Source organism: Anaeromyxobacter sp., from assembly GCA_016718565.1.
Taxonomy (GTDB): Bacteria; Myxococcota; Myxococcia; order Myxococcales; family Anaeromyxobacteraceae; genus JADKCZ01.
Map to the genome: position 1 here is coordinate 1 of JADKCZ010000014.1, position 53,672 is coordinate 53,672.

Annotated in this window: 38 protein-coding genes; 13 read left to right on the top strand and 25 right to left on the bottom strand. The window is 70.9% G+C overall.

Annotation, left to right across the window (positions count from 1 at the left end):
- The first annotated feature begins 1,074 nt into the window (after positions 1-1,074).
- Entirely contained in the window at positions 1,075-2,979 is a 1,905-nt protein-coding gene (locus tag IPO09_18610; protein MBK9519312.1) for a hypothetical protein, read from the top strand.
- A 161-nt stretch (positions 2,980-3,140) separates the two neighbouring features.
- On the opposite strand, the gene IPO09_18615 is transcribed toward IPO09_18610, so the two are convergent.
- The 5 genes from IPO09_18615 to IPO09_18635 all read right to left on the bottom strand — a co-directional run bounded on the left by IPO09_18615 (position 3,141) and on the right by IPO09_18635 (position 13,964).
- Positions 3,141-4,082, bottom strand: coding sequence for a hypothetical protein (locus IPO09_18615; GenBank protein MBK9519313.1), 942 nt, complete (start codon positions 4,080-4,082; stop codon positions 3,141-3,143).
- Between the two features lie 14 nt (positions 4,083-4,096).
- Entirely contained in the window at positions 4,097-5,515 is a 1,419-nt protein-coding gene (locus IPO09_18620; protein MBK9519314.1) for an MBOAT family protein, read from the bottom strand.
- A gap of 123 nt (positions 5,516-5,638) precedes the next feature.
- Positions 5,639-5,887 carry an acyl carrier protein gene (locus tag IPO09_18625; protein ID MBK9519315.1) on the bottom strand — a complete coding sequence of 83 codons (249 nt, stop codon included), beginning with the start codon at positions 5,885-5,887 and terminating at the stop codon, positions 5,639-5,641.
- A complete protein-coding gene (locus IPO09_18630) occupies positions 5,884-7,593 on the bottom strand; it encodes an AMP-binding protein (GenBank protein MBK9519316.1) in 1,710 nt (569 codons plus the stop codon). Before IPO09_18630 ends, IPO09_18625 begins: the two co-directional genes overlap by 4 nt.
- 230 nt (positions 7,594-7,823) lie before the next feature.
- Positions 7,824-13,964, bottom strand: coding sequence for a multicopper oxidase domain-containing protein (locus tag IPO09_18635; protein ID MBK9519317.1), 6,141 nt, complete (start codon positions 13,962-13,964; stop codon positions 7,824-7,826).
- 235 nt (positions 13,965-14,199) lie between these two features.
- Here IPO09_18635 and IPO09_18640 point away from each other — a divergent pair, with 235 nt between their 5' ends.
- Positions 14,200-14,787, top strand: a complete 588-nt coding sequence (locus IPO09_18640; protein MBK9519318.1) for a hypothetical protein — start codon at positions 14,200-14,202, stop codon at positions 14,785-14,787.
- A gap of 1 nt (position 14,788) precedes the next feature.
- Here the strand turns inward: IPO09_18640 and IPO09_18645 are convergent, their stop codons facing one another.
- From IPO09_18645 to IPO09_18675, 7 genes are all read right to left on the bottom strand, one after another.
- A complete protein-coding gene (locus IPO09_18645) occupies positions 14,789-16,678 on the bottom strand; it encodes a polysaccharide biosynthesis protein (GenBank protein ID MBK9519319.1) in 1,890 nt (629 codons plus the stop codon).
- Between the two features lie 120 nt (positions 16,679-16,798).
- Complete coding sequence (wecB, locus tag IPO09_18650) at positions 16,799-17,899, bottom strand: UDP-N-acetylglucosamine 2-epimerase (non-hydrolyzing) (GenBank protein ID MBK9519320.1); 1,101 nt, start codon at positions 17,897-17,899, stop codon at positions 16,799-16,801.
- Positions 17,896-19,686, bottom strand: coding sequence for a NeuD/PglB/VioB family sugar acetyltransferase (locus tag IPO09_18655; protein ID MBK9519321.1), 1,791 nt, complete (start codon positions 19,684-19,686; stop codon positions 17,896-17,898). Before IPO09_18655 ends, wecB begins: the two co-directional genes overlap by 4 nt.
- Positions 19,683-20,282: a sugar transferase gene (locus IPO09_18660; protein ID MBK9519322.1), complete on the bottom strand. Its 600-nt coding sequence runs from the start codon at positions 20,280-20,282 to the stop codon at positions 19,683-19,685. Before IPO09_18660 ends, IPO09_18655 begins: the two co-directional genes overlap by 4 nt.
- Before the next feature lie 35 nt (positions 20,283-20,317).
- Positions 20,318-21,550 (bottom strand): glycosyltransferase family 4 protein, encoded by a 1,233-nt coding sequence (locus IPO09_18665; GenBank protein ID MBK9519323.1) that lies wholly within the window; start codon positions 21,548-21,550, stop codon positions 20,318-20,320.
- Between the two features lie 16 nt (positions 21,551-21,566).
- Positions 21,567-23,651: an alginate lyase family protein gene (locus tag IPO09_18670; GenBank protein ID MBK9519324.1), complete on the bottom strand. Its 2,085-nt coding sequence runs from the start codon at positions 23,649-23,651 to the stop codon at positions 21,567-21,569.
- Positions 23,652-23,653: 2 nt separating this feature from the next.
- Positions 23,654-25,789 (bottom strand): bi-domain-containing oxidoreductase, encoded by a 2,136-nt coding sequence (locus tag IPO09_18675; protein ID MBK9519325.1) that lies wholly within the window; start codon positions 25,787-25,789, stop codon positions 23,654-23,656.
- 135 nt (positions 25,790-25,924) lie between these two features.
- On the opposite strand from IPO09_18675, the gene IPO09_18680 reads away from it, so the two are divergent.
- On the top strand, positions 25,925-27,487 hold the full coding sequence (locus tag IPO09_18680) for a Gfo/Idh/MocA family oxidoreductase (protein MBK9519326.1): 1,563 nt from the start codon (positions 25,925-25,927) through the stop codon (positions 27,485-27,487).
- Here IPO09_18680 and IPO09_18685 read toward each other — a convergent pair.
- From IPO09_18685 to IPO09_18715, 7 genes are all read right to left on the bottom strand, one after another.
- Entirely contained in the window at positions 27,484-28,713 is a 1,230-nt protein-coding gene (locus tag IPO09_18685; GenBank protein MBK9519327.1) for a glycosyltransferase, read from the bottom strand. The genes IPO09_18680 and IPO09_18685 overlap by 4 nt on opposite strands.
- Complete coding sequence (locus tag IPO09_18690; protein ID MBK9519328.1) at positions 28,676-29,905, bottom strand: glycosyltransferase family 4 protein; 1,230 nt, start codon at positions 29,903-29,905, stop codon at positions 28,676-28,678. Before IPO09_18690 ends, IPO09_18685 begins: the two co-directional genes overlap by 38 nt.
- Positions 29,902-30,459, bottom strand: coding sequence for a CatB-related O-acetyltransferase (locus tag IPO09_18695; GenBank protein ID MBK9519329.1), 558 nt, complete (start codon positions 30,457-30,459; stop codon positions 29,902-29,904). The genes IPO09_18690 and IPO09_18695 overlap by 4 nt, the downstream gene beginning before the upstream one ends.
- 221 nt (positions 30,460-30,680) lie before the next feature.
- Positions 30,681-31,829: a glycosyltransferase family 1 protein gene (locus IPO09_18700; GenBank protein ID MBK9519330.1), complete on the bottom strand. Its 1,149-nt coding sequence runs from the start codon at positions 31,827-31,829 to the stop codon at positions 30,681-30,683.
- Positions 31,826-32,761 carry a hypothetical protein gene (locus IPO09_18705; GenBank protein MBK9519331.1) on the bottom strand — a complete coding sequence of 312 codons (936 nt, stop codon included), beginning with the start codon at positions 32,759-32,761 and terminating at the stop codon, positions 31,826-31,828. Before IPO09_18705 ends, IPO09_18700 begins: the two co-directional genes overlap by 4 nt.
- Positions 32,762-32,768: 7 nt before the next feature.
- On the bottom strand, positions 32,769-34,133 hold the full coding sequence (locus tag IPO09_18710) for a hypothetical protein (protein ID MBK9519332.1): 1,365 nt from the start codon (positions 34,131-34,133) through the stop codon (positions 32,769-32,771).
- Positions 34,134-34,208: 75 nt separating this feature from the next.
- Positions 34,209-36,431 carry a polysaccharide biosynthesis tyrosine autokinase gene (locus IPO09_18715; protein MBK9519333.1) on the bottom strand — a complete coding sequence of 741 codons (2,223 nt, stop codon included), beginning with the start codon at positions 36,429-36,431 and terminating at the stop codon, positions 34,209-34,211.
- Positions 36,432-36,655: 224 nt separating this feature from the next.
- On the opposite strand from IPO09_18715, the gene IPO09_18720 reads away from it, so the two are divergent.
- Genes IPO09_18720 through IPO09_18740 form a run of 5 tightly spaced genes read left to right on the top strand, consistent with a single transcriptional unit; the run spans position 36,656 to position 42,906 of the window.
- Positions 36,656-37,366: a class I SAM-dependent methyltransferase gene (locus IPO09_18720; protein MBK9519334.1), complete on the top strand. Its 711-nt coding sequence runs from the start codon at positions 36,656-36,658 to the stop codon at positions 37,364-37,366.
- 25 nt (positions 37,367-37,391) lie between these two features.
- Entirely contained in the window at positions 37,392-38,165 is a 774-nt protein-coding gene (locus IPO09_18725; protein ID MBK9519335.1) for a DUF268 domain-containing protein, read from the top strand.
- 26 nt (positions 38,166-38,191) lie between these two features.
- A complete protein-coding gene (locus IPO09_18730) occupies positions 38,192-39,217 on the top strand; it encodes a glycosyltransferase (GenBank protein MBK9519336.1) in 1,026 nt (341 codons plus the stop codon).
- A gap of 44 nt (positions 39,218-39,261) precedes the next feature.
- A complete protein-coding gene (locus tag IPO09_18735; protein MBK9519337.1) occupies positions 39,262-40,779 on the top strand; it encodes an oligosaccharide flippase family protein in 1,518 nt (505 codons plus the stop codon).
- A gap of 48 nt (positions 40,780-40,827) precedes the next feature.
- A complete protein-coding gene (locus tag IPO09_18740) occupies positions 40,828-42,906 on the top strand; it encodes an acyltransferase (protein ID MBK9519338.1) in 2,079 nt (692 codons plus the stop codon).
- A 77-nt stretch (positions 42,907-42,983) separates the two neighbouring features.
- Here the strand turns inward: IPO09_18740 and IPO09_18745 are convergent, their stop codons facing one another.
- From IPO09_18745 to rfbF, 4 genes are read right to left on the bottom strand one after another with little or no spacing between them, the layout of a single operon-like run.
- A complete protein-coding gene (locus IPO09_18745; GenBank protein MBK9519339.1) occupies positions 42,984-43,952 on the bottom strand; it encodes an NAD(P)-dependent oxidoreductase in 969 nt (322 codons plus the stop codon).
- A 50-nt stretch (positions 43,953-44,002) separates the two neighbouring features.
- Positions 44,003-45,364: a lipopolysaccharide biosynthesis protein RfbH gene (gene rfbH, locus IPO09_18750; protein ID MBK9519340.1), complete on the bottom strand. Its 1,362-nt coding sequence runs from the start codon at positions 45,362-45,364 to the stop codon at positions 44,003-44,005.
- A gap of 6 nt (positions 45,365-45,370) precedes the next feature.
- Positions 45,371-46,468, bottom strand: a complete 1,098-nt coding sequence (gene rfbG / locus IPO09_18755; protein MBK9519341.1) for a CDP-glucose 4,6-dehydratase — start codon at positions 46,466-46,468, stop codon at positions 45,371-45,373.
- 23 nt (positions 46,469-46,491) lie between these two features.
- On the bottom strand, positions 46,492-47,274 hold the full coding sequence (gene rfbF / locus IPO09_18760; GenBank protein ID MBK9519342.1) for a glucose-1-phosphate cytidylyltransferase: 783 nt from the start codon (positions 47,272-47,274) through the stop codon (positions 46,492-46,494).
- A gap of 161 nt (positions 47,275-47,435) precedes the next feature.
- Here rfbF and IPO09_18765 point away from each other — a divergent pair, with 161 nt between their 5' ends.
- The 5 genes from IPO09_18765 (at position 47,436) to IPO09_18785 (ending at position 52,254) form a co-directional block, all read left to right on the top strand.
- On the top strand, positions 47,436-49,370 hold the full coding sequence (locus IPO09_18765) for an O-antigen ligase family protein (GenBank protein MBK9519343.1): 1,935 nt from the start codon (positions 47,436-47,438) through the stop codon (positions 49,368-49,370).
- Positions 49,322-49,756 (top strand): tetratricopeptide repeat protein, encoded by a 435-nt coding sequence (locus tag IPO09_18770; protein MBK9519344.1) that lies wholly within the window; start codon positions 49,322-49,324, stop codon positions 49,754-49,756. The genes IPO09_18765 and IPO09_18770 overlap by 49 nt, the downstream gene beginning before the upstream one ends.
- A gap of 82 nt (positions 49,757-49,838) precedes the next feature.
- A complete protein-coding gene (locus tag IPO09_18775) occupies positions 49,839-50,789 on the top strand; it encodes a GDP-L-fucose synthase (GenBank protein MBK9519345.1) in 951 nt (316 codons plus the stop codon).
- The gene (gmd, locus tag IPO09_18780) at positions 50,786-51,808 is read left to right on the top strand and encodes a GDP-mannose 4,6-dehydratase (protein ID MBK9519346.1); all 1,023 of its coding nucleotides are present in this window, start codon (positions 50,786-50,788) and stop codon (positions 51,806-51,808) included. Before IPO09_18775 ends, gmd begins: the two co-directional genes overlap by 4 nt.
- A 173-nt stretch (positions 51,809-51,981) precedes the next feature.
- Positions 51,982-52,254: a hypothetical protein gene (locus tag IPO09_18785; GenBank protein MBK9519347.1), complete on the top strand. Its 273-nt coding sequence runs from the start codon at positions 51,982-51,984 to the stop codon at positions 52,252-52,254.
- Between the two features lie 23 nt (positions 52,255-52,277).
- Here the strand turns inward: IPO09_18785 and IPO09_18790 are convergent, their stop codons facing one another.
- Complete coding sequence (locus IPO09_18790; GenBank protein ID MBK9519348.1) at positions 52,278-53,108, bottom strand: hypothetical protein; 831 nt, start codon at positions 53,106-53,108, stop codon at positions 52,278-52,280.
- Positions 53,109-53,112: 4 nt separating this feature from the next.
- The gene (locus tag IPO09_18795; protein MBK9519349.1) at positions 53,113-53,589 is read right to left on the bottom strand and encodes a hypothetical protein; all 477 of its coding nucleotides are present in this window, start codon (positions 53,587-53,589) and stop codon (positions 53,113-53,115) included.
- Between the last annotated feature and the right edge of the window lie 83 nt (positions 53,590-53,672).

Sequence of the window (53,672 nt, forward strand, 5' to 3'; positions counted from 1 at the left end):
GCTTGCTCTCCGCAGACTGACGTCCCTCGCGACCGTGCTGGTCGCCGTCTCGCTCGTGCCCGCGCCCGCCCAGGCCGCACTGGAGCGCGTCGGCCCCAACGACCCGGTCACCACCCTGCCTACCTGGTTCCAGGACAAGACCGGCATCACCTTCGAGCTCTGCATCCGCGTGCAGGGCGAGCCGGACGGCGGCTACTGCCTCCTGCTGCCCGGCGACACGGTGGCGCCTGAGATCTTCCCGGCGCCTTCTTCGACGAGCACTTCCACTCTGGGGCGCCGACGCGGGCGGCAACTACACCTACGTGCCGCCGGCCGGGGTAACTGTGCCGTTCACCACCGGCCGGGTGGTCTACGTGCAGGCCATGGAGGCCGCCTTCCTGACGGGCGTCCGGCCCGGCGGCGCCGACATGTTCGGCCGCGTCCGGTTCCGCCTGGACGACCTGCCGCTCACCGGCAACTACACCTTCTACTCGCCCTACGGCGTCGACGTGATCGCCGGCCTGGCCGGCGACCGCATCTTCGCCACCGAGGACATCGGCTGCGGCTATCCGAACTACGAGTGCGCCCTGCAGACGCGCATCGGGCCGTTCCTGCTGCCCTCGCTCACTCCCGGCGGCGCCGAGCTGCCGCCCGTGGACGGCCCGGTGCCCGGCAAGAAGTACATCGCCGACCCCGCCGTGACCCACAAGGTGACCGGCAGCCCCATCGTCGGGAACCACACGCTCTCCGACGGCCGCCAGGTGAACCCCAACGGCCTGTACATCGAGGCGCCGGACGGGCAGCTGATCTTCGAGACCACCGACTTCTCCATCATCGGCCGGTACTACGGCGAGGTCATCCCCAGCCGCCTGGCGGTGGACCGCGCCAGCTACACGCGCGACGCCAGCAGCATCGCGGTGGACACCTACGCCACCGGCGAGCCCACCATGTCGCCGCGCCTCTCCGCCGCGGCGCTCCAGCCGCCCACCCAGCCCGACCTGAGCTTCTACGCCGCGCCGTGCTCCGGGTGGCATCGGGCCGCAGGGCCAGCTCATCCCGCCGTACGGCGCGCCGGCGGGCGAGACCGCCATCCCCATGAGCCGCAGCGGCAACGTCTACTGGGGCGAGACCGGTGCGCCGGCCGTGCCCGCCGCCGTGTGCCTGGTCGATCTGAACGCCCGCACCGCCCTCGGCGACATCGTGCCGGTGTACGTGCCCGGCGTGCTGGGCGACCAGGTCTTCGTGGCCGAGGCGATCTTCGATCCGAGCAACGGCGGCAGCCTCTCGGTGGTGGCCGCCTCGAGCGACCAGGTGGTCCCGACGCCGGCCCTGGCGCTGGGTGCCTTCGGCGACCTGGCCTCCAACGTGGCCTTGGTGAACGGCCTGGCCTACGTCGCCCCGCTGGCCGCTCCGCCGGCCAAGGTCCGGGTGCTCTCGGCCGAGAGGGGCGTTGCCGAACTGCAGGTGGTGACGGGGAGCCGGGTGGCTACTGGGGTGACGCTCAGCGCCGACCGCTCCAGCCCCCAGGCCCCCGGCACCTCGGTGGTCTTCATGGCCCAGGGACAGGGTGCCAGCAGCTACCAGTACCGCTTCCTCCTCGATAGCGGTGGCGGCTTCCAGGTGGTGCGAGACTGGAGCACGTCGCCGGTCTGGGTCCTGGGCGGCCCGGCGGTGGTCGGCGACTACCTGGTGCAGGTCGAGGTGTGGGCTGGGTTGACGCCGAGCGGCCCGGACGTCGCCTCCGTCGCCATCCCCTTCCGGTTCACCATCCCGCCGGCGACGTCCGCAACCCTGGTGTCGAACCTAGCCAGCCCCCAGGATACCGGCACCGAGGTCACCTTCAACGCAGCTTGCGGCGGCACGACCTCCCCCTGCGACTACCAGTTCTGGAGCTTCGATGGGACCACCTGGACCATCGTCCAGCCCTGGGGCGGCGGCGCGTCGTGGCTCATGCCCGCCTCCACGCCGGCCGGAACCTACGCCATTGTCGCCGAGGTGCGGACCAGCCCCCTGGTGGTTCGTGACATCTACACCAACGTCATCACCAGCTTCGTCATCCGGACTCCGGCGCCTCCCCCGCCGGCCCCGGCCACCGGCGCCACCCTCGACGCCAGCCTGGCCAGCCCGCTAGTCGCCGGCACCGAGGTAACCTTCTCCGCGGCGTGCAGCGGCACGGCGGCGCCTTGTGACTACCAGTTCTGGGCGTTTGACGGCGCGGCATGGGCCATCGTCCAGCCCTGGGGCGGCGGCGCCTCGTGGCTCATGCCCTCCTCCACGCCGGCCGGCACCTACGCCATCGTCGCCGAGGTGCGAACCAGCTCCCTGGTGACTCGCGACGTCTACACCAACGCCATCACCGGCTTCACCCTCATGGTCCCCACGGTGCCGCCTCCGGCCCCGGCCACCGGGGCCACCCTCGATGCCAGTCTGGCCAGCCCGCAGCTCACCGGCACCGAGGTCACCTTCTCCGCGGCGTGCAGCGGCACGGCAGCGCCTTGCGACTACCAGTTCTGGAGCTTCGATGGCGCCGCCTGGGCCATCGTCCAGCCCTGGGGCGGCGGCGCCTCGTGGCTCATGCCCGCCTCCACGCCCGCAGGGACCTACGCCATCGTCGCCGAAGTGCGGACCAGCTCCCTGGTGACCCGCGACGTCTACACCAATGTCGTCGCTGGCTTCACCCTCACGGCCCCAGTGGTGCCGCCTCCGGCCCCGGCCACCGGCGCCTCCCTCGACGCCAGCCTGGCCAGCCCGCAGCTCACCGGCACCGAGGTCACCTTCACGGCGGCATGCAGCGGCACCGCAGCGCCTTGCGACTACCAGTTCTGGACGTTCGACGGCGCCACCTGGACCGTCGTCCAGCCGTGGGGCGGTGGCGCCTCCTGGCTCATGCCTGCCTCCACCCTTGCCGGCACCTACGCCATCGCCGCCGAGGTCCGGACCAGCCCGCTGGTCGTCAGGGACGTCTGGTCGCAGCTGGTCCTGGGCTACGTGATCCAGTAGTCGCAGCTCAGAACGCCGTCCCACCGGCCCCGGCAGCAAGCTCAAGGGGGGCACCACCGCGGCGGTGGTGCCCTTTCTTCTTGGTCAACGCGACTCCTGCGCGATTGGGCAGGACCCGACCGAGCTCCCCTGCGGCTCCACGGAACGAAGTCTCTCTGGAGTCATCGGGCCCGCAGCTCCGCGACCAGCTTCTCCGTCCTGAGAGCTCGGCAGCGGGCGTTCAGGTGGACCACGGTGTCGTAGAAGCAGTCGGCTGGATAGACGTGGTCCTCCGGCTTCGACCTGCTGATCAGCCCGATCCGGTTCACGGCTCGCCAGGCCAGCTCGAGCTCCGACCGGAAGTCGGGATAGGTCTCAGCCATCAAGCTGGGCCAGGACACCACCACCGTGGCACCAGCCGCCTCGGCCTCTTGCTTGAACCTGCTCAGCAGGGCGATGACCCGGGGGTCGATCTCGTCTCGCGCAGGCCCACCCCTGGGGGGCAGTGGCGCCACTCCTGGTGAAGCCTTTCCCAGGTGGGCCACCATGTCCCCGAGTGGGCTAATGGAACTAGCCATGTAGATCCGCTTCGGCACCCCGGGCACGAGCGGCCTGAGGCGGTTGTCGAGGTACCCGATGATCTTGACGTTCGAGCCGAGCACGCCGAGCAGTCTCGCCCGCCCCTTCCGCTGGATCCCATCGAGCAGGTAGCCGAGCCCATCGGGATCATGGGCCAGCACCTCGAGGGTTCCATCGGTGAGCTCGAGCGGGTCCTCGAAGAAGTAGTTCGGCTCGAGCGACAGGACGACCAGGTCTCCGTGGCCGAGACGCGGCGACACGGTGCCCAGGAGGTATCCCAGGCTCACTGCTGCGCCGGTGGCCATGTTCACCGTCGGCAGCCGGAGCTCCTCCTGGAGCCGCTGGCTGTCGAGGCCGAACAGGACGTTCGATCCACCCACCAGCACCAGCTTCGGGCTCCCCAGCGCTCGCAGACGTGCCAGCTTGCCGGAGGAGGCGGCGGCCAGCTCCCGGCCGTCGGTGAAGCCCAGGTAGAGCAGGCCTAGGTAGCTCCCGAGCACGGCCACCGCCAGCAGGCTGGTCCTCTTGATGGTTCGCGGGTCCAATGGGTCGTCCGCGCTCAGAAGCCGGCGTAGATGAAGGCACTGCTGCCGAAGCGGCCCAGCACCAGGGTGGCCAGCAGAAGCGCATAGTACTGTGCCCACCGGGCTGCCGCGCCTTCGGCGCGCGCGAACCCCTCCCACGCGCGAGGCGCCCCGCCATCCCCACGGCTCCACCGGATCGCCGCGCCAACCCCGACGGCAAGGAGGAGGCAGGCCGTGATCAGCGCCTCGCGCTGCCCCTGCGCCAGGGCCAGGCCAGCCAGGCCCCGCGAGTCGGTACCCAGACTCCTCACCACCTGGAGCGCATCGTCGAGCGAGCGGGCACGGAAGAAGATCCAGGTGAAGGTCACCAGGTGGAAGGTCACCAGGATGTCCCATGCGCGCAGGGTTCTGGAGCCCGAGAGCCCAAGCCGGCGCCTCACCCTGGCTGCCGCGGGCCCGAGGAGCAGCCCGGTGGCGACGAAGGTCCCGTGCAGCAGACCCCACACCAGGAAGTTCCACGTCATGCCGTGCCACGCTCCGGACACCAGGAAGGTGGCCAGGAGCGCGCTCGGGGTGCCGAGCCGTGGCCAGCCACGCCACGCCAGCTGGAGCGGCGTGAAGACGTAGTCCTGAAGCCAGCGAGACAGCGAGATGTGCCAGCGTCGCCAGAATTCCGCCACCGAGGTGGCCTGGAATGGCCGGTCGAAGTTCTCGGCGAGGCGGAGGCCGAGCACCCTGGACCCGCCCAGCGCCAGGTCGGTGTAGCCGGAGAAGTCGGCGTAGAGCTGGAAGGCGAAGAGGTAGGTGGCCGCTGCGTGCGCCAGGCCCCCAAAGGCGCCGACGTTCCCGTAGACCGCCTCCACGTAGCCGCCTAGCCGATCCGCCACCACCAGCTTCTTGAAGAGCCCCCAGGCCATGCGCACCAGCCCGGCGCTGACGTCGCTGGCGGCCGGCGGGCGGCCGCCCTCAAGCTGGCTCAGAAGCGGCCCCCAGCGCTCGATGGGCCCCTGCACCACCTTCGGGAAGAAGAGCAGGTAGAGCCCCAGCGAGCCGGGGCTGCGCCCCGGCTCGGCGGCGCCGATGTAGCAATCGACGAGGTAAGCGATTGCCTGGAGCACCACGTAGGAGGCGCCGAGCGCCCCCACGGCGGCGCCCGCTGCTGCCCCCCCGGCACCTCCCGAACCGGCCAGCAACCCCTGGAGGCCGTCCCAGAACCGCGCGCCGAGGAGCGCCAGCAGGTTCAGGGCGATGCCCACCCACAGGGCCGCCCGCCGCTGGGTCTCGCCGCGGTTGGCCTCGAGGCCCATCCCAGCCACGTGGGTGACGAGCACCATGACCGCCACCGCCACGATGGCCCGGGCGGGAGCCAGCCACAGGTAGGCCGCCACGCTGGCCGACAGCAGGACGGCGAGCCGTGACCTGGAGCCGAGCGCGCCCACCAGCAGCAGCGCCACCGGGGCGAAGGCCAGCGAGAGGAGCAAGGTCATGAAGGCATCGCCAGGGTCCAGGGCGGGCGCCCGGCTTCACCCGGGTCGGGGAGCCGGGGTCGGCCTCGGGCGATCACCAGGCGCCGAGCCTCACCGCTTGGCCGCCTTCTCGGCGAGCTTCCTGTCCAGCAGCGCCTGCAGCTCTCCCAGGTTCTTGAGGCGCATGATCTCGAGCCCGCGGAAGCGCACCTCGAAGCGGCTCTCGACCGCTGAGATGACGCGAACGTGGCTGAGCGAGTCCCAGCCGGGCACCTGAGACGCGACGGTCTCCGCCGTGATCTCGAAGGCGTCGAGCTCCAGTTCCTGCAGGATCACTTGCTTCAGGGGCTCCGAGATCACCTGGACTCCTCTCGCGGCGTCACTTCGCCTCGCTCGATGCGCTCCGCGTTGGTCTTGCGACTTGGCTTGCCAGAGGAGCTCTTGATGAGCCAGCGCGGGGGCACGAGGTGGACCCGGGCGATGGTGACGTCCATGGCACTACCGGCCACCTGGATCCTGGTCTTGAGCCGCTTCAGGTCGGCTCCCTCCGTGGCCTCCGACTCGGCCACCACGCAGACCTGCTCGGTCCCGGTGGCATCGTCGAAGGCTCCCCAGGCAACCACCCGGCCGGGAAGGACACCCTCGACGGACCCAACGGCATCCTCGATGTCCTCCGGGTAGAGGTTCTTTCCCGCCACGATGATGAGGTCCTTCTTCCGCCCCACCACGAAGACCTCGCCTTCCTGCACGAACCCGAGGTCACCGCTGCGGTACCAGCCGCCGCTCATGGCCCGCTGCGTCTCCTCCTCGTTGTTGCGGTAGCCGTCGAAGAGGTAAGCAGACCTGATCCAGAGTTCTCCGACCCTGCCCTCTGGGAGCGGCGACTGGTCTTCGTCGGTGACCTGCACGGTGCACCCTGGGATGGGGTGGCCCGAGGAGACGCACCGCCTCGCGACCGCAGGGTCGCCCGCCAGCACGACGCGCCCTCCGGCCAGGGCGCCACGTTCGGCGGAGAAGACCCGCGCCGGCGCGCCTGGCCTGGTCTGCGTCGCAGCGAAGGTGGTCTCGGCCATGGCATACGAGGCGCCCAGGACCGACACCCGCAGGCCGAGCGGCTGGAAACGCGCCAGGAAGCGGTCATGGCTCTCCGCCCGCACCGGCTCGCTGCAATTGACGAGCAGGCGGAGCGAACCGAGCCTGACGCCGTCCAGGTCGTCCTGGTGGACCCGGTCGGCCATCAGGTTGTAAGCGAAGTTGGGGAGCCAGGCGACCGTGGCGCCCTCGTCCGAGGCCGCCCGAAGGAAGATCTCGGGCATCGAGACCCACTCGAACGGGTCCAGCTGCACAACCGGGATCCCCAGGGCCAGCGGCAGGTGGAGGGCCGCGATCAGACCCATGTCGTGGTAGAGCGGCAGCCAGCTGAGGATGCGGTCCGACGGGCCCATGCCGAGGACGCGGCCGTACTCGCGGACGTGCTCCAGGACGGTATGGTGTGAGAGGGTGACGGCCTTCTGGAGCCCGGTGGTACCGGAGGAGTGCTGGAGCAGGGCGACCGCGGCAGGATCCGGCGTTGGCTGCTGCAGAAGGCTCGGCGCGCCCGGAGCGGCTACCACAGGCAGATCGAGTGGATAGAGCAACCCCCGGATGGTCGTGTCGGCCTCCAGTGCGACAGGTCCGACCGTGGGCTCGAGCGCCCGCTCGGTCAGGATCCAATCCAGCCCGGAGCGTCTGGCCATACCCCGGAGGCCGTGGAGGAACTTCTCGGGGTGGAGCCGCGCGTTCGGGTAGGCCAGCACGGCGGGCACGGCGCCCAGGGCCGAGACCGCCATGTAGAGCGCGTGGAAGCGGGGGTGGTGCCGCACGATGAGCGCGCAGACGTCCCCGCGCGCCACGCCGGCTCCAGAGAGCACCTGCGCCAGTGCCTCGGCCTCACGAACGAGGGCTTGCCAGGTCCACCGGACCGGGGCCGCGTCGGCCGACCAGTGGACCACCGCCTCTCGGTCCCCCCGCAGGTCAGCCCACTGGAGCCACTGATCCCAGAGGCATGAAGCGTTCCCCGTCGTCATCGGCTGTGGCCTTCGGTCGGCGTCGTTGCCATCACGTTCAGTTCGGCGCCCATCGCGCCGTTGGAGCGGCGGATTCTATGCCAGGCTTCGCTCGCGGCGCCACCCGCGCGTCCGGCCGCGCCAGAGGCCTGTCCATGAGAAAGGGGCGCCACCATCGCGGTGACGCCCCCCTCCTGCTCGGCCGCCGGACATCCCCGCAGGGAGGCCCACCGCCGCTGTCGCTGCCGGGCCTAGAAGATCACGTAGCCGGACACGACGTTCGACCAGACGTCACGGACAACCAGTGGGTTGGTCCGGGCCTCGGCCACGACGGCATAGGTTCCCGGCGTGAAGCCGACCGGCACCGTCCAGGTCGCCGCCACGCTCCATGGCTGCACCACGGTCCAGTTGGCGCCGTCGAAGACGGTGAACTGGAAGTCGCAGGCGTTTGCGGTCCCGCCACAGACGGCTCCGAACTGGGCCACCCCGGCCCCGCCCGCGCCCGCAGGCGTCGGGGTGATGGTGGCGCTGGTGGCCGGCGCAACGGCGCTCTGGATGACGTAGCCGAAGATGCCGTTCGAGTAGACGTCGCGGACGACCAGCGGGCTGGTCCTGGCCTCGGCAAAGACGGCGTAGGTCCCTGGCACGAAGTTCGCCGGCACCACCCAGCTGGCGCCGTTGCCCCAGGCCTGCACGACGCTCCAGGTGGTGCCGTTGAAGGCGATGAACTGGAAGTCGCAGGGCAGGGCCGTCCCGCCGCAGGTGGCGTCGAACCTCGCCGTGCCTGCCACGCCCGAGCCGGCCGGCGTGGCCGTCAGCGTGGCGCTGGTGGCCTTGGTGACCAGGGGGGCCCGGATGACGTAGCCCGAGATCACGTTCGACCAGACGTCACGCGCAACGAGCGGGCTGGTCCTGGCCTCGGCGACCACGGCGTAGGTGCCGACAGTGAAGTTCGCCGGAACAGTCCAGACCGCGCCATTGCCCCACGGCTGCACGACGATCCAGGCGGCGCCGTCGAAGACGGTGAACTGGAAGTCGCACGGGCTCGCGGTGCCGCCGCACACGGCGCTGAACTGGGCCGTGCCGAGCTCACCGATCCCCGCGGGAGTTGCGGTGATGGTGGCGCTCGTTGCCTTCCCGACCGGGCTCTGGATGACGTAGCCGGAGACCACGTTCGACCAGGCGTCGCGCACGACCAGTGCGCTGGTGCGGGTCTCGGCCACGACGGCGTAAGTTCCGGGCACGAAGCCGGCCGGCACCGTCCAGACCGGACCGCCGCCCCAGGCCTGGACGACGGTCCAGTTGACGCCGTCGAAGACGGTGAACTGGAAGTCACACGGGCTCGGCGTGCCACCGCAGGTGGCGCTGAACTGCGCCGTCCCGGCGAGGCCGACCGACGCGGGGGTCGCCGTGAGCGCCGCGCTGGTGGCCGGGACGATGGGCGGCGTGATGACGTAGCCCGAGATGACGTTCGACCAGACGTCGCGGATCACGGCCGGGCTGGTCCTGGCCTCGGCGACGACGGCGTAGGTGCCGACGACGAAGTTGGCCGGAACCGTCCAGGTCGCTCCGGTGCTCCACGGCTGCACGATGGTCCAGGTCGTGCCGTTGAAGACCGAGAACTGGAAGCTGCACGGGCTGGTGGTGCCGCCACACGAGGCGCTGAACTGGGCAGAGCCGGCTGGGCCGGTGCCGGGCAGGCTGGCCGTGATGGTGGCGTTCAGGGCCGGCGTGACGGGCGGGCTGATGACGTAACCCGAGATGACATTGGAGTAGACGTCCCGCGCAACCAACCCGCTGGTCCTGGCCTCCACCGAGATGGCGTAGGTGCCGGCCGGCTGCGTGAGCGGGACTGCCCAGGTGGACGCGGTGCTCCACGCCTGCACGATGGTCCAGACCGACCCGTTGAAGGTCGAGAACTGGAAGGCGCACGGGTCAACCGAGCCGGTGCAGGCTGCGGTGAAGGACACCGCGCCCGCCGTCCCGGGGCTCGGGCTGCTGGCCGCAACCGTGACCGCGGTCGCGGGTGCGGGCAGGAGCACCTGCATGGTCATGGTGGCCTCCCGGTCGAAGGCAACGGCGGCGTCCGTCCGCACCTGGACGCGCACCTGGTAGGTGCCGGCCGGGGTGTTCGTCGGGAGGTTGTAGACGCGCGTCGCGCTCCACGGCTGGACCTCGGCGAAGTTGACGCCGTCGGAGCTCCGCAGGAACCGGTACTGATAGGCAGTGACAGGCGTGCCCACCGAGCCGCCCCCGGTTGCGAGGAAGGCGAGCGGGACCGGGCCCAGTGCGTTGTAGAGCTTGTGCGGGCTGGTCCGGTTGGAGACGATGGTCAGGGTGGTCGCCGGGCGATACCGGACGACGTATGCCGCCGTGGCCGTTGCGTCGATCGCCGCGGTGCTGCTCCGGACGTCGACCCTCACCTGGTAGCTGGCAGGAAGCGCGGTCGCCGCCAACGTCCAGGTCGCCAGCGCACTCCAGTCCTGCACCGGCAGCGCACCGAAGCCAGCGCCGCTGTCGAGCCAGAACCGGAACTGGTAGGTCCCGACCCCAGCAGCGACGGCCGTGAAGGTGACCGGCGTACCGAAGAAGCCCGGGGACGGCAGGAGCGGGTCGGCGGTGAGCGTGACGCCGGTGGCGGGCGCCGGATCGATGATCTGGTAAGCCAGCGTCGCGCTGAGGAACTGCGTGTCGATCGAGCTGGTGCGGACATCGGCGCGGACGGTGAAGCTGCCGGACTGAGCCGTGACCGGGAGCGTGTAGGTCGTCAGGGCGCTGTACTCCTGCACCACCTGGAAGCCCGCGCCGCGGTCGATGAGGAACCGGAACTCGTAGGGGCCGGCGCCGGCCGCGCCGCCGCCCAGGGCCGCGGCGGTGAAGACGACCGGGCTGGCGGGGATGGCGCGGAAGTACGGGCTCGGGATGTCCGAGGTCAGCGTGATGCTGGTGGCCGGCGGGAAGACCTCGGGGGTGCCGAACTCGACCGAGTTGGAGACGGCCGCGCCGCCCTCGTTGTAGGCCACCACGCGGTAGTGCGCGTGCGCCGGCGCCACGTACGTGGTGTCGGTGAAGGTGGTGGTGTTGGCCGGGGCGAAGCCGACCAGCGTGTACGGCTGGGCGATCCCGACCGACTTCTCGACCCGGAACGCGATCTCGCTCGAGGGGTTGCCGAAGTTGGTCTGGCCCACGTAGTCCACCGGCGTGGCGTCGTTCCAGGTGAGCACCGGCAGGCCCTGGGCGTTGGCGGCGAGCGTCAGCGGCGACGGGGTGCCCGGGATGGTGGACACCACGTTCAGGATGATGGGCCGCATCATGTCGTTCTCTTCGTGGCTGAGGATGTGGCAGTGCCACACGTACTCGTTCCCGAAGTTGGTGACGACGTTGACGTCAGGCGGCACCTTGGCCTGCTGGGTGACCGGGTCGATGTTGGTGAAGCCGAAGGGCGAGTTGAGCGGGATGGCCGGGTTGAGCGGGCGCAGGGAGTTCGGCACGCTGAACGGCAGCTTGGGCGCCCAGGGCCGCATGGCCACGATGGTGTCCTCGAGCGGGCTGATGCGGACGGTGTCCTTCCAGCCGAGCTCGGTGGGGTGCGGGGCCCGGATCTGGCCGTCCCAGCCGACGCGGTTGATGACCTGCACGTCGAAGATGTGGAAGTGGATGGGGTGCATGTCCACGCCGTTGTGCGAGATCTTCCAGATCTGCGTGCCGTCGCCGAGCACCGGCGACAGGGGCGTGATGGCGTTGTTCAGGATCTCGGTGGCGGGATCCGTGTAGTCGTAGAGCGTCAGGTTGAGCAGGCCGACGATGGGGTTCGGGTTGGTCATGCCGAGGTTGCCGGCCATGCGCCCGTACTCCATGTCGAAGGAGGCGCCCATCTCGTCGTGCAGCCCCTTGGGCTCCATCGGGAAGGTCTGGTAGGTGCCGCCCACCGTGAAGACCGGCAGGGTGACGTCCTGGATGCGGGAGAAGCCCCAGTACGGCCAGACCTGCGGGAAGGTCACGCCGGTGTAGATGCCGTTGTAGGCGTCCTGGCCGACGATGATGCTGTCCTGCGCGGACTCGAAGACGCCGGCCTTGCCGGGCGCCGGGGCGAAGGCCGCCTCGAGCGCGGCCAGGTCGAAGGCGGGGGCCGCGGCCACGTTGGCCACGTTCACCTGCATGACGGTGCGGGTGTTGGGGCCGAAGCCGATCTGCGGGCCCTCGGGCAGGCCGGTCAGGCTGCCGGGCGGCACGCGGCCGTAGCCGCCGCTGGCGGAGAGGTCGGGCGCGCCGGTGAGGTAGTCGTGCCGCGGGTCGAAGGCGGGCACGGCGGCCGGGGCGTCGTTGTAGAGGATGAGCGTCTGGCCCGCGTAGGGCGAGAAGTCCACCACCACGTCGGCGCGCTCGGCGGGGCCCAGGAAGAGGCCGAAGTCCTTCACGTTGCCCACGTTGAAGGCGGTGGGGTCGGTGACGAAGGTGATGGGCTGCGGCGGGACCACGGTGGGGCGCGGGGTGAAGCCGCCCTCGGAGCCGAAGTGGATCCAGGACGGGCCCTGCGTGGCCGGGTCGGGCACGCCCTCGACGCGGCCGTCCACCGGCCAGTTCGGGTAGAGGGCGGCGTTGAAGGCGGTCAGCGCCGCCGGCACCATCTTCACCTCGGTGTTGGTGCGGCCGTCACGCGCGACCTGGGCCGGATCGGCCAGGTACCAGTTCAGGTTCTGGAACCGGTCGTTGGCCGCGTTGAGCATGCGGAAGCGGTAGGCCTTGGGCAGCAGGGTCACCGACGGGAAGGCCTGGCCGTTCACGATGGCGGTGTCGAAGAAGGTCTCGGCGCCCACCGACGGGATGGGCGTGCCGGGGATCACCGGCGGCTGGCCCGGGGTGGTGCAGAAGGCGAAGACGGCCGGGTTCGGGTCCGAGCAGTTGGGGTCGTGGTACGGGTTCGGCACCGTGTTGTAGAGGATGTTGGTGGTGGGCGGGAAGAACCAGGGGCCGTAGACCCAGCGGCCGAACGGGTTCACGCCGGTGGGGTCGTAGGGGTTCTGGGCCGGCACGTAGACGTGCGGCAGCCAGAGGTCGCCCACCACCACCGGGCGCACGCCGAACTGGTCGGGCGTGCCGGAGCCCCAGTTCCAGGTGGGGTCGCCGTTGGTGCGGACGTCGCTGGCGACGAAGGAGCGGTCCTGGATGACGAGCGGGATCTGGTCGGCCGGCAGCGCGCCCTGGGCCACCAGGGCCTGCTCGAACGGGTCGGTGATCAGGTAGCCGGCGGCCACGCCCATGATGACGTTGAGGCGGGTGATGCCCCAGGCGTGCTCATGGTAGAACATGAGCCGGGCCGACTGCTGGTTCGAGTAGTAGTAGGTGGTGGAGCCGGGGCCCGGGTTCGGCATGTCGGGCACGTTCTCGAGGCTGACGCCCTCGGTGTACGGCGTGTTGGCCCACTCGCCCGCCGGGATGATCCACTGGTGCGGGGTGCCGTCGCTGATCCACGGGGTGCGGCCGCCGTGCAGGTGGATGGCGCTGCGGTTCTGGGTGTACTTGGCGCAGTTCTGGCCGGGGGTGGCGTTGCCGGGCGGGATGCTGGCCACCGGGGTGGGGTCGCAGACGGCGCCGGGGGCGTAGGGGACGCCCAGGGGATCGAGCGCGCCGGCCGGCCAGAGCGGGCCCTTGCCGGAGCCCAGGATCGACTCGTCCACCGGGATGACCAGGTCGCCGCCGGCGCCGATGGGCAGGCGGTTGGTGAACTTGATGCGCACCGGGCGGTCGCGGGTGGCCACGATGACCGGGCCGAGCCAGCGGGCCTGGGCGTCCGGGGCGATGGTGTTCTGGCCCAGGGCGTCGGTGCCGTTGTTGGTCTGGTGGTAGCCGCGCAGCTTGGTGGTGGCCGGGAGGTCGGTGTGGAACCGGTGGGAGAACTCGATGAGCTCGATCTCGTAGTAGTCGGAGCCCGGGTAGGTGATGGAGTCCGGGTTGGCCACCGGGATGTAGTTGCCCAGCAGGTTGGCGCCGGCGGGGGTCAGGCCGGGCAGCGCGTCCACGAACTTGCGCAGCTCCGGGCTGAAGGCCCAGTTGCTGGTGGTGAAGTAGTCCGGCGTGGTGCCGGGGCCCGGGGGCGTCACGCCCACCGGGATCTGCGCCTGCTCCGGCGTCATGATCCCGGCCTTGACGGCCGCCTTGCGGGCCTGCTCCAGCCGCAGCTTGGTGGCCTTCAGCTCGGCGGCGGCCGCCTCGCGCTGCGCCTGGCTCGGCATGTTGGCGCGCATCTGGTGGACGGTGGCCGCCTTGGCGGCCAGGGCGTCGGCGGAAACCTGGTCCAGGCCGCTGGTAGACTGCGCGGCGGCGAGCTGGAACGGGATCAGGCCAAACACCAGCCCGAGCAACGCGGACAGCACCCTCTTCTGAGCGATCATCTCTGGTTCTCCCCTCACTGCTTGCACTGCCGTCCGCGGAGCCGCGGGCTTTTCCTCTGCGATTCCCTTCGGCGCCGCCCCACAGGGCGCCGATCGCAGGGCGACACGTTGACGCAATCTAGTACCCTCGGAAGAAGGCCACATAGTCCGCAGGTCTGGTGTCGTTTGAGTACGGTACATTGATATTTGGACTCAAAATTTCCTTACTCTGTGCCGTGATAAGGGGGGTGCGCTCATGCGCCGCATGCTCTTGCCGTCGATCATCGCCATCGCCCTGGTGTTCCTGGGCAGCCTGGCCCTGCTGGACTGGCTCGGCGGGTCCGAGGCCGGGGATCCCCAGACCCCCGTGGCCTCGCCGCAACCCGCACCCAGCGTAGATGTTGCACCACCCGCGCCCACCGCCACACCGGCCGAGGTGGCCGCGGAGATGAGGGCTCCGCCCTCCCTCCCCGCCCCGGCGCCACCGCCCGAGGCGCTGCCGCCCTCCGGCGCGCCGCCGGCCCCGGGCTACGTGCGCGACGAGACCTCCACGCTGCAGGGCGTGCTGAGCGGCCGCTGCGGCGCCATGGAGCTGCGGCTGGGCGACGACCTGCGCCGGCGCGGTGACGAACCGGAGGGGCGCGCGGTGCTGCTGGTGGAGGTGGAGCCGCAGCAAGGGCAGCTCAAGTTCTGGTCGAGCAAGCTCCAGAGCCCTGGGCAGACCAGGCCGTCCCTGGTGGCCTGCGTACAGTGGGCGCTCAACGGGTACGTGCTGCCGGTCTCCCGGCTCCAGCCCGGCGAGCGCTTCAAGGTGCAGGTGGTGATCGGGGTGCGGGCGCGGTGACTCAGCCGGGCAGGGCCGCGCCGGCCTGGCCTGGGCCGGCAGGCCTGGCCTGCTCCGCGGCCTCGCGGGCCAGGCTGGCCGCGCGGGCGCCGTCCTCCGGCGAGGCGTACTCCGGCACCAGCTCGGCCAGGCGGGCCCGCACCTCCTCGGCCGGGTGGCCCAGCACCTCGCGCAGCCGCTCCAGGCCGCGCTCCAGCTGGGCCTGCTCGCAGGGGCGGAACCGGCCCACGAAGATCTTGGGGTGGTGGGTCTTCTCGGCGGTCTCGGCGGCCACCGACAGCTCCTCGAAGAGCTTCTCGCCGGGGCGCACGCCGCTGAAGCGGATCTCGACGTCCACGCCCGGGGTGAGGCCCGAGAGCGTGATGAGGTCGCGCGCCAGGTCGGCGATGCGCACCGGCTCGCCCATGTCCAGGATGAAGATCTCGCCGCCGTGCCCCATGGTGCCGGCCTGCAGCACCAGCTGGCTGGCCTCCGGGATGGTCATGAAGTAGCGCTTCATCTCCGGGTGGGTCACCAGCACCGGGCCGCCGGCGGCGATCTGCTCCTTGAAGATGGGGATGACGCTGCCGGCCGAGCCGAGCACGTTGCCGAAGCGCACCGTGACGAACTTGGTGCGGGAGCGCTGCGAGAGCGACTGCACGTAGAGCTCGGCCACCCGCTTGGTGGCGCCCATCACCGAGGTGGGGTTGACCGCCTTGTCGGTGGAGATCATGACGAAGCGCTCGACCCCGAAGCGGTCGGCCAGGTCCGCCAGGCAGCGGGTGCCCAGCACGTTGTTCTTGACCGCCTCGCCCGGGTTCCACTCCATCATCGGCACGTGCTTGTGGGCCGCGGCGTGCAGCACCACCGAGGGCCGGTGGCGCTCGAAGACCTCCGCCATGCGGGCGGCGTCGCCCACGTCGGCCACCAGGGCCACCAGCGAGACCTCGGGGTGGCTGGCGGCCAGCTCGCGGTGGATCTGGAAGAGGTTGTTCTCCGTGCGCTCCACCAGGAGCAGCGCCGACGGGGCGAAGCGGCAGACCTGGCGGCACAGCTCGGAGCCGATGGAGCCCCCGGCGCCGGTGACCATCACCACGTGCCCCTTCATGACGGCCGCGATGGCCTCCATGTCGAGCTCCACCGGGTCGCGGCCCAGCAGGTCCTCGATGGCCACGTTGCGGAGCTGGTTCAAGGTGACCCGGCCGTCGATGAGCTGGTCGAGCCCGGGCATGGTCTTGAAGCGCGCCCCGGAGGCCTTGCACAGCTCCACGATGCGGCGCATCTGGGCGCCGGTGGCGGTGGGCGCCGCGATGATCACCTCGTCGGCGTCGTGGTCGCCCACCAGGGCCGGCAGCTGCGCCACCGTGCCCACCACCCGCACCCCGTGGATGTGGGCGTGCAGCTTGTGGTGGTCGTCGTCGGCGAAGCCCACCACGTGGAAGCGCGCGGCGTGGTTGCGGTGCAGCTCGCGCAGCAGCAGCTCGCCGGCGTCGCCGGCGCCCACGATGAGCAGGCGGGTGGGCTTGACGTCCTTCTCGGGCGCGGGGCGGCGGTCGGCGGTGAAGGTGCGGTAGGTGAAGCGGGCCCCGCCCACCAGGATGATGCAGAGGGCCCACTCGATGGTGATGACGGAGCGCGGGAAGGTGCGGAAGAGCAGGCCCAGCACCGCCAGGAACAGGAGCGTGGAGGCCGAGGTGGCCAGCACGATGGCCTTGAGATCCCGGGCGCCGGTGTACTTCCACATCCCGCGGAACAGGCCGCTGGCCTGGTAGATGCCGAGGCGCAGGACCAGCAGGATGGGGAACCAGCGCAGCATCTCCGCCGCGTACTGGTGCTCGGCGCTGAAGTCGAAGCGCAGGCCGAAGGCGAGCCAGTAGGACGCGCTCCACAGCGCCACGTGGACGGCGATGATGAGCGAGCGGCGGATGCCGACGCGGAGGGTGGCGGCCCGCTGGGTCACGAGAGAGGGGAGGCTAACAGATCCCACCGGCTGCTTCACCGGTGCGGGGGGTCGCACCCCGGCGGGACCGGCCTACCCCGCGCGCCGCCAGGTGCGCAGCAGCTCGGCGATGCGCAGGCTGGCCTGGCCGTCCCACAGCGCGGGGACGCGCCCGGCCTTGCCCCGCCCGGCCAGCGCCGCCTCCACCTCGGCCACGATGCGGCCCGGCGCCACGCCCACCAGGGTGTTGGTGCCCTCGGTGATGGTCACCGGCCGCTCGGTGTTCTCGCGCAGCGTGAAGCACGGGATGCCCAGCGCGGTGGTCTCCTCCTGCAGGCCGCCGGAGTCGGTGAGCACCAGCCTGGCCTGCGAGGTCAGGCCCAGGAACTCGAGGTAGCCGAGCGGGTCGCACAGCCGCAGGCCCGCCATGGCCTCCACCCGCCCGCCCAGGCCGGACTCGGCGAGCCGCTTGCGGGTGCGCGGGTGCACCGGGAAGACGATGGGCAGGCGCCGCTGGATGACCTCCAGCGCGTCGAGCAGGCCTGACAGCGTGGCCGGATCGTCCACGTTGGAGGGCCGGTGGAGCGTGAGCACCGCGTAGCCGCCGGTGTCCAGCCCCAGCCGGGCGGGGGCGCCGGTGGCCCGGGCCTTCGGCAGGTGCGCCAGCAGCGTGTCGATCATCACGTTGCCCACCCGGAAGATGCGCCCGGGCGGCGTGCCCTCCGCCAGCAGGTTCTGGTCGCCGTCGGCCGAGGGGGTGAGCAAGAGCTCGCAGAGCCGGTCGGTGACGATGCGGTTCACCTCCTCCGGCATGTCGAGGTCGAAGGAGCGGAGGCCGGCCTCCACGTGGGCGCAGGGGATGCGCAGCTTGGCGCAGTCGATGGCGCAGGCCATGGTGGAGTTGACGTCGCCCGCCACCACCACCAGGTCCGGCCGCTGCGCCAGGCAGATGCGCTCGAACCCCACCATCACCTTGGCGGTCTGCTCGGCGTGCGAGCCGGAGCCCACGCCCAGGTGCTCGTCGGGCACCGGCATGCCGAGCTCGGTGAAGAAGACGTCGGACATGGCCACGTCGTAGTGCTGGCCGGTGTGGACCAGGCGCTGGGTGGCGAAGCCGGCCTGGGCCACGGCCTTCATCACCGGGGCGATCTTCATGTAGTTCGGGCGCGCCCCGACGACGTGGATGATCTTCATGGCGTCCCGGCCCGGCGGCCGGCGCAGGCGCGGACGGCGGCCACCACCGCGGCCTGGTCCTCGGCGGGCAGGCTGGAGGAGGAGGGCAGGCAGAGCCCGCGCCGGTAGAGGTCGGCGGCCACCTCCCCGCCCAGGCACTCGCTGGCGGCGTAGAGCGGCTGCAGGTGCATGGGCTTCCAGACCGGGCGGGCCTCGATGTTCAGCCGGCCCAGCGCCTGGATGACGGCGTCGCGCGTGGCGCCGAAGCGCGCCTCGTCCACCAGGAAGCAGGAGAGCCAGTTGGTGTGCAGGCCGTAGGCCGCCTGCGGCATGAGGGTGAGGCCGGGCAGGTCGGCGAAGGCGTCGCGGTAGCGGAAGGCCACGGCCCGCCGCTGCGCCACCCGCTCGTCGAGCACCTCGAGCTGCCCGCGGCCGATGCCGGCCAGCACGTTGGAGAGCCGGTAGTTGTAGCCCATTTCGGTGTGATGGTACTCGACCGCCGGATCGCGCGCCTGCTGGGACCAGAAGCGCGCCTTCTCCACCCACTCCCGCCGCGCCGACGAGAGCATCCCGCCGCCGGTGGTGGTGATGATCTTGTTGCCGTTGAAGGAGAAGATGCCGAGGTCGCCCAGGGTGCCGGCCGGCTTCCCCTTGTAGAGCGTGCCCAGCGCCTCGGCGGCGTCCTCCAGCACCGGCACCCCGTGGCGGCGGCAGCTGGCCAGGATGGGGTCGAGGTCGGCGCACTGGCCGTACAGGTGCACCACCACCACCGCCTTCGGCAGCCGGCCGGCGCGAGCCTTGCGCTCCAGCAGCCGGTCGAGCAGCGCGGGGTCCAGCATCCAGGTGGCGGGGTCGCTGTCCACGAAGACCGGCTCGGCGCCCAGGTAGCGCACCGGGTTGACGCTGGCCACGAAGGTGAGCGTGGGGCAGACCACCTCGTCGCCCGGCCCCACGCCGAGCAGGCGCAGGCCGAGGTGCAGGGCGGCGGTGCCGCTGCCCAGCGCCACCGAGGGGAGGCCGAGCCGGGCCTCGAAGGCCTTCTCGAAGGCGTCGAGGTTGGGGCCCACCGTGGAGAGCCAGTTGGAGGCGAAGGCCTCGTGGACGTAGCCCTCCTCGGCGCCGCCCATGTGCGGCACGGAGAGGTAGATGCGCTTCACCGCTCGCTCCCTTCCCGGGCGCGCCGGCCTGGCCGGCACGCCCACCACCGTGAGCCCCTCGGCCACGTCCCGCACCACCGCCGCGCCCGCGCCCACCCGGACGCCGGCGCCGATGACCAGGCCGGGCAGCACCACCGCGCCGAGGCCGAGGTGGGTGCGCGCGCCCAGGGTGACGGCGCCGCCCAGGGCGGCGTTGGGCGAGAGGTGGACGTAGTCGGCGAGCAGGCAGTCGTGCTCCACCACCGCGCCGGTGTTGACGATGTTGCCGCGCCCCAGGCGCGCGTCCGGGTTGACGGTGGCGTTGGCCATCACCACGGTGCCCTCGCCGAGCGTGGCGGTGGGCGCCACCACCGCCGAGGCGTGGACCAGGGTGACCACCGTGAAGCCGGCCGCCAGGAGCCGCGCGTGGGCCCGCTCCCGCGCGCCGTTCTCGCCGACCCCCAGCGCCAGCGCGGCCTGGAGCAGGGTCGGCCGCTCGCGGCGCAGCCGGTCGAGCGACAGCACCGGCAGCCCCCACAGCGAGGTGCCGTCGAGCGCCGGGGCGTCGTCGAGGAAGCCGGCCAGCGCCCAGCCGGCGGAGCGGGCCACGTCGGCCACCACCTTCCCGTGCCCGCCGGCGCCCAGGACGAGGAGCGGTCCTGCCTGGCTCACTGGTGGTCCTCGGAACCCTTGAACTCCGGCATGGTGACGTGGCCTTCCTTCGAGATGCCCGACCGGGTGACGACCTTGAGCGCCGTCAGCGCCAGGATCTTCAGGTCCAGCGCCAGGCTCCAGTGGTCCACGTACCACACGTCCAGCGCGAACTTCTCCTCCCAGGAGATGGCGTTGCGCCCGTTCACCTGGGCCCACCCGGTGATGCCGGGCAGCACCTCGTGGCGCCGCGCCTGCTCGGGCGAGTAGCGCGGCAGGTACTGCATGAGGAGCGGGCGCGGCCCCACCAGCGAGAGGTCGCCGCGCAGCACGTTCCAGAGCTGCGGCAGCTCGTCCAGGCTGGCGGCGCGCAGGAAGCGGCCCAGGGCGGTGAGCCGCTCGGCGTCGGGCAGCGGCCGCCCGTCGCGCCCCAGGGCGTGGCGCATGGTGCGGAACTTCACCACGCGGAAGGGCCGGGCGTGGCGGCCCGGCCGCTCCTGGCGGAACAGCACCGGCGCACCCATGTCGAGGCGGATGGCCAGGGCCACCAGGGCGAGCAGCGGCGAGAGCAGCACGAGCCCGGCCGCGGCAGCCGCGCCATCCACCAGGCGCTTCACCCCGGCCCGCCAGCCCCGCTGCCGCCCCGGCCCGCTCACGGCCCCACCAGCTCGGCCAGGTGGCCCAGGTACCTGGAGGCCAGCGCCTCGCGCCCGGCGTTGGCCACCACCCAGGCCCGGCCGCTGCGCCCCATGGCGGCGCGCCCTGCCGGGTCGTCGGCCAGCGCGACGATGGCCTCGGCCAGCGCGGCGCCGTCCTCCGGCCTGGCGAACAGCCCGGCGCGGGCCTCCTCGCACACCAGCTGCCGCGCCACGCCGTCGATGGCCAGCAGCGTGGGGCGCTCGCAGGCCATGTAGTCGAAGACCTTGTTGGGGTAGACGGTGCGGAAGGTGGGGTTGTCCTGCAGGACCGCGGCGCCGGCGTCGCAGGCCCGCACCAGGGCCGGCATGCGCTCCTTGGGCTGGGCGCCGTGGAACACCAGGTTGGTGAGCCCCAGGGCGCGGGCCCGCTCCTCGTGCTGGCGCCGCTCCTGGCCGTCGCCCACCGAGGCGATGAGGATGTCCGGGCGGTGGCGCAGCCGCTCGGCGGCGTCCACCAGCTGGCCGATGGCGTTGGCCCGGCCGTGGGCGCCCGCGTACATGACCACGAAGCGGCTTCCCCAGCCGAGCTCGGCGCGCAGCGCCTGGTCCGGCGGGCCGGGCGAGAAGAGGTCCAGGTCGGCGCCGTTGGGCACGAAGACGATCTTGCCGGCAGGCGCCAGGCCCCGGCGCACCAGGTCGTCGCGGAAGGCCGGGGTGAGCACGTTGATCCGGTCGGCGGTGCGGCAGGCCCAGCGCTCCAGGGCGTAGAGGAGCCGGGTGAGCGCCGCGCCCTCCCGCAGCACGCCGGTGGTGACGGCGCTCTCGGGCCAGAGGTCGCGGATCTCGAAGACCAGCCGGGCGCCGTGGCGGCGCGCCGCCAGCCAGCCCGGCAGGGCCGCCACCAGCGGGGGCGAGGTGGCGATGACCACATCCGGGCGCTCCACCCGCAGCGCCGCGGTGGCGGCGGAGAGGGTGAAGGCGAAGAAGGCCCACATGCGGCCGAGGTAGCTCCTGCCGTAGCTGGCGGGCACGTGGCAGCGCCACACCGTGACCGGCCCGTCCTGCTCCCGGGTGGTCCAGCGGCCGGCGTAGCGCGCCGGCGCCTGGCCGGTGGTGTAGTTGACCGTGCCGGCGATGACGGTGACCTGGTGGCCGGCCTCGCTCCAGAGCCGCGCCAGCTCGTTGAAGCGCGAGCCGCCCGGCTCGCCGGGCTGCAGGTAGAACTGGTGGACGACGAGGATCCTCACGACTGTTTCGCCCAGGTCAGGGTGTGCCGACCACGAGGCCTTCCGGCCCTGTCGCCTCGAGTTGGAAGCTCAAAGAGAGGTCGGAGGTCCGAACTGTCCAGGCCTGGCCCTCAGCCGATGTGATCGCGGGCCCCGATGACAGCACGGAGACCAGGGTGATGGGTAGCAGGCCGCGCGCCTCGACCACAAGCGACGGGACGGCCACCTTCTCCGCGTAGTGTCGTGACAGCCAGCCTCGCGGCGGCTGGGCCTGACCGGCCGCGACAGTGGCCTCGGCCACGGCGGCCCGATCATCGAGGACCTGGACATGGAAGGGCCCGGCCGGCGTCCCGAGCACCATGCCACCTGGGATCGCGTGCCACGGGTGCTCACCACCCAGCCACTGGAGCCTGGCCAGGTGAACGCCATCACCCTCGATGCGGTCCACCACCACCCACAGCCCCTCTCCGGCCATCAACACCGATCGCCGGTGGACGCAGCGACCGGGGTGCCGGCGGTAGCCGTGATGCTCGCCGCTGCACCAGGCGGCCAGGCCGTCCCCGCCGAACCGCAGCAACTCCGCCTCGGTCCAGTACAGGCACTTGAACTGGCGGTAGTGGAGCATCTGATCGCGGCCGTCGACCACCACGGTGTTGTGCGCCGCGGTGCGGACGAAGTGGTCGTGCCACTCGCGCGGGCCGTTGTAGAGGTAGCTCCCAGGGTCAACCAGCACGTTCTGGCCCCTCCACCAGACGTCCAGCGAGAGCATGTCCACCTGGGCGAACCGGTCACGCACCGTGCCGCAGCGAAAGGCCGCGAAGGTGCGCTCGTCCGCGGCACGGAGCACGTGGAAGCCGGTGTGCCCGAAGGAGACGGAGCGGCGCGGTCGGGGGCGCAGCGGCGCTTGGAGAGCCGCTGCGCCGAGCCACCAGGCGGCCTCCTCGTCCCAGGGCCCGGGGGGATAGAGCCGCTCGGCCCGCGTCAGCACCGAGAGGGACTGCAAGAGCGGCCGGAAGTCGCCGTACTCGCAGGTGCTCAGGACGCAGGGCAGCGCCCCGTCGTTGAACCCGAAGTTGGGGAGGCGGCCGTCCTCCGGGTTCTGCTGCTGGTGGAGGAAGTCCAGCCCTCGCTCCATGCCAGCAAGCCATTCGCCCGGAACCGCTGCGCCCTGCGCGCGCCGCAGCGCGGCGGCGAAGAGGTACCCCTGGAGCGCGACGCGCTCGTAGTTGTGGGAGAGCTGGATGTAGCCACCGTCAGGGTAGAACTGCCGACCGGCCTGCTCCGTCAGAAGCTCGAGGGCCAGCGCGGACCACCGCGCGGCCTGCGGAAGTCCGGGCAGCGCGGTGCCGGCCAGGAGCAGGCCGACGGCCTCCGAGATGAGGTGGTTGTTGTAGACCGCCTTCTTCGAGTAGCCGAGGTGGCGCTCGATGGCGGTGGCGCCCTCGAAGAGGGCGCGGGCCAAGATCGCCTCGAGCCCGGACGGTGCGGCCTTTGCCAGCGCAGAGGCCGCGAAGGTCCAGGCCATGAGGCGAAAGGCGGTCTCCTGCCCGGACGCCCAGTGCGGCCCCTTGCCATACGGGTTGGCAGCCAGGAACCCGTCTACCTGCGCGGCCAGCGCTCGGCCGAGTCCCGTGGCCTGGTCCGGGAAGAACGCGGCGGCCCGCGCCAGGTGGTAGGCCTGCGGGAAGCGCGCGGCCTCCCAGACCAGCTTGACGTCGCCCGGGCTGGGCCGGGCCCGCAGCACCTTCGACCAGTGGACGTCCGCCGGCCAGCGCTCCCCGCTGACGGGATCCCGGTGCCAGTCGATGGGGTGCCGGTAGTCGAGCAGGTGACGGCCAAACCCGAGGATCCTTCCGCCCGCGCCCTTGCGCGCCGCATCGAGCAAGCCCTCCAGCGCCGGCGCGCCAATGGTCCCACGCAGCCCGCCCAACTCCGCCGGGTGGCCGAAGGGTAGCCCGGGCGCCAGCGAGAGCCGGGCTGGCGGCCTCGGTGGCCCGTCGAGCACCGCCAGCAGCCCGGACCGTAGCTCGAACTCCCAGGCGGCCCGGAACGCCAGCCCGCCCGGCCCGAGCTCCAGCATCTCCTGCGCGCGATCGCGGACGCCCCCGAGTATCGACGACACGCTCAAGGCACCTGGAAGGCGACGCCCTCGCGAAGGCTGCGCACCGCCAGAAGGCTGGCGCTGGTGACCGCCCTGAGCTCCTCCCACGGAATCGGCCAGGGGCCGCCCGTCCTGCAAGCTTCCAGGAAGGCCTCGAGCTCGCTCCGATGCCCCTTGTCCCGGCCCGCCGACTCCCTGGTGCGGGCGCCATCCCGCCAAAGCTCGATGGTCTCCCACCCGTCGAGCACCGCCACCCGACCGCCCCCGAAGACCTCCAGCCGCTCGGACGGGAAGGCCTTGTCGCCGCCCGCCTGGTAGAAGACCACCGAGAGGCTGCCGTTGGCGTGCCTCACCGAGATGGCCACCCGGTCGTCGGCGGCCTCGATGCCTTGCACGAGCGCCACCGACTCGGCCTGGACCCGGACCGGCAGGCTGCCGGCCAACGCGACGCAGGTGTCCAGGGCGTGGCAAGCCTCTCCCACCAGCCTCCCGCCGCCAACCTCCTCGTCCTGGGTCCAGTGCTCCTTCGGGATCGGCCCGGGCGCGAACCGATAGGAGATGCTGAGTGGCACGGCCCCGCCCATGTGGCGCTTCACCCGCGCCAGCCCTGGCGCGAAGCGCCGGTTGAAGCCGACGGTGAGGAGCGGGCAGGCCGCGCCAAGCCCCTCGACGCAGGCCTCGATCCGCTGGAGCTCCTCCTCGTTGATGCACAGCGGCTTCTCGACGAACACGTGCTTGCCGGCCTGCAGCGCCGCCACCACCAGGTCGGCGTGCAGGTCGTGGCGCGTCGCGATCAGCACGGCCTGGGTGGAGGCGTCGGCCAGGATCTCGGCGACGTCGGTGGTGGCGAAGGCGAAACCCCTGGTGCGGGCCGCCTGCTCGCCGGACATGCCCTTCGCCGTGCAGAGCCCCCGCCAGACAAACCCCTGGACCCGGTCGAGCACGGGCATGAGCACCAGTCGCGCGTAGTTGCCGGCGCCGACGAGGCTCACTCCGACGGGACCTGCCGCCGCCGGCGCCCGGGCGAAGTCCACCCTCCGCCGCAGCGGCCGCTCCTCCTTCGGGTATTGGAGGATGATCCCGAGGGCCGACTTGTCCCGCGAGGTCACCAGATCGTAGGCGGTCCCGGCCTCCTCGATGGGGAACCGGTGGGTGGTGAGCCGCTCGACCGGCAGCTTGCCTTGCTCCACCAGGTCCAGCACCGCTTCCATGTTCCGCCGCGCCGTCCAGCGGGCGTGACCGATGGGGTAGTCGATCCCCTTATCCTCGTAGGAGGGGTCGTTGCGCCCAGGGCCGAGCGAGGAGGAGACCGTGAACTCGAGCTCCTTGGCGAAGAAGGGCGGTCGCGGGAGCTGGAGCCCGACCACTCCCACCAGGACGATGCGGCCCTTGGTGCGGCACGCCGCGGCCGAGAACTCGATGGGCTCGTTGCTCTCGGTGGCGGCCGTGATGACCGCGGCGTCCACGCCGTGCCCCCCGGTGAAGGCTTTGATGGCGTCGAGCGGGGAGCCCTGCGCCACCACGTCCGCCCCGAAGCTGCGCGCCAGCTCCAGCTTGGCGGGATCGATGTCCGTCCCGATCACCCGGCACCCCTGCGCCTTCAGCAGGGCCACGCAGATCTGTCCGATGAGCCCCAGGCCGATCACCAGGACGCGCTCCCCCAGCGTGACCTTGGCGAGCCGCACGCCCTCGAGCCCGATGGCCGCCACCGAGGTGTAAGCCGCCTGCTCGTCGGTGACGCCGTCGGGGATCCTGGCGCAGAGGTTCCGGCCAACCGACACGACGCCCGCGTGGGGACCAGCGCAGGCCACCCGGTCCCCTGGCTTGAAGTCCTGCACGCCGCGCCCACACTCCAGCACAACCCCCGCGGCCGAGTACCCCAGCGGCATCGGCTCGCTCAGCTTGGCGAGCACCTGCTGTGCCGTGGCCACCAGCCCTTCGTTCTTGAGCTTCTGGAGGACCCGCTTCACGTGGTCCGGGCGCTGGCGCGCCTTGCCGAGGAGGCTCTTGCGCGCCAGCTCGACCACGTAGCGCTCGGTGCCGGCCGAGAGCAGCGACGCGGCGATGGCGACCACCAGCTGGCCCGGGCCCGCGATGGGGGCCGGGATCTCACGCACCTCGGTCCTGCCAGACCGGACGTCCTGAACCACCTGCTTCATCACTCGCCCCCAGGGAACCCGCCGACGGCGGCCGGGCCCGGTCGATGGTTCTCGGTCTCCCGGCTCACCAACATGGTGCCCTCCGGCTTTTAGCTTGGATGGCGCGGCACCAGCAAGCTAACGTGCTGCTTCGACATGAGAATTCTGGGTGACGACTGGCAGGACGGCTTCCTGGACGAGGCGATGAGGCCGGGGCACTGCCGGGTGCAGGTCTCGACCTGGCACACGGTGGCGCCGCTCACCGACCTGTACTTCGTTCGCCCGCGGAGCTTCCGGCTGCTCTTCAACTATTGGCGCGAGGTTGGAGCCAGGAACGTGGTGCGCAAGGTGGTCTCGCGCACCAAGGAGCGCCTGCGGAACCAGAAGTTCGTGGCTGTCGGGACGGGTCAGGTACTCGAGGCCGCGGGGCTCGGCACCCCGCCGGCCGGGAGCTGGGTCGCGTTCGTCGCGCCTGCCCACCCCGCCGGCATGGAGCGGGTGGTGCTGCACGCCGACCTGGTGCGGCTCGTCGAGCGCCCGCCCGCGGCCGCACCCACCGCCCCGGCGTGCGGGACCACGACGTTCCCGGGCGCCGTCGAGCTGGCCCAGGTGGTCGGCGGCTGGACCTCGGACGCCGGAACTCCCGCGCCCAGGCAGGCGATCGAGGCCTTGTTGGCCGGCGCGCCCACGGGCCCCACAGCGCTCGACGAAGCCCGCCCATCTGCGCCCCCTCCGTCGGTCCTTCGGGAGCGGACCAAGGCCGGGGCGGTGCCGTCGGGCCGGCCTACCGCGGTCATCTTCGGACTCGGCAACTACGCCAAGACGGCCATCCTCCCGAACCTGCGGGGCCACCTGGACGTGCGGTGCATCCACGAGGTGGACCCCTGCCAGATTGGTGCTACCGCCGACGGGACGGGCGTAGCGCTCGATACCTCGCCGCTGCCCCGAACCGACGAGCGGTACGATGCATGGTTCATCGCCGGCTTCCACCACCACCATGCGGGGCTCGCCGTCCATGCGCTGCGGCAAGGGGCGGCCGCCGTGGTGGAGAAGCCGCTGGTGACGACCCGCGCCCAGCTGGACCTCCTGGCCGCCGCGCTCGCCGACGGAGCCGGCCGACTCTTCGGCTGCTTCCAGCGACGGTACCTTCCGTTCAACGCCTGGGCGCGCCAGGACCTGCAGTCTCGACCCCAGGACCCCATCTCCTACCACTGCATCGTCTACGAGGTGCCCTTGCCCGCGCGTCACTGGTACCGCTGGCCGAACAGCCGATCCAGGGTCATCTCGAACGGCTGCCACTGGCTCGACCACTTCCTCTTCCTCAATGACTTCGCCGCGCCGGTGCAGCGCTCCGTGCAGGCCTCCCGGGACGGCACCGCCAGCGTGACCGTGGAGCTGGAGAACGGGGCCGTCTTCACCATGGCGCTGACGGATCAGGGCAGCAGCCGCATCGGGGTCCAGGACCACGTGGAGCTGCGCCTGGGCGTGCGGACCGTGACGATGCGCAACGCCAGCCACTACGCCGCAGAAGGCCCCACCCGGTTCCTGCGGAGGGCCCGCATCAACAAGCTGGACGTCTACGGAGCCATGTACCGGCAGATCGCGAAGGCCATCGCGCAGGGTGCGCCCGGTGACCCGGTGGCGTCGGTGCTGGTCTCCTCCCAGCTGGCCATCGACCTCGACGAGGCCTACCAGGCCGCCATGGGGGGGGCCGGCTAGTCCTCCGGCCGGCCGCTCGCCTGCAGCGCGCGCTGGAACAGCGCCACGCTCTGCTCGACGGCCGAGTCCGTCTCGGACATGGCCAGGGCGAAGCGCCGGCCGGCTTCCGCCATCGCCTCGTGCTCCGCCGGCCCCATGACGACGCAAGCCGCCAGCGCGCGCTGCCAGGCATCTTCGTCGTCGAGCGGCAGGTCCCAGCCAGTGCCCGCCGACTCCAGGTCGCGCCACGGCGTCTTGTCGCTGATCACCGGCGGGCAGCCGGCCACCAGTGCCTCGAAGATGGAGTGCCCGAAGTTCTCGCCGAGCGTGGGGAGCAGCAGGAAGTCGTTCTGCTGCATGGTGGACAGGACCTGGCTGTGCTCCACCGGCCCCAGGTAGCGGAGCGTCAGTTCCGGGCCCCGGGCGGCCGCGCGCTGGCACGCGTCCCAGTAAGGGAGATCGTCAATCGGACCGTAGACGTCGAGCGAGGTCGGCTGGCCCAGCTTCGCCAGCATCCGGACTCCGAACTCCAGGTTCTTCACCCTGGCGATGCGGGCCAGGTAGACGAAGCGGGCCTGCCCGGCGACCTTGGCAGGGCGCCCCTCCATCGCCATGGCGCTGGCTTCGGGCAGGGCGTCGATGGCCACGGCGATGTTCCTCGAGACCCGCACCTCCGCGTCCGCGGGCAGGGCCCGCTCGATGTCGGCTCGCTCGAACTCGGTCGACGCCTGCCACAGGGTGTCGCGGAACCACCCCGCCCTGATGGCCAGCCTCAGGAAGAGCTTCTTCTTGAGACGCTTCAGCCCGAGTGCGCTGGACGCCATCTCGCCCCTGGGCGCGATGATGAACGGGAGCCGTCTCACCAGCCCGAGCTTGCGCAGCAACAGGAACCGGATGGTCAGTCGAGAGAAGAGGCTGTTGGTGTAGACGACGTGCGGGTCGACCTCCCGCACCAGCCTGGCCAGGTTCCACCAGGACAGGGCGCCTGGTGAGGCGTAGTAGACCCGGGCCCGGCCCACCTGGACCCATTGGTTCCGCGGGACATCCGGGTAGGGCTCGTGGACCCCCTGATCCCGGTCGCGCGTGAAGAGCAGGAACTGGTACCGCGGCGGCATCTTCGAGACCAGGTTGCTGACCGTGCGCGTCGGGCCCCCGTGGCGGAAGCCCGGGAGATAGTGGTCGACCAGGGTGAAGATCCGAATGGGCGGGTCAGTCATGGACCTCCCGGCGTTCGTCGGCGCCAGCACCTTGGCGAGCTCCAGAGGCCGCCCGCGCAGCGACGAAGACTCGTTCCAGCTTCTCCGCCGCACCGGCCGGAGAGTACTCCGCCGCGACCCAGGCCCGTGCCTTCACTGCCGCCGTTCTCAGGCCTTCGAGGCGTTCCCTTGCTCCGGTCAAGGCCTCGGCGAGGCTCCCCGCATCGTCCCGGTCGTACTCGAGCAAGGAACCCTTGTCGGGCAGCGGGAACTCACCCAGCCTGGAGGTGACCACCGGCAGGCCGGCCCCGATGTACTCGACCATCTTGAAGGGGAAGATCTGGCCGCGCCGGCCCTGTGGCATGCGGTGGGGGTTCACGGCCACGTCGGCCCGCCCGAGCAGGTTCACCAGCGCCTCGCGCCCTACCTCCCCATGGACCCGCACCGGGACCCGGCAGCGCGTCGCTTGGGCACGCAGGGCGACCAGGTCGCGCCCCGCGCCCACCACGTCGACCTCCACCGGAAACCCGAGGCCGTCTGCGGCCTCCAGCAGCAGGTCGGGACCCTTCTCGCGGTTGATGCCGCCCGTGTAGATGAGCCGCAAGGGGTCCTGCGACGCCGGGCCGGCCTTGATGGGCAGGGCGAGGGAGTCGTCGCCGATCAGGCCCGGGATGACGACCCCGTTGCCGACGTCGAGCTGCCGGAGGAGCTCCGGAGAGACGGCCACCACGCCGGTGACGGCGCCTCGGGCCGCGGCGATGGCACGCCGGCCCCGGCGAACGTGCCAGGCCTGCAGCTGGGCCCCGACGGGCGCCAGCGCGTCGTCCTCGTACTCGACCACCAGCGGGGTCCCGGTTCGGGCGCAGTAGGCCAGGACTGGACGCAGGAAGTACCACTCGAGGTTGTAGAGGAAGAGCACGTCGAACCGTGCCACCCTTGCCAAGAAGCGTCCCAGCACCTGTGACGCCACCAGCAGGTTGGCCCGCCGTAAGTCCAGGCCCGGCAGGTAGCAGACCCTGGCACCGCCGCACTCCGGCTCGGGCACGTCGAACCCCGGATACCACCGCAAGCTGTCCTCCGAGACCGTGGCGGGCGACACCACCTGGACCTCGTGGCCGCGAGCCACCAGGCCCCTGACGAAGAGCTCGATCTTCTTGCTCGGCCCGAGGGTGCGGTTGCGCCGGTGCCCGCGCTGCGCCACCACCGCGCTGCCCTGGTAGTTCGTGACGTACAGCACCTTCATGGCGGGTCGCCCCGCGCGGGGTCCGGCTGGCTCGGGCCGGTTTCCTCCGCTGCGCCAGCTACCGCAGCGCGCAGCGCCGCGACCTCGTGGAAGGCAGGGCCCAGTGCGCGGAGGCGGCTATCGGGCCAGTCCCACCAGCGGAGGTCCAGGAGGAAGCGCACGTCCTCCTCAGGGAAGCGCAGGCGCAGCCGCTTGGCCGGCACGCCGACCACGATCTCGTAGGGCTCGACGTCACGGGTGACCACGGCGCCTGCCCCGACGATGGCGCCGTGGCCGATCTTGACCCCGGCCGAGATGAACGCGTTGGCCCCGATCCAGACGTCCGCGCCGATCTCCACCGGGACGTGTTCTTCGAAGGGGTTCACCGCGTAGCCGCGCTCGGCCGGCCAGGAGGGCGAGAAGAAGGCAGGGTGGGAGGTGGCGAAGCCCCTGGCGGGATGCCGACCGATGCCCGAGATCACTCCTGGCCCTATGGCGCAGAACGGGCCAAAGGTGGTGTTGGCTGCCCAGAGACGGAAGGCGCAGTAGGTCTGCCGCCCCATGGACGTCGCCATGAGGGTGCTGTCCGGCCCGACGGAGACACCCGGCCCGAACTGGCACCGGCCGTCCACGCTGGTCCGGGCCCCGAAGGTCACCTGCGGGTAGAGCAGGCGCTTCCGACCCTGCATCACGAGCCACCGCGCGACGGCGCGTGCCACCTCGAGCGCGGTGCGGGGCCCGAGGCCGGCGACCAGCAGGCGCAGCGCGGAAGCGGCGCTGGCGGTGCGGGGCCCGCTCACGGTCCCCTCAACTGCGCGGTCAGATCGACGATGCGCTTGACCCAGGTGTGATCACGCAGGGAGCGGGCGCGCGCAGCAGCGCGGATGCGCTCCTGCTCGCCGGGCCTGTGGAGCACCCAGGCCAGCACCTCTGCGCACTCCTCGACCGACGCGTAGCACAGGATCTCGGAGCCGATGGCGTAGTGATCCGCCAGTTCGGGGTTGAAGCTGGTCAGGTAGACTGCCCCGCACATGGGCACCTCGAAGTCCCGTCCCTTCAAGTGCTTGATCCTGTCGGTATGTCCGACGCCGCCCATGCCCAGGACGACCTTGGCGCGCCCGTAGAGATCCACCATCGACTCGAACGGCACGGGCCCGCCTGGCCAGCCTGGTCCGTGGGCACTGACCTGAAATCCCATCTGCCCGAGCCGCCTGACCAGATCAAGGCGCGCACCATAGCCACGCCCGAGCCACAGGACGTCGAGGTCCCGCTCCGCGACGGTGGGCGCGAAGAAATCGGGTGAGGCCGCCTCTGGTGCGTACCAGGGGCGCGCGCCCTCGGCCGCGAGCCAGTCCACCCCCGCTCGCCAGGTGGTCCAGTAGAGGTCTGCGCCCCGGGCCGCCTCCATCTGCCAGCCCACCAGGCCTCCTTGCGGCGGGCCGGGGAGCTGCTGCTTGTCATCCAGTCCGAGGACGACCGTCCAGATCCCACGGGCTCCAAGCTCGCGCAGCAGGTCCGGGTCCAGGTATGCGCCGCTGGCGTACAGGAACGCCACGTCGACCGGGGAGGTGCGGGATGAGGACTCGACGAAGGCGAGGAACTGCCGGCCCAGTTCTCCCCGCAGGGCCTGGCTCGGGCTCCCCGCCGCACGGGCCTGTGGCGCGTAGTCGAAGTGGCTGGCCTGCCCAAGCGACGCAAACGCTGGCCAGAGGCCATGCTGCTCCCAGTCGTTGGCCCCGAAGATGGCGAAGTGCGGCCTCGCAGGCACGGGTCGACGCGCGACGCGCCGTTTCCCGAGCGCCGAACCCAGCGCCGCGGGCTCGCGAGCGGGCGCCGCCCGCACGGCGCCGAGCCGCTGCCGGAAGGCCGCGAGCTGCTGCTGCTCGCGCGCCCGGCTCCACCACGCATAGGCGGCCGTTGTCCGAAGGTGGATCGCCAGGCTCATGGCGTGACGCGCAGGAGCGGTGAGCCCTGGTCCGGGACGGTGAAGGCCCGCTGCCCGACGAACCGCTTCGGCTGCCACAGGCAGTCGAGCACGTAGCCGACGTCGATGCTGGTGGCCGCCAGCGGTCGCACCTGCTCGAGGACGTTGAGCGCGCCCACTCCGGCGCCCACCAGCACCAGGTCCACGTCTCGCAGGCCGCCCAGGTCGACGCGGTCCAGCATCGACTTGCTGCGGGAGATCTTGCGGAACTGCATCGACTCGGCTCCGAGCGCCAGCAGTGTCCGCTCGATCCCAGGCGCCTTGGTGCCGTCCTCGTCCGAGGTGACCACCAGGATGCGGCGCCCACGGTAAAATCGGTCTGCCCCAGGACCGAGCAGGAGCGCGTAGACGAAGTAGAAGGGGAAGTAGTTCTGCTCGTCGAGGTGGATGCGGTTGGCGTCCATCCAGTCGCACATCGGTCGGATGTACTGACGCGGAAAGTGCAGGTGGGAGACGTAGTTCACCGCCAGGATGCCCTCCGCCGAAAGCTGCTGGACGCGGCGACCGTATCCCTCCCGGGCGACCTTCCACTCCTCTGGGGTGTAGTTCTCGAAGCCGTAGCCCACGGTGCCCGACCGGAACTGGTCGACGTTGTGCTTGAGGAGGGCCTTGGCCCAGGAGCGCATCGTCATCCGCGGATAGCGGAGCAGGAAGTCCGCGGTGTAGGGGCGCCAGCCGCAGACGAAGACGAACTCGCCGTCCGACATGCGGTAGATGGGGAGGAAGCCCGACCGCATGGAGAGCCTGGCCTCGAAGTCGCCCAGCCACTCCGCCGCGCGGCGGGGCCTGATGGTGGCCTGCCGAACCTCGCCGACGGGAACGCTACCGCTGAACTCGGGGAGCGCCAGGTCCACCCAGCTGGTCAGGCGACCTCTGGTTGATTGGGGGGTCATAACGTCCTCACGTGCCCGTTGTCCCGAGGCCTGTGACCGGTGCCACGTCGCCCGAGCGGCCCGGCAAGGCGCGCAACCGAGCGGCCAAAGGCCGGACCGCCACCGCGGCCATCGCCGTGAAGATGAGGCTGAAGACGTTTTGTGGATTGAAGACCACCAAGCTCTGAGTACTGGCGAACATTGCGTTGAGGGCCAGGATGGCAACGACGTGCGGAAAGAGCCCTTGCCCCAGCCACCGCACGCTCAACCAGTGCCCGAGGGCCACCAGGAAGCCGAGAGCGATGGGCATCCCGGCTCGGCCGAAATCCAGGATCAGGTAGGCCATCGCCGTCGGAGGGACGCACCAGGTCCACCCGAACTCAGGTTCCTCGGGCATGTCCTCCGTCCGCCAGCGTTCGAATTGGGCTGCAGTCGCTCCAAAGGGCAGCCCCGATGCCATCGCCTTCCTCGAGAAGTAGTCCAGAGTAGCTTCACCCTTGGCGGGACCGATCTGCTCAGCCGCTCGACCGATCGTCCCGAGCGCGGTGAGGGAGCCGCCAATGTAGTTCACGGCCATGAGCCGCTGCTCCATGTCCCAGTTGGCGACGGTGAGGGACTCCGCCTGGTCACGGTTGAGGTCCCTATTTCGAACAGTCCCGATCACCGTGAAGAACCACAGCCCGATCGCCACCATCACCACCACGGGCAGGTATGACCGCAGGCCGCCGCCACGCCTGGTCGAGCACTGCCTGCTGAGGAAGTGCGAGAGCCCATAGATGAGCTGGGGTGCCAGGGTCCAGCCCCGCCCACCAAGCGCAAGCCCGGGAAGGACCAGTGAGAGCCAGATCGAAGCCAGGCGCTTGGGCCTAACCCCGTATTCCGCGTCGGCAGTGCCCGCGAGCATGGCCAGAAAGCCAGCGACAAGTTGTAGGTAGCTGCTGAGTCGGAAGAGCCAGCCAGGGTCCTTCTCGCTGAGAACGGCCACCCGCAACTCCAGGATTCGGAAGAAGTCGAAATCTACGCTCCCCCAGCGGTCGAAGAAGTGGACCGCTCCCAGAGTCGCCATGGCGACCACCACGAGCTTCGTAGAGCGGCTAACGATGAGTTCGCAGAGCGCGGAAAAGGCAACCCAGCGGCGGGTTTTCTGCGCCGAGGCCCGCGTATCTCCGGCCACGAAGATGCCTATCAGGCTGCCCGCCATGGCGCCCAGGAAGCCCTCCTGCGCGTACTCGAGCGCAATGTCCGGTGGCGACTGCATGTTGCCGTAGGTCACCGACACCCATGCCGCCGCAAGCAGCATCGTCCAAGAAGCCCAGAACACCGGTGCCCCGCTGACAAGGCTTCCGTTCATCCGACGGCCAAGCACGGCGGTCAATCCGAGGAACGCAAGCACTTGGATAAGGAGAACAATCATAGGCGAGCTGGCTCGGCAGCGGGGTGGCCATACCGAACATCTGATAGACGGCTCCTACGCCTTGCTGGTTTCGGGCTTGGCACCCCGCCCCTTGTCTTCGCCGTAGTAGTACCCGTACCTGTAGTAGTAGGAGTACTGCCCGTACCGCTGGTCCTCGAGGTCCAGGTCGTTCAGCACGGCGCCGAACAACGGCGCCTTGACGTCCCGGAGTTGCCGAACGGCCTGGCGCGCCACCTCGCGCGAGGTCTTGCTGGCCTTCAGGACCAGCAGGGTCCCGTCGACGTGGGTGCCGATGACCACCGCGTCTGCCACCACGCCCACCGGCGGCGAGTCGATGATGACCCGGTCGAACGCACCGGCCATCTCGGTCACCAGCTTCTGGAAGGCCGCCGTATGGAGCAACTCGGCTGGGTTGGGTGGCACGGGCCCGCACGGGAGGACGAAGAGGTTCTCGATTCCGGTGGGCTTGGCCAACTCGAGGAGGCGGCCCTCGCCCAGGATCAGCGAGGACAGGCCGGCCTGGTTGCCGACGCCGAAGATCCGGTGGATGCGGGGGCGCCGCATGTCGGCGTCCACCAGCAGGACACGGTTCCCACTGCCGGCCATGGTGATGGCCAGCGAGGTGGCGGTGGTCGTCTTGCCTTCCTGCGGCCCGGAGGAGGTCACCAGGATGGTTCGGAGCGGCTTCTCCGGTGACATGAAGAGCAGGTTGGTCCGCACCGCCCGGAGGCACTCGGCCGCGGCCGACTTCGGCTGGGTGTGCACGAACAGATCCTGCGGCGTGCCGTCCCTGGAGCGGGCGATGGTCGGCACGATTCCGAGGAAGGTCAGCCCGAGGTTCTCCTCGATCTGCGCCTGGCTGGTGATGGTGCGGTCGGCGTAGTCCGCCACGAAGGCCAGGGCCAGCCCGCCGAGGAGGCCAAGGAAGACCGCGAGCACGACGTTCTGCGTGACGTTTGGCCGGATGGGTCGGTTGGTGGCCCGCGCCCGGTCCAGGACGCGCACGTTGGACACCTGCAGCATCCCCGAGACCCCAGTGTCCTTGAGGCGCTTCAGCACCAGCTCGTAGAGCCGGGCGTTGTTGTCGTAGGTACGCTTCAGTTCCAGGTAGTCGCGCTCGTACTGGTTGAGGCCGAAGGCATCCGTCTTGGTCTCGTTGAGGAGCACCTGGAGGTTGCGCTCGGTCTTGACGACCTCTTGGTACTCCCGCCTGGCCGAGTCGAGGCTCAGCTTGATCTCATCCTTGAGCCCCTGCCGGGCCAGCTGCACCTTCTTGTCGCAGGCCTGGGTCTTGGGGTGCTCCTCCAGGTACTTGACCCGGAGATCGGCGCACTCCGACGTGGCCTCGAGGAAGCGGATCTTGAGCTGCTGGATGGCCGGGCTCGACGCCACCGGCTGCAGCGCCTCGATCTCGCCTTCCCCCTTCTCCACCGCTGCCCCAGCCGCTTCGATGGCGTCGTTTCGAGCCTGGAGCTCGGCCTTCCGAACACGCGCCTTTGTGAGGGCGTCATTGAAGGCGGTGAGGCGCTGCGAGACCATCGACTGCCGGTCCTCCCAGCTGGTGGCCACGATGTCGTGGCTCTTCTTGAACTCGAAGAGCGCCATGCCGCTCTGGTCGAGCTTCTTCTCCAGGTCGGCCAGCTGCTGCTCGAGCCACTCGGAGGCGTTTTGGGTGGTCACCGTCCTCACGGACAGGCTCTCGGCGATGTAGGAGTCGGCCACGGTGTTGGCCGCCAGGGCCGCGAACTGGGGGTCGGCGGCCTCGTAGCGGATTCGCACCACCCGGGAGTCCTTGACCGGCTCGACCTTCAGGTTTCGCAGCAGGATGGTGACCGGATCCTTGCGCAGTCGGGCCTGCTCCTGGGCAGCCGGGTCCTTTATCTCGTCGACTGCCAGGAACGCCAGGTTGGTCGCGAGCTGGAGTTTGTCGACAACTCGCTGGCCCACGGCCCGGCTGGTGAGGACCCTGTACTGGGTCTCGTAGTATTCGCGGCTGTACCAGTAGCCGCCGGTGCCGGCCTCCATGACGTCCTGCACCGACTCCTTGTCGAGCACCTTCGGGGCAGAGAGGTCGATGATGATGGTGCAGGTCGCGTCGAAGATCTTGGTTTGGCGTAGCGTGACGATGGCGGTGACGAGGACCGTGGCGACGAAGAACGGGAGCACCAGCCAGCGGCGGCGAACGATGGTTCGCCAGTATGCGTGCAGGTCGAAGGCATCCCGGCGCTCGCCGACTTGCGTCGAGGGCTCGGGCTGGTAGTTCCTGGTGTCGGTCATCTCGGTGCTCCACGTCGGCCGGCCGCGCTGCGCCTGCGCCAGAAGGGCCGGAATTCTAGGGGATTATCGGGGCGGAAGTCGAGCCGGCCTCCCGGCTATCGCCAAGGGACCTCAGGCGGCCGCCCAGGTCACGCGCGCTTGCTGCGGGTCCGGCGCTGTGACAGATTTCCGCCTTCCGCCGACGTACGAGAATGGGGGCCAGCCGACGCGAGCCGGCTGCTGACATGGCAACGCGAAAGAGCCTCAGACAGCGGCTGCGCGAGCGGCTCAACAACCAGTACGAGCGGGACCGCTTCGTTCATGCCCAGCTGGCGCAGCTTCCGGCTGGGACGCTGCTCCTCGACGCAGGTTGCGGCAGCCAGCGATACCGTCCGGCCTGCGCGCACCTGACCTACCGGACCCAGGACTTCGGCGCCTACTCGCGCGACGAGAAGGCCAACCTCGGCTCCCGGAAGGACGACAGCTGGCGCTACGAGTATGGGAAGCTCGACTACGTCGGCAACATCTGGCAGGTGGCGGAGAACGATGCCACCTTCGACGTCATCCTGTGCACCGAGGTGTTCGAGCACATCCCGCACCCGGTGGAGACCCTGAAGGAGTTCGGGCGGCTCCTCAAGCCGGGTGGGACCCTGATCCTGACGGCTCCCAGCAACTGCCTGCGACACCAGGATCCCTACTTCTTCTTCAGCGGCTTCAGCGACCGCTGGTACCAGAAGTTCCTCCCGGAGAACGGCTTCGAGATCCAGCTGCTCGAGCCGGTGGGCGACTACTACAGCTGGATGGGTGTCGAGCTGGCGCGCACCGCCGTCACACACTCGCTCCTCACCAAGCTCCTCCTGGCCCCCGCCTTCCTCTTCTACATGCTCAAGAGGAAGACCCAGCTCTCGGTCGACACGCTCTGCATGGGGTATCACGTCGTCGCCAGGCGCTCGTAGGCTGGGCCCGGGAGGAAGGCCGTTCGTGACGACCGCGCTGCGCCGCCTCCACGCCACCTTTGGAACCTTCGGGCTCGACGGGCTTCGCTTGGTCCGCGCCGTGGCGGGGCTCCCCTGGTTCATGAGAGACGCGATGCGGTATCGCCGGAGTGCCGCCGCCGGCCGGCTGCCGCTGCGTTGGGGCGGCCTCCGGCCGATGCTGGCCGACCGGTTCGAGAGCGCCGGCGTCGCCTCCGGGCAGTACTTCCACCAGGACCTCTGGGCGGCCCGGCAGGTATTCTCCGCCCGGCCGGCCCGGCACGTCGACGTCGGGTCACGGGTCGACGGCTTCGTGGCCCACCTGCTCACCTTCATGCCGGTCGAGGTGGTGGACGTCCGGCCCCTCGCCAGCGGCACCACGGGCCTCACCTTCGTGCAGGAGGACGCCACCGAGCTGCGGCGCTACGCCGATGCCTCCCTGGAGTCCGTCTCGAGCCTGCATGCGGTGGAGCACTTCGGCCTGGGTCGGTACGGAGACCCGGTGGACCCCTCGGCCTGCTTCCGCGCCATGGCGAGCCTGGCGCGCGTGCTGCGCCCCGGAGGGCGTCTGTATTTCTCCGTACCGGTGGGAGCCGAACGGCTCGAGTTCAACGCCCACCGCATCTTCGACCCCGCCACGGTGCTCGCCGAGTTCAGTTCGCTCCGGCTGATTGGCTTCAGCGCGGTGGACGACGCGGGGACCCTGGACGTCGCTGCTTCGCCGGACCGGTACCGATCGGCGCGCTACGCGTGCGGGCTCTTTGAGTTCACCAAGGACTAGCCTCCCGGCGGCCGGCCGTCCCTTCCATGACCAGCGACCCTTTCCAGCTGACGGTCTGCATTCCGACCTACAACCGGGCCGCCAAGCTGGCACGCTTGCTGGGGCTGCTCCGCGACCAGATCCTGGCGGGCGGCCTGGAGCGGCGGGTCATGATCCTGGTCAGCGACAACGCCTCCTCCGATGGCACCGGCGAGGCCCTGGCCTCCTTTGACGCAAGGGGAATCCGACTGGAGGCCATCCGGCAGCCGCGCAACCTCGGGTTCGACGGGAACATCTGGGAGCTCTACCGCCGCGCGACGACCCCCTACCTCTGGTACTTCTCCGACGATGACCTGCCGTACCAGGGCTGCGTGGCCACCGTGCTGTCCCGAATCCAAGCGTCGGGCCCGGCGCTCCTCCTGTTCTCCTTCGTCCAGCCACCGGGCACGACGCAGCGCCCGCTGGCCTCGCCCGACGCCGTCACCACCGTGACCGACCCGCGGCAGCAGGCCGAGATCGCCACCGCCTATCCAAAGCTCTCGATCTACGCCATGCGGCGGGTGGCCCCGACGCCGTCTCTCACCGAGCGCCTCGAGGGACTGGATGGTTCAGCGTACACCTTCGTCACCCTGGCGCTCGAGGCCCTCGCCGCGGGCGGCCACCTCGAGGTCCTGTCCGCGGCCCTGGCCGGCTGCGACGAGGAGTTCGAGCACATCCGCTTCCCGGCGCTCACCTGGAGCCAGTACACCCGCGTCTTCCAGCACCCCTTCATCGCCCGGTGGGCCCCGCACCTGGTGGAGTCCTCCCGACGACAGTCCTACCTGAGCCTGGTCTCGTTCCTCTGGGCCTGGCGACGCGGGACCCTGCAGGTGCAGGAGGATCTCCAGGCCGACTACTGGAAGGCCTTGCGTTCGCTGCCGCTCCGCTGGCGCTGGCTCCTCTCGGCGCGCCGCTCACTGGTCCAGGCCGTCCTCCTCAAGGTCGCGCCGAGGCTGGGCCCACGAGCCGCCGGGTACCTGGGCAGGTCGACCCGCCGCTCCAACCCCATCGCCACGCACCGAAGCGATCAGTGAGCTTCTCCCTCACCCCGGTCCCCGCGCCTGGAGCCTCGCCACCGGTGAGCCGGCGGCAGGCCACCCGACTCAACCTGTTCTTCCAGTACGCCTCCATCGGGCTCACGGTCTTACAGGGCTTCGTCCTAGTCCCGTTCTACCTGCGGTACATCGACGGGGCGACCTACGGCGCCTGGCTCGCTTCCGGCAACATCGTCGCCTGGCTGGCAGTGGTGGACCCTGGCTTTGGGGCGGTGCTGCAGCAGCGCGTGGCGCGCTTCCTCGGTGAGGGCTCGTCGCGGCAGCTCGGCGACGCGGTGGGAACCGGTGTCACCCTCAGCCTGGCCATCGCCGGGCTGGTCGCCGCCGCCGGGCTGGCCTTGGCCCCCTGGGTACCGGAGCTGACCGGGTCTGCCGGTGGTTCGGGCCCCGAGCTCACCAGGGCCTTTGCGCTGTCCTGCGCCGCGGAGGCCGTGCTGCTGGTGGACCTCGCGGTCGCCGCCGTGCTGGTGGGCCTCATGAAGCGCATGGTCTGGACCGGCGTCAGCTACCTCGCCGGCACGCTCCTCGGCGTGGTGGCGACCGTGGTCCTGCTGGTGGGTGGCTTTGGCCTCTCCAGCATCCCGCTTGGACTGCTGCTGCGCTCGGTGCTCCTGCTCCTCTCCCATGGCGCGCTGCTCGCCCACGTCCTGCGCAGGGACCTGCGGGTCGCCCCTCGGTTCACCAGCGCGGAGTTCCGCAGCGTCATGAGCCTCTCCGCCTTCACCTGGGCCGCCCGCCTGGCCACCAGCCTGATGGGGAACGTCGACGCTCTGCTGGTGTCGCGGTACTTCGGCCCGGCGCAGGTGACGGCCTACGTCCTGACCAAGCGGGCCAGCGAGGTGCTGGCCATGGTCGTGACCAGGGTCGGCGCTGCTTTCGCCCCGGCGATGGCCCACGCCTGGGGCGCAGGGGGCGGCGAGTCCCTCCGCCTCATCGCGCTGCGGCTCCTTCGGCTCGCCACCTGGGCGAGCCTCTTCGGGCTGGCCGGATACGCCGCGCTGAACCGGGAGTTCATGGGTCTCTGGGTCGGCCCCCAGCTATACGGGGGGCTGGTCCTGACCGTGCTGCTCGGCCTGGCCGCTGCCGTGCTCTCGGTGGAGTCGATCGCATCGTCCATCCTGTTCTCCGTCGGAGGGGCGCGGGCCTCCTCAGCCGCCACGGCGACGTCCGCGGTCGGGCGCTTCGTGGCTGCATTGGGACTCCTCGCCGCAGGGGGCGGGGCCTGGTCAGTCCCCCTGGCGGCGGCAGCCGTGTCCCTGAGCGTGACCCTTGGGATGATCCTGCCGATACTGAGCCGTACACTGGGCTCCCAGGCGCGGGGCTTCGCGCTTGACCTTCTGAAGTCAGGCGCACAGGCGCTGCCGATGGTGGCGCTCGGTCTCGTATGGGCGAGGTGGTTTGCGCCACTCGCCGGCGGGAGTTGGCTCGGCTTCGCCTTCGGCGCCGCCGCGCTGAGCACCGCCCTCGTCAGCCTGCTGGCAGCCTCATGCGGTTCCTTCAGGTCCGAGGTGCGGCGGGCCGCCACCTGGCTTCAACCATGAGAGCGCATTCGCACAACCAACGCGCAACGGGGCCCACCAGGCAGGCGCTTGCTGTGCAGCGTCGATTGCGAGGCATCCACTCTGCGGGACACAATGATTGCCTATCGACCAGACATTGACGGCCTTCGAGCAATAGCCGTCCTTTCCGTTCTTGTCTTCCACGCCTTTCCTGCCATAGGGCCAGGGGGGTTCGTTGGCGTCGACGTCTTCTTTGTCATTTCTGGCTACCTGATTACCGGCATCATTCTTAAGGGTCTGGGTGCTGGCACCTTCCGCATTCGAGATTTCTACGAACGCCGAGTTCGGCGAATTTTCCCGGCCCTGGCAGTCCTGCTAGCATTCGTCCTGGTTGTTGGCTGGTTCACGTCGATGCCGGCTGACTTCGCTGCGCTTGGGAAGCACACCGCAGCAGGCGCCCTGTTCGCCTCCAACGTCGCGGCCTTGCTCGAGGCTGGGTATTTCGACGCCGGCGCCGAGGCGAAGCCTCTCCTCCATCTTTGGTCGCTGGGCATCGAGGAGCAGTTCTATCTGCTCTGGCCGATCTTCCTCATGGTGCTGGTTCGCAAGACAAATCGGCCGGTGTTGGCCGTGGTCGGCGCTGCGCTCCTGTCTTTCCTTGGAAGTTGCTGGCTCTCATGGGCCAGCCCGGATGTCGCCTATTACCTCCCGTTTACCCGCTTCTGGGAACTGCTGGTCGGGAGCTTGCTCTCGATGTACCGCCTTTCTGCTCACGCTGGCGTTTCACCCATTCCCTTGGTGGGGAACATTCGGCGCGGGCTAAGTGAGGCCTTGGCCGTCAGCGGTTTGGTAGCCATCGCGGTCGCATCCGTTGCTCTGGACGGCTCGGTCCCTTTTCCTGGATTCGCCGCACTTCTACCAGTTCTGGGTGCGGCCGCCGTCATTGCCACCGGCCCGGACGGATGGGTCCATCGGAAACTTCTCAGCCAGCGCTTCCTGGTCCTCGTTGGGCTGATCAGTTATCCCCTCTATCTATGGCACTGGCCGCTACTTGTCTTTGCCAGGGGCCTGGATCCTCGACTGGCGCAGCACTTCAATGACAGGCTCCTTCGCCTGTCTGTCTTGGCGCTGTCGGTTGGTGCCGCCTGGGCCACCTATCGGCTGGTAGAGGAGCGGGCCAGGAGGGCGCGTGGCACAATGGCCGTCTTTGCCTTGTGCGCTGCAGTAGGGGTGCTCGGTACACTGGGAGCACTGGTTTCGGCTAGCGGTGGGGTTCCGGGTCGTTACAATTCGACCCAGCTGGCCATTGACTCGACGGCCGAGAGCTTCGCGCTCGGACACAAGGCTCTGTATCGGGAGGGCCGCTGCTTCCTGACGGGCTCTCAGCGGGCAAAGGACTTCGCTCAGGAGTGCTTTGGTGCCGATGGTTTGGGCGCGCTTGGCCAGTCCCACCTCGTCTTGTGGGGCGACTCCCACGCGGCGCACTTGCTGCCGGGGATGAGGGACTTGGCGTACTCCAGTGGACTCGTGCTCGCCCAGTTCACCACTGCGAACTGCCCACCCATTCTCGGATACGATTCAACGATTCGCCCGCAGTGCGCCGCGACCAACAATCAGGTTCTAACCCTCATTGCGGCCGCACGACCCAGCGTTGTCGTTCTGGCTGCCGCCTGGCCCTCCTACCCCCTGGAAGGCCTCGGCGAATCCGTTGCTCGCCTCAAGGAGGCTGGCGTCGCGCTCGTCGTGCTCGTCGGCCCGGTTGCCATGTTCGCGGACTCGCAGCCAAGGCTGCTCTTCAGAGCTGCCGGGAATGGCCATGTGCCTGCCCAGCTGTTCACGCCGCTGCTGGTGGATTTGCGGAGAATCGACCGGGAGCTACGAGCCCAAGCTCGGGAGGCAGGTGCCGAGTATGCATCGCCACTCGATGTCTCCTGTACCGCCGACACCTGCCTCGTCGCGTTGGACGGCCGGGCCGAAAACCTGATGGCATGGGACTCCAGCCACCTCACGCAGGTGGGCGCAAAGTACATAGTCGATAGATGTATCGCCGGTTGGGTCGAGGGGTGGAAGTCCGGGGCAAGGCGACCGGTCACCCCTCAAACAACTGGGTCCCCGATTGACGTCGATACGGTGCCCCAAACGCCCTCCGAGGGGCAACCAGCTCCATAGCAGCTGCGCCTGCCAGGCACCGCGCCAGCAGGGCCGGATTGCCTAAGCCCTTGTCTTTGGCCGCCGTGCGCCCGTCGTCACTGCCTGTCAGGCATGCCACCCAGCGCAAGGACCGTGCGGCGCAGGCCTTCGCCGAGCGGAGTCGTAGCGGACCACCCCAGTTGCCGCAGCGCTGTAGTCGAGTCTCCGATCAGCCGCTTCACTTCGTTGGGTCGGGCGGGCACGGCGCCGAACGCAATCCGTGAGCGTTGCACGCCCATGAAGTCCGTGGTCGCGTGGACCACCTGGCGAAGCTGAGTCGCCTTGCCGCCGCACAGGTTGAGGACCGCCGAACTGTTGGCGCGCAATGCCAGAGGCCAGCTCACCGATGCGGCCATGCAGAATGCCTCGGCGACATCGTCGACGAATACGAGATCGCGTTCCTGCATCCCGTGGGTCACCCTAATCGGCTCGCCTTTCATCGCCATCCGGATGACCGCCGGCACCAGGCGAGTGGCGGGCTCACCAGGCCCGTAGACGTGGAACGGCCGGAGGACGAACGCTTCGAGCCCCAGGTCCCTGGCGAGCGCCCCGAGGAGCAGGGTGGCGGCCGCTTTGGAGGCGCCGTAGGTCGTCACGGGGGCCAGCGCGTCCTCCTCCACCAGCCCTCTCTCACCGATCCGGTCGCCGGTGGCGCCGTATTCGAAGCAGCTCCCCGCCAGCACCACCCGGGTGCACCCGGCTGCCTTGGCCGCGCCGAGCATCGCCTCGACAGGCCGGACGTTGGTGTCCAGGAGGGTAGTCGCCGTCTCGGCCCGGCTGACGCCGGCCGAGGCGAGGTGCACGAGCGCGCCAGCACCACCTACCAGCCTCGACCAAACGGAAGGGTCGGTCACGTCTCCGACAACGACTTCCACCTTGGCAGCCAACTCGACAGGGATCGCGGTGCCCGGCCTGAAGAGCGCACGAACCCTCAGCCCCTTCCCCAGCAGGCGAGCGGCGACTGCTCTGCCGATGAAGCCGCTAACGCCCGTGAGCGCGACTGTCTGCTCCTGGGCTGAGCTCATCGTGTTCCCCTCTCCGCGGCCCCGGGCATCGACTCGAACTGGCGGACGGCTCAGCGCCCGCAGGCGCCCCGGAACGTCGCCACCACGTGCTCCCGCATCGGCGCGGTGAGCCCGGGGTACACCCCCACCCAGAGGGTGCGGTTCATGATGGTGTCGGTGTTCGTGAGCTCGCCCACCACCCGGAACGGCGCCGGGCGCCCGGCCGCGGCGGCGGACCGCACCAGCTCGGTCATGGCCGGCTGCCGCACCAGGTTGCCGGCGAAGAGCATGCGGGTCTGGATCTTCTGCTCCTCCAGCCGCCGCACCAGCTCGTCGCGGGTGACGGCGGCGCCCTCGCGCACCGTGACCATGAAGCCGAACCAGCTGGGCTCGGAGCCGGGTGTGGGCTCCGGCAGCACCAGCACGTCGCCGAGGTCGGCCAGCTGCGCGCGGTACCAGGCCCAGTTGGCGCGCCGCGCCGCCACGAAGCCGTCCAGCCGATCGAGCTGGGCCACGCCCACCGAGGCCTGCAGGTCGGTGACCTTCAGGTTGTAGCCGAGGTGGCTGTAGACGTACTTGTGGTCGTAGCCCTTGGGCAGGTCGCCCAGCTGCCACTCGAAGCGCCGCTTGCAGGTGTTGTCCACGCCGGAGGGGCACCAGCAGTCGCGCCCCCAGTCGCGGATGGAGGTCATGGCCTTCTCCAGCGTGTCGTCGCTGGCCAGCACCGCGCCGCCCTCACCCATGGTCATGTGGTGGGGCGGGTAGAAGCTCAGGGTGGCCAGGTCGCCGAAGGTGCCGGTCTTGCGCCCCTGGTAGAGCGAGCCGGCGGCGTCGCAGTTGTCCTCCACCAGCCAGAGCCCGTGCCGCTTGCAGAAGGCGCTCACGGCGGCGAGGTCGAAGGGGTTGCCCAGCGTGTGGGCCACCATCACCGCCCGGGTGCGGGGCGAGCGGGCCTCCTCCAGCCGGGACACGTCGAGGTTGTAGCCGGGCAGCGTCACGTCCACGAACACCGGCACCAGGCCGAGCTGCACCACCGGCGCCACCGTGGTGGGGAAGCCGGCCGCCACGGTGATGACCTCGTCGCCGGGCTGGAGCCGCCGGTCGCCGAGCAGGTGGCTCATGAGGGTGGCCACCGCCAGCAGGTTGGCCGACGAGCCGGAGTTGACCAGCCGGGCGTGCGAGACGCCGTACCAGTCGGCCAGCCCCTTCTCCAGGCGGGTGTGCCAGCGGCCGCCGGTGAGCCAGAACTCCACGGCGCTCTCGGCCAGGTTGGCCAGCTCCTCCTCGCCGTAGACCCGGCCGGCGTAGCGCACCGGGCTCTTGCCGGGGATGAACTCGGCGGCGGCCTCCACCTGCTGGCGGAGCCGGGCGATCTGGCGGGCCCGCTCCACGATCTCGGCGGTGAGGCGGCGCTCTTCGGCCTTGTGGTCCATGTGGCGCTAGGACTCCAGGTACTCGTGGATCTGCGTGCGGCAGAGGTCGGCCAGGGCGTCGGCCGAGGCCCCGGCGTGGAAGGCGCGGTACCAGTCCACCGTGCGCCGGAAGGTCTCGTCGAAGTGCCAGCGCGGCGCCCAGCCCAGGCGGGCGGTGGCCTTGTCGATGGAGAGGCGCAGGAGCCCGGCCTCGTGCAGGGCGGCGGGGTCGTGCCTGTCGTCCCAGCGGCCGGAGCCCCAGGCGGCGATGAGGGCCTCCACCACGTCGCGCACGGGGCGGGCGTCCTCGGGGCGGGGGCCGAAGTTCCAGGGTTCGCAGAACCCTGCCCGCCCCTCGACTCCGGCTTCGCCCACGGGGCCCATGAGGCGGGCGCCGAGGAGGAGGTAGCCGCCGAGGGGCTCGAGCACGTGCTGCCAGGGGCGGACGCCGTGCGGGTTGCGCACGGGGATGGGCTGCCCGGCGGCCAGGGCGGCGATGGCGTCGGGCACGATGCGGTCCCTGGCCCAGTCGCCGCCGCCCACCACGTTGCCGGCGCGGGCGCTGGCCAGCGCCACGCCGTGGCGGGCCAGCTCGCGCGGGTGGAAGAAGGAGCGGCGCCAGGAGGCGGTGACCAGCTCGGCGGCCCCCTTCGACATGGAGTAGACGTCGTGCCCGCCCAGGGGCTCGTCCTCGCGGTAGCCGTAGAGCCACTCGCGGTTCTCGTAGCACTTGTCGCTGGTGACCACGACCACCGCGCAGGGCCGGCCGGCGGCCCGCACCGCCTCGAGCAGGTGGGCGGTGCCGAGCACGTTGGTCTCCAGCGTGGCCAGCGGCTCCTGGTAGGAGAGCCGCACCAGGGGCTGCGCGGCCAGGTGCAGGATGGCGTCGGGCCGCACCTCCTCGACCACCGCGGCCAGGCGGGCGGCGTCGCGCACGTCGCCGAGCAGGCTGCGGCAGCGCCCCTCCACCCCGGCCCGCTCGAACAGGGCGGGCGTGGTGTCCGGGGCCAGGGCATAGCCGGTCACCTCGGCGCCCAGGTCGGCCAGCCAGAGGGTGAGCCAGGAGCCCTTGAAGCCGGTGTGCCCGGTCACCAGCACCCGCTTGCCGGCGTAGGCGGCGCGCAGCCCGGCGGCGGTGGGGGAGACGGTCACCAGGTCTTCCAGGGGGCCTTGCCGGCCTGCCACAGCTCGTTGAGGAGCTGGTACTCGCGCAGCGTGTCCATGGGCTGCCAGAAGCCGGTGTGCGGGTAGGACACCAGCTCGCCGGCGCGGGCCAGGGCGCGCAGCGGCTCGCGCTCCAGCACCGTCCTGGGGTCCGTGCCCAGGAAGTCCCAGGTGCGCCGGCCGTCCAGCACGAAGAAGCCGCCGTTGATGAACCCCTCGGTGGCCTGGGGCTTCTCGTTGAACTCGCGGACCAGCCCGCCCTCGGTGACCATCTCGCCGAAGCGGCCGGGCGGGCGCACCGCGGTGACCGTGGCCACCTTGCCGTGGCTCCGGTGGGCCGCGATGGTGGCGCCCACGTCCACGTCGGAGACCCCGTCGCCGTAGGTGAGCAGGAAGGGCTCGTCGCCCTCCACGTAGCGGCGCACCGCCGCCACCCGGCCTCCTGTCTGGGTCTCCTCGCCGGTCTCGGCCAGGGTGACCTTCCAGTCCTCCTCGTCGTGCTTGCCCAGGACCTCCACCGCGCCGTGCCGGCCCAGGGTGACGGTGAGGTCGGAGGTCATGGCCTTGTAGTTGAGGAAGAACTCCTTCAGGGCCCAGCCGCGGTAGCCAAGGCAGAGTACGAACTCGCGCACCCCGTGATGGGCGTACATCTTCATGATGTGCCACACGATGGGCTTGCCGCCGATGGGCAGCATGGGCTTCGGCAGCAGCTCGTTGGCGTCGCGGATGCGGGTGCCCTGGCCCCCGCAGAGGATGACGGCTTTCATCGCGCGGGGAGTCTATTCGGGTGGAAGGTGGGAGTCGAGTTGGGCCATGCTTTCCGGCTCATGCGCCCTGAGCCCACCACCGCGCCCGGGGGCGCCACCTGACCCGGCGGCGCGAGGGCCGGCGCGGCGGCTGGAGCTGGGCAGCCCTGCTGGGCCTGCTGGTGCTGCTCCTGCCGCTGGCCCGCGGCGGGGTGGACGCGCCGGTGGAGCTGGCGGCGGCCTGCCTGGCCCTGCTGGCCGCGCTCATGGCGGCGCCCGCGGGCGGCGCGGTGGGGCTGGCCGGCCTGGCTCTGCTGGTGGTGCTGGCGGCCACCGCGCTGCAGCTGGCGCCGCTGCCGGCCTGGCTGCACCTCCTCTCGCCCTCGGCGCGCGACCTCTTCTCGGGCGCCCTGGCGCCGCTGGGGCTCTACCCGGCGGCGCGGCCGCTCTCGCTGGACCCGGCCGCCACCGGCCGGCTGCTGGCGGCGTCGGCCGGCGGGCTGGCGGCGTTCTGGGCCGCCTGGGCGCTCGGCGAGACCCACCGCCGGCGCGACCTCCTGGTGCGGGCCCTGGGCCTGGGCGGCCTGCTGGTGGCGCTGGTGGCGCTGGGCCAGGCGCTGCTGGGGTTCGGCACCCTGCTCTCCCCCGCCGCGCCCTTCGTGAACCCGAACCACCTGGCCGGCCACCTCGGGCTCACCTCCTTCGTGCTGCTGGGGCTGGCCCTGAAGGCGCGCGGGCAGGCGCGGCTGCTCTGGCTCATGGCCTTCGCCCTGGCCGGGGCGGTGGTCTTCCTCTCCCTCTCGCGCGGCGGCATCGCCGCCTTCCTGGGCGGCGCGGTGCTGTTCGTGGCGCTGGCGGCCTGGCGCCGGCGGCCGGAGGGCAGCGGGGCGGGGCCCCCGCGCGGGCGCTGGGCGCTGCTGGGCGGGCTGGCGGCGGCGCTCTCGGTGGCGGCCTACCTGGCGCTCGACCCGGTGCTGGCCGAGCTGGGCACGGTGGGGCGCGCCGGCGAGGAGACCAAGCTGGCCCTGTGGCGCCCGGCGCTGCAGCTGGTGCGGGACTACCCGCTCACCGGCATCGGGCGCGGCGCCTTCGGCACGGTGTACCCCGCCTACAAGACCGAGCCGGAGCTGGTGACCTTCACCCACCTGGAGAACGAGTGGCTGCAGGCGCCGGTGGAGCTGGGGCTGCCGGTGGGGCTCCTGCTGGTGGGGGCGCTGGCGCTCACCTGGCTGGCGGCGGCGCGGCGGCGCGACCTCTCCTGGACGGCGACGTGGGGCTGCTGGCCGGCACCGCCACGCTGGCGGCGCAGAACCTGGTGGACTTCTCGCTGGAGCTGTCCGGGGTGGCGCTGCCCTTCCTGGTGGCGCTGGGGCTGGCGGCGCGCGGCGCGGGCGCCGTGGCGGTGCGGCCGGCCCTGGTGCGCGGCGGCCTGGTGGTGGCCGGGCTGCTGGGGGCGCTGGGCGCGGCCGTGTGGGCGCGGCAGCCGGCGGCCGACGCGCCGGTGCTCGAGCAGGTGGCCTGGCGCCCGGCCGACTACCTGCCGCAGGCGGTGGAGGGGGTGCGGCTGGTGCGGGCCGACCGCTGCGCCGAGGCCCTGCCCTGGCTCTCCCGGGCCATGCTGCTCGGGCCCACCGCGCCGGAGCCGCACCTGTACGCGGCGCGCTGCCTGGCCGCGGCCGGGCAGGACGTGGTGGCGCGGCGGGAGTACCGGCTGGCCATGGCGTTCGGCTCGCGGGAGGCGCTGCCGGAGGCCGCCACCCGCTACCGCTCGGTGGAGGCGCTGCTGGAGGTGGCGCCGGACAGCGCCGACGGGCTCTTGCAGCTCGGGTACCTCCTGGCCCGCGACCGGCCGGCCGACGCGGCCCGGGTCTACCGGCGGGCGCTGGAGGAGCAGCTGGACGACCGGGCGCTGGTGCCGCTGGCGCGCGCCACGCTGGCGGCGGGCGACCGCGACGAGGCGCTCAGGCTGGCGCGGCGGCGCGCGGCCGAGGCGCCCACCGACCCGGAGGGCTGGCTCATCTCGGCCTGGATCCTGGTGCAGGCCGGCCAGGAGGCGGAAGGCGTGGCGGTGCTGGAGCGCGGACTGCTGGCGATCCCCGGCTCGCCGCCGCTGGTGACCCTGCTGGCCGAGCGCTCGCTGCTGGCCCGGCGCTTCGGCGAGGCCCGGCGCATCGCCGAGCAGATGAGCGCCCGCACCCCGCAGGAGCTGGCGGCGCGCCACCAGCTGGTGGCCCGGGCCCTGGCGGGCCAGGGCCGGGTGGCCGAGGCCATCGAGCAGGCCCGCTCGGCCGCGGCGGCGCGGCCGGACGACCCCGGCGCCCTGCTGGCGGTGGCCTCCTACTGCGAGCAGGCGGGCCGGCTGGACGACGCCATCGCGGCGGTGGAGCGGGCGGCCACGCTCGGCGGCAAGCCGGAGGCGCTGGCGGCGCGGCTGGAGGGGCTGCGGAAGGCCCGCCAGGCGCAGCGCGACCGGCGCATGGGGGAGTCGCTGCTGCGGCCGTGAGGTTGGGCTTCCCGGAGGGACCCGGGTTCCCCGGCGCGCCGTGTTGACCCGGGCCAGGGCGCCCCATAGGCTCACCGGCCTCATGCCCATCCACTGGCCTTCCGAGCGCATCCTCGTCACCGGCGGCAACGGCTTCCTGGGCTCCTTCGTGGTGGAGGAGCTGCGGCGCCGCGGCGCCCGCGAGCTCTTCTGCCCCCGCTCCAGCGACTACGACCTGGTGGACATGGCGGCGGTGCGCGCCGTGTACCGCGACACCCAGCCCACCCTGGTGCTGCACCTGGCGGCGCGGGTGGGCGGCATCGGCGCCAACCGGGACAACCCGGGCAAGTTCTTCTACGACAACCTGATGATGGGGGTGCAGCTCATCGAGGTGGGGCGGCAGGTGGGCCTGAAGAAGCTGGTGGCGCTGGGCACCATCTGCGCCTACCCCAAGTTCTGCCCGGTGCCCTTCAAGGAGGCCGACCTCTGGAACGGCTACCCGGAGGAGACCAACGCCCCCTACGGCATCGCCAAGAAGGCGCTGCTGGTGCAGAGCGAGGCCTACCGGCAGCAGTACGGCATGAACTCGGTGGTGCTCTTCCCGGTGAACCTGTACGGCCCGCGCGACAACTTCGACCTGCACACCTCGCACGTGGTGCCGGCGCTGATCCGCAAGTGCCTGGAGGCGCGCGACCGCGGCGACGCCCAGGTGGTGGTGTGGGGCAGCGGGGCCGCCTCGCGCGAGTTCCTGCACGCCCGCGACGCCGCGGCCGGCATCTGCGACGCCGCCGAGCGGTACGACAAGAGCGAGGCGGTGAACCTGGGGGCGGGCTTCGAGATCACCATCCGCGACCTGGTGCCGCTGGTGGCACGTCTGTGCCGCTTCGAGGGTCAGGTGGTCTGGGACGCCACCAAGCCCGACGGGCAGCCGCGTCGCATGCTGGACACCTCCAGGGCGCTGGCCGAGTTCGGCTGGCAGGCGCGCATCGGCTTCGAGGAGGGGCTGCGGGAGACGGTGGAGTGGTACGAGGCGGAGGGGAGGAAGGCCACGTGAAGAAGGCGCTCATCACCGGGATCACCGGGCAGGACGGCAGCTACCTGGCGGAGCTGCTGCTGGAGAAGGGGTACGAGGTGCACGGCATCATCCGCCGCTCCTCCTCCTTCAACACCCAGCGCATCGACCACATCTACCAGGACCCGCACGAGCCCAACTGCCGGCTCTTCCTGCACTACGGCGACCTGAACGACGCCTCGTCGCTCAACTTCCTCCTGAAGAAGCTGCGGCCGGACGAGATCTACAACCTGGGCGCGCAGAGCCACGTGAAGGTGTCGTTCGACGTGCCGGAGTACACCGGCGAGGTCACGGGGCTGGGCGCCTGCCGGCTGCTGGAGGCGGTGCGCGAGCTGGGGCTCAACGGGACCCGCGTGTACCAGGCCTCCTCGTCCGAGATGTTCGGCGCCTCGCCGCCGCCGCAGGGCGAGGCGACGCCGTTCTACCCGCGCAGCCCGTACGGCTGCGCCAAGGTCTACGCCTACTGGATCGGGGTGAACTACCGGGAGGCCTACGGGCTGCACGTGTCGAACGGCATCCTCTTCAACCACGAGTCGCCGCGCCGCGGCGAGACCTTCGTGACCCGCAAGGTCACCCGCGCCGCCTCGCGCATCAAGGTCGGGCTGCAGCAGAAGCTCTACCTGGGCAACCTGGAGGCGCGGCGCGACTGGGGCTACGCCAAGGACTACGTCGAGGCCATGTGGCTGATGCTGCAGCAGCCGAAGGGCGACGACTACGTGGTGGCCACCGGCGAGGCCCACACGGTGCGCGAGCTGTGCGAGGAGGCCTTCGGGCGGGTGGACCTCGACTACCGGAAGTACGTGGAGGTGGACCCGCGCTACTTCCGCCCCACCGAGGTGGACTACCTGCTGGGCGATCCCTCGAAGGCGCAGCGGCTGCTCGGCTGGAAGCCGCGCACCTCCTTCCAGGAGCTGGTGCGCCTCATGATGGAGTCCGACCTGGCGCTGGCCGAGCGCGAGAAGGTGGCCGGCGCGGGGCCGGCGGTGAGCCGGCACGGGTAGGCCTCTACTCCCCGTCCGGGTCGGGACCACCCGGCCCCCTTCGCTGCGCGTGTTGTCTCCGGGGCCGAGGCCTTCTATCCTCACCGGCTCCTTGCGTCACCCACGCCCCGGAGCGGCGTTCGATGAGCTTTCGCAGCTGCGGACATTGCGGGTCCTCCAACATCCGCCGGGCCATGACGCGCACCGACTGGCAGCGCTTCGTGCGGTTCTTCACGCCGCTCAGGCGCTACTCCTGCCTGGACTGCAAGCGGCGCGGCTGGATGGTGGGGTCGCTGCCGCACGCCTCGGTGAGCGCGGCCGACCTGGGGCTCCCGGCCCGGCCGGTGGAGGACCGCGACATCGAGGAGGTGGCCGACAGCCGCTTCCGCATGGTCCTGGGCGTGGGGCTGGCGATCGGGCTGGGCGTGCTCTTCGCGCTCTGGCTGCTCAGGCAGGCGCAGCAGTAGGGCGGGCCTCGACCCGCACGGGGTCAGAGGTCCAGTGGATTTGAACCGAGCGCTCCCGGGTCCTTGACATGGACCCCGTCCTGGAACTGGGCGTCGGGGAGGTAGCGGAGGCGCCGAACGTACCCGGCGAAGAGGTCCTCCAGTCCGGCATCGCGCACACCAGCCCAGAGCGGGCCAAGCAACCAGGCCCGCGTGCTCTCCGGAAGGACGGGTGGCACGACCTGCAGTGAGAAGCCCCGCTCTCTGGCCAGGACCCTCATCCTGGCCAGATAGAGCGCGGAAACGCGGCTGAGCCGCAGTTCCATGCGCTCGCCCGCCGGTGACCGTGCCGACGGCGACCAGGCGGACACCCGCACCGCGGGGAGCCAGGCACTCCAGCCATACGGGATTGCGCTGACCCTGGCCTCCACTTCGGGGTCGAAGAAGGCCGGACCCATCGTGACGTAGAAGGGCTTGACGAAGTACTGAAAGGTGAAGGTCTGGTCGAGGTCGTTCCCGAAGGAATCGGGCCGCAGGACCAGGTGGACCGCCGACCCCCTCAGGTCGTTGGCCTCAGCCAGGCGCCACAGCAGGGCGTAGAAGCCCGCCATCGAGATGGCCTGGTTGCAGGCCAACGAGTAGAACTCCCCACCGTCCTGGCGCACCGGATAGAGCTGGTTGGCCACCGAGTCGCCGAGCACCACCCTGGCCGGGAGCGGAATGGTCGCGGCGCTCTTGCGCAGCGCCACCAGCCCCTCGCCGCCGACGGCGACCTGGTCTTGGTACCAAGGCACCTGCCACACGATGGCCGGCAGGGCAAAGCCGACCAGTCCGGCAAGCAGGGTACCCTTGAGGAGCAGGGTTCGAGGGGTCATGTGCTCAGAAGTTGAAGTAGATGAAGGTCTGCTCGCCCCAGCGCCCCAGGAGCAGGATGGTCGTCACGAGCCCCCCGTAGGTGAGCCATCTCGCCGGCAGTCTCATGGCTCCCAGAGGCCGCCTGCGAAGGACCGGCTCGAGCAACACGACCACGAGCCCGCCACTCGCGATGACGGCGTCCCTCGGCGTCAGGCCGGGTAGCGCCTTGGCCATCGCCGCGCGGACTCCCGCCTGCAAGCTGCTGGACCAGTCGGTGGCCGCGATCCCGGTCAGAACCGTCCAGGCGTCCTCGAGACTCTGTGCCCGGAAGAAGATCCAGGTGAGGCAGACGAGGTTGAAGACCACGGCGATCCGCCAGAGCCGGAGGACGCCGGCCAGGCGAGGTCCCACCTGCCGATCCAGCCTGGCCTTGTAGGGCAGGTGATAGACGGAGGCGGCCAGCATGACGCCGTGGAGCGCGCCCCAGGCCAGGAAGGTCAACCTGGTTCTGCCACAGCCCGGAGGCCAGGAAAGTCACCATCAGCGCGGCGGTAACGGGCGTACCGGCCGAGGCCGCGCCACTG

What these genes read in the sequence shown, in the direction of transcription:
- IPO09_18610 (MBK9519312.1), top strand. Translation starts at nt 1,075, where the DNA reads ATGAGCCGCAGCGGCAACGTCTACTGGGGCGAGACCGGTGCGCCGGCC.
- IPO09_18630 (MBK9519316.1), bottom strand. Translation starts at nt 7,593, where the DNA reads ATGACGACGGGGAACGCTTCATGCCTCTGGGATCAGTGGCTCCAGTGG.
- IPO09_18635 (MBK9519317.1), bottom strand. Translation starts at nt 13,964, where the DNA reads ATGATCGCTCAGAAGAGGGTGCTGTCCGCGTTGCTCGGGCTGGTGTTT.
- IPO09_18640 (MBK9519318.1), top strand. Translation starts at nt 14,200, where the DNA reads ATGCGCCGCATGCTCTTGCCGTCGATCATCGCCATCGCCCTGGTGTTC.
- wecB (MBK9519320.1), bottom strand. Translation starts at nt 17,899, where the DNA reads ATGAAGATCATCCACGTCGTCGGGGCGCGCCCGAACTACATGAAGATC.
- IPO09_18675 (MBK9519325.1), bottom strand. Translation starts at nt 25,789, where the DNA reads ATGAAGCAGGTGGTTCAGGACGTCCGGTCTGGCAGGACCGAGGTGCGT.
- IPO09_18680 (MBK9519326.1), top strand. Translation starts at nt 25,925, where the DNA reads ATGAGAATTCTGGGTGACGACTGGCAGGACGGCTTCCTGGACGAGGCG.
- IPO09_18690 (MBK9519328.1), bottom strand. Translation starts at nt 29,905, where the DNA reads ATGAAGGTGCTGTACGTCACGAACTACCAGGGCAGCGCGGTGGTGGCG.
- IPO09_18695 (MBK9519329.1), bottom strand. Translation starts at nt 30,459, where the DNA reads ATGGCGACGTCCATGGGGCGGCAGACCTACTGCGCCTTCCGTCTCTGG.
- IPO09_18700 (MBK9519330.1), bottom strand. Translation starts at nt 31,829, where the DNA reads ATGAGCCTGGCGATCCACCTTCGGACAACGGCCGCCTATGCGTGGTGG.
- IPO09_18705 (MBK9519331.1), bottom strand. Translation starts at nt 32,761, where the DNA reads ATGACCCCCCAATCAACCAGAGGTCGCCTGACCAGCTGGGTGGACCTG.
- IPO09_18715 (MBK9519333.1), bottom strand. Translation starts at nt 36,431, where the DNA reads ATGACCGACACCAGGAACTACCAGCCCGAGCCCTCGACGCAAGTCGGC.
- IPO09_18720 (MBK9519334.1), top strand. Translation starts at nt 36,656, where the DNA reads ATGGCAACGCGAAAGAGCCTCAGACAGCGGCTGCGCGAGCGGCTCAAC.
- IPO09_18730 (MBK9519336.1), top strand. Translation starts at nt 38,192, where the DNA reads ATGACCAGCGACCCTTTCCAGCTGACGGTCTGCATTCCGACCTACAAC.
- IPO09_18745 (MBK9519339.1), bottom strand. Translation starts at nt 43,952, where the DNA reads ATGAGCTCAGCCCAGGAGCAGACAGTCGCGCTCACGGGCGTTAGCGGC.
- rfbH (MBK9519340.1), bottom strand. Translation starts at nt 45,364, where the DNA reads ATGGACCACAAGGCCGAAGAGCGCCGCCTCACCGCCGAGATCGTGGAG.
- rfbF (MBK9519342.1), bottom strand. Translation starts at nt 47,274, where the DNA reads ATGAAAGCCGTCATCCTCTGCGGGGGCCAGGGCACCCGCATCCGCGAC.
- IPO09_18775 (MBK9519345.1), top strand. Translation starts at nt 49,839, where the DNA reads ATGCCCATCCACTGGCCTTCCGAGCGCATCCTCGTCACCGGCGGCAAC.
- IPO09_18785 (MBK9519347.1), top strand. Translation starts at nt 51,982, where the DNA reads ATGACGCGCACCGACTGGCAGCGCTTCGTGCGGTTCTTCACGCCGCTC.
- IPO09_18790 (MBK9519348.1), bottom strand. Translation starts at nt 53,108, where the DNA reads ATGACCCCTCGAACCCTGCTCCTCAAGGGTACCCTGCTTGCCGGACTG.